The sequence below is a fragment of the Pectobacterium atrosepticum genome, from assembly GCF_000740965.1.
Taxonomy (GTDB): domain Bacteria; phylum Pseudomonadota; class Gammaproteobacteria; order Enterobacterales; family Enterobacteriaceae; genus Pectobacterium; species Pectobacterium atrosepticum.
Genome location: NZ_CP009125.1, coordinates 461,372 through 519,042 on the forward strand (window position 1 = coordinate 461,372; position 57,671 = coordinate 519,042).

The 57,671-nt window shown below is 51.7% G+C and carries 48 protein-coding genes, 1 tRNA gene, 1 other RNA gene and 1 pseudogene (2 of these 51 running past the window's edge); 19 read left to right on the forward strand and 32 right to left on the reverse strand.

The genetic code is table 11. The features are described from left to right. On the reverse strand, positions 1–1,389 hold the 5' portion of the coding sequence (gene pepA, locus GZ59_RS02095) for a leucyl aminopeptidase (protein WP_039289717.1). The gene continues 123 nt to the left of window position 1, outside the view; the window shows 1,389 of its 1,512 coding nt (coding positions 1–1,389); the start codon lies at positions 1,387–1,389; the stop codon falls past the left edge of the window. Positions 1,390–1,671: 282 nt separating this feature from the next. Between pepA and lptF the strand changes: the two genes are divergently transcribed. The 5 genes from lptF (at position 1,672) to GZ59_RS02120 (ending at position 7,180) form a co-directional block, all read left to right on the forward strand. Beyond that, complete coding sequence (gene lptF / locus GZ59_RS02100; protein ID WP_011092034.1) at positions 1,672–2,787, forward strand: LPS export ABC transporter permease LptF; 1,116 nt, start codon at positions 1,672–1,674, stop codon at positions 2,785–2,787. Continuing rightward, positions 2,787–3,863 carry an LPS export ABC transporter permease LptG gene (lptG, locus tag GZ59_RS02105; RefSeq protein WP_011092035.1) on the forward strand — a complete coding sequence of 359 codons (1,077 nt, stop codon included), beginning with the start codon at positions 2,787–2,789 and terminating at the stop codon, positions 3,861–3,863. Before lptF ends, lptG begins: the two co-directional genes overlap by 1 nt. Before the next feature lie 217 nt (positions 3,864–4,080). Next, positions 4,081–4,165, forward strand: a tRNA-Leu gene (locus tag GZ59_RS02110). A 466-nt stretch (positions 4,166–4,631) separates the two neighbouring features. Further along, positions 4,632–5,753 (forward strand): ribosomal protein uL16 3-hydroxylase, encoded by a 1,122-nt coding sequence (locus tag GZ59_RS02115; protein WP_039289721.1) that lies wholly within the window; start codon positions 4,632–4,634, stop codon positions 5,751–5,753. Positions 5,754–6,049: 296 nt separating this feature from the next. Next, the gene (locus GZ59_RS02120) at positions 6,050–7,180 is read left to right on the forward strand and encodes a lipase family protein (protein ID WP_011092043.1); all 1,131 of its coding nucleotides are present in this window, start codon (positions 6,050–6,052) and stop codon (positions 7,178–7,180) included. Between the two features lie 54 nt (positions 7,181–7,234). On the opposite strand, the gene GZ59_RS02125 is transcribed toward GZ59_RS02120, so the two are convergent. The 7 genes from GZ59_RS02125 to GZ59_RS02155 all read right to left on the reverse strand — a co-directional run bounded on the left by GZ59_RS02125 (position 7,235) and on the right by GZ59_RS02155 (position 16,165). Continuing rightward, positions 7,235–8,425: an ABC transporter permease gene (locus GZ59_RS02125; protein ID WP_039289724.1), complete on the reverse strand. Its 1,191-nt coding sequence runs from the start codon at positions 8,423–8,425 to the stop codon at positions 7,235–7,237. Next, the gene (locus GZ59_RS02130) at positions 8,419–9,537 is read right to left on the reverse strand and encodes an ABC transporter permease (RefSeq protein WP_039289727.1); all 1,119 of its coding nucleotides are present in this window, start codon (positions 9,535–9,537) and stop codon (positions 8,419–8,421) included. The genes GZ59_RS02125 and GZ59_RS02130 overlap by 7 nt, the downstream gene beginning before the upstream one ends. Then, positions 9,537–10,535 carry an HlyD family secretion protein gene (locus tag GZ59_RS02135; protein WP_039289730.1) on the reverse strand — a complete coding sequence of 333 codons (999 nt, stop codon included), beginning with the start codon at positions 10,533–10,535 and terminating at the stop codon, positions 9,537–9,539. Before GZ59_RS02135 ends, GZ59_RS02130 begins: the two co-directional genes overlap by 1 nt. Then, positions 10,532–11,953 carry a TolC family protein gene (locus tag GZ59_RS02140; RefSeq protein ID WP_039289732.1) on the reverse strand — a complete coding sequence of 474 codons (1,422 nt, stop codon included), beginning with the start codon at positions 11,951–11,953 and terminating at the stop codon, positions 10,532–10,534. Before GZ59_RS02140 ends, GZ59_RS02135 begins: the two co-directional genes overlap by 4 nt. Positions 11,954–12,325: 372 nt before the next feature. Beyond that, complete coding sequence (locus GZ59_RS02145) at positions 12,326–13,357, reverse strand: IS630-like element ISPeat1 family transposase (protein ID WP_039289737.1); 1,032 nt, start codon at positions 13,355–13,357, stop codon at positions 12,326–12,328. A gap of 119 nt (positions 13,358–13,476) precedes the next feature. Then, complete coding sequence (gene aspA, locus GZ59_RS02150) at positions 13,477–14,916, reverse strand: aspartate ammonia-lyase (RefSeq protein ID WP_011092048.1); 1,440 nt, start codon at positions 14,914–14,916, stop codon at positions 13,477–13,479. A 253-nt stretch (positions 14,917–15,169) separates the two neighbouring features. Further along, positions 15,170–16,165 (reverse strand): LysR family transcriptional regulator, encoded by a 996-nt coding sequence (locus GZ59_RS02155; protein WP_039289739.1) that lies wholly within the window; start codon positions 16,163–16,165, stop codon positions 15,170–15,172. A gap of 727 nt (positions 16,166–16,892) precedes the next feature. Here GZ59_RS02155 and GZ59_RS02160 point away from each other — a divergent pair. From GZ59_RS02160 to GZ59_RS02175, 4 genes are all read left to right on the forward strand, one after another. Next, positions 16,893–18,413 (forward strand): OmpA family protein, encoded by a 1,521-nt coding sequence (locus GZ59_RS02160; RefSeq protein WP_039289741.1) that lies wholly within the window; start codon positions 16,893–16,895, stop codon positions 18,411–18,413. Between the two features lie 16 nt (positions 18,414–18,429). Next, complete coding sequence (locus GZ59_RS02165) at positions 18,430–20,079, forward strand: hypothetical protein (protein WP_039289743.1); 1,650 nt, start codon at positions 18,430–18,432, stop codon at positions 20,077–20,079. After that, positions 20,076–20,906 (forward strand): hypothetical protein, encoded by an 831-nt coding sequence (locus tag GZ59_RS02170; RefSeq protein ID WP_039289745.1) that lies wholly within the window; start codon positions 20,076–20,078, stop codon positions 20,904–20,906. Before GZ59_RS02165 ends, GZ59_RS02170 begins: the two co-directional genes overlap by 4 nt. A gap of 459 nt (positions 20,907–21,365) precedes the next feature. Continuing rightward, positions 21,366–22,712: a HEAT repeat domain-containing protein gene (locus GZ59_RS02175; RefSeq protein WP_039289746.1), complete on the forward strand. Its 1,347-nt coding sequence runs from the start codon at positions 21,366–21,368 to the stop codon at positions 22,710–22,712. Positions 22,713–22,723: 11 nt separating this feature from the next. Here GZ59_RS02175 and GZ59_RS02180 read toward each other — a convergent pair whose 3' ends face one another. Next, the gene (locus GZ59_RS02180; protein ID WP_039289747.1) at positions 22,724–23,515 is read right to left on the reverse strand and encodes an HNH endonuclease; all 792 of its coding nucleotides are present in this window, start codon (positions 23,513–23,515) and stop codon (positions 22,724–22,726) included. Between the two features lie 152 nt (positions 23,516–23,667). Between GZ59_RS02180 and GZ59_RS02185 the strand changes: the two genes are divergently transcribed. Further along, positions 23,668–24,765: a DUF1615 domain-containing protein gene (locus GZ59_RS02185; RefSeq protein WP_039289750.1), complete on the forward strand. Its 1,098-nt coding sequence runs from the start codon at positions 23,668–23,670 to the stop codon at positions 24,763–24,765. A 154-nt stretch (positions 24,766–24,919) separates the two neighbouring features. On the opposite strand, the gene GZ59_RS02190 is transcribed toward GZ59_RS02185, so the two are convergent. From GZ59_RS02190 to rhaB, 7 genes are all read right to left on the reverse strand, one after another. Further along, a complete protein-coding gene (locus GZ59_RS02190; RefSeq protein WP_011092056.1) occupies positions 24,920–26,869 on the reverse strand; it encodes a methyl-accepting chemotaxis protein in 1,950 nt (649 codons plus the stop codon). A gap of 462 nt (positions 26,870–27,331) precedes the next feature. Next, the gene (gene mgtA, locus GZ59_RS02195; RefSeq protein ID WP_011092057.1) at positions 27,332–30,043 is read right to left on the reverse strand and encodes a magnesium-translocating P-type ATPase; all 2,712 of its coding nucleotides are present in this window, start codon (positions 30,041–30,043) and stop codon (positions 27,332–27,334) included. Between the two features lie 454 nt (positions 30,044–30,497). Then, complete coding sequence (locus GZ59_RS02200; protein WP_039289753.1) at positions 30,498–32,075, reverse strand: methyl-accepting chemotaxis protein; 1,578 nt, start codon at positions 32,073–32,075, stop codon at positions 30,498–30,500. 438 nt (positions 32,076–32,513) lie between these two features. Beyond that, on the reverse strand, positions 32,514–32,828 hold the full coding sequence (rhaM, locus tag GZ59_RS02205) for an L-rhamnose mutarotase (protein WP_011092059.1): 315 nt from the start codon (positions 32,826–32,828) through the stop codon (positions 32,514–32,516). 143 nt (positions 32,829–32,971) lie between these two features. After that, the gene (rhaD, locus tag GZ59_RS02210; protein ID WP_011092060.1) at positions 32,972–33,796 is read right to left on the reverse strand and encodes a rhamnulose-1-phosphate aldolase; all 825 of its coding nucleotides are present in this window, start codon (positions 33,794–33,796) and stop codon (positions 32,972–32,974) included. Positions 33,797–33,800: 4 nt separating this feature from the next. Then, the gene (locus GZ59_RS02215; protein ID WP_039289755.1) at positions 33,801–35,063 is read right to left on the reverse strand and encodes an L-rhamnose isomerase; all 1,263 of its coding nucleotides are present in this window, start codon (positions 35,061–35,063) and stop codon (positions 33,801–33,803) included. Next, positions 35,060–36,550 (reverse strand): rhamnulokinase, encoded by a 1,491-nt coding sequence (gene rhaB, locus GZ59_RS02220; RefSeq protein ID WP_039289758.1) that lies wholly within the window; start codon positions 36,548–36,550, stop codon positions 35,060–35,062. The genes GZ59_RS02215 and rhaB overlap by 4 nt, the downstream gene beginning before the upstream one ends. A 316-nt stretch (positions 36,551–36,866) precedes the next feature. Here rhaB and rhaS point away from each other — a divergent pair, with 316 nt between their 5' ends. Further along, the gene (gene rhaS / locus GZ59_RS02225) at positions 36,867–37,706 is read left to right on the forward strand and encodes an HTH-type transcriptional activator RhaS (RefSeq protein WP_011092063.1); all 840 of its coding nucleotides are present in this window, start codon (positions 36,867–36,869) and stop codon (positions 37,704–37,706) included. 24 nt (positions 37,707–37,730) lie between these two features. Beyond that, a complete protein-coding gene (locus tag GZ59_RS02230) occupies positions 37,731–38,585 on the forward strand; it encodes a helix-turn-helix domain-containing protein (protein ID WP_039289761.1) in 855 nt (284 codons plus the stop codon). A 41-nt stretch (positions 38,586–38,626) separates the two neighbouring features. Here GZ59_RS02230 and GZ59_RS02235 read toward each other — a convergent pair whose 3' ends face one another. The 6 genes from GZ59_RS02235 to GZ59_RS02260 all read right to left on the reverse strand — a co-directional run bounded on the left by GZ59_RS02235 (position 38,627) and on the right by GZ59_RS02260 (position 44,319). Continuing rightward, positions 38,627–38,881 (reverse strand): Txe/YoeB family addiction module toxin, encoded by a 255-nt coding sequence (locus GZ59_RS02235; protein WP_011092065.1) that lies wholly within the window; start codon positions 38,879–38,881, stop codon positions 38,627–38,629. Then, positions 38,878–39,129 (reverse strand): YoeB-YefM toxin-antitoxin system antitoxin YefM, encoded by a 252-nt coding sequence (gene yefM / locus GZ59_RS02240; RefSeq protein WP_011092066.1) that lies wholly within the window; start codon positions 39,127–39,129, stop codon positions 38,878–38,880. Before yefM ends, GZ59_RS02235 begins: the two co-directional genes overlap by 4 nt. 74 nt (positions 39,130–39,203) lie before the next feature. After that, complete coding sequence (locus tag GZ59_RS02245; RefSeq protein ID WP_011092067.1) at positions 39,204–40,913, reverse strand: dipeptide ABC transporter ATP-binding protein; 1,710 nt, start codon at positions 40,911–40,913, stop codon at positions 39,204–39,206. Continuing rightward, positions 40,910–41,776, reverse strand: a complete 867-nt coding sequence (locus tag GZ59_RS02250; protein ID WP_011092068.1) for an ABC transporter permease — start codon at positions 41,774–41,776, stop codon at positions 40,910–40,912. Before GZ59_RS02250 ends, GZ59_RS02245 begins: the two co-directional genes overlap by 4 nt. Next, positions 41,769–42,728: an ABC transporter permease gene (locus GZ59_RS02255; protein WP_011092069.1), complete on the reverse strand. Its 960-nt coding sequence runs from the start codon at positions 42,726–42,728 to the stop codon at positions 41,769–41,771. Before GZ59_RS02255 ends, GZ59_RS02250 begins: the two co-directional genes overlap by 8 nt. Further along, a complete protein-coding gene (locus tag GZ59_RS02260) occupies positions 42,706–44,319 on the reverse strand; it encodes an ABC transporter substrate-binding protein (protein ID WP_039289766.1) in 1,614 nt (537 codons plus the stop codon). The genes GZ59_RS02255 and GZ59_RS02260 overlap by 23 nt, the downstream gene beginning before the upstream one ends. A gap of 149 nt (positions 44,320–44,468) precedes the next feature. Here GZ59_RS02260 and GZ59_RS24020 point away from each other — a divergent pair, with 149 nt between their 5' ends. Beyond that, on the forward strand, positions 44,469–44,657 hold the full coding sequence (locus GZ59_RS24020) for an MEKHLA domain-containing protein (RefSeq protein ID WP_071598523.1): 189 nt from the start codon (positions 44,469–44,471) through the stop codon (positions 44,655–44,657). Between the two features lie 282 nt (positions 44,658–44,939). Further along, positions 44,940–45,554 (forward strand): YagU family protein, encoded by a 615-nt coding sequence (locus tag GZ59_RS02265; RefSeq protein ID WP_011092071.1) that lies wholly within the window; start codon positions 44,940–44,942, stop codon positions 45,552–45,554. A 299-nt stretch (positions 45,555–45,853) separates the two neighbouring features. Here GZ59_RS02265 and rhaT read toward each other — a convergent pair whose 3' ends face one another. Next, the gene (rhaT, locus tag GZ59_RS02270; protein ID WP_039289768.1) at positions 45,854–46,888 is read right to left on the reverse strand and encodes an L-rhamnose/proton symporter RhaT; all 1,035 of its coding nucleotides are present in this window, start codon (positions 46,886–46,888) and stop codon (positions 45,854–45,856) included. A 325-nt stretch (positions 46,889–47,213) separates the two neighbouring features. On the opposite strand from rhaT, the gene GZ59_RS02280 reads away from it, so the two are divergent. Both GZ59_RS02280 and GZ59_RS02285 read left to right on the forward strand, forming a co-directional pair. Further along, a complete protein-coding gene (locus GZ59_RS02280) occupies positions 47,214–47,720 on the forward strand; it encodes a TIGR00645 family protein (protein WP_039289774.1) in 507 nt (168 codons plus the stop codon). A gap of 94 nt (positions 47,721–47,814) precedes the next feature. Further along, positions 47,815–48,852, forward strand: coding sequence for an NADP-dependent oxidoreductase (locus GZ59_RS02285; RefSeq protein ID WP_039289777.1), 1,038 nt, complete (start codon positions 47,815–47,817; stop codon positions 48,850–48,852). A 31-nt stretch (positions 48,853–48,883) separates the two neighbouring features. Here the strand turns inward: GZ59_RS02285 and GZ59_RS22520 are convergent. From GZ59_RS22520 to GZ59_RS02315, 8 genes and pseudogenes are all read right to left on the reverse strand, one after another. Then, positions 48,884–49,191 (reverse strand): annotated as a pseudogene (locus GZ59_RS22520) (DUF2645 family protein). 86 nt (positions 49,192–49,277) lie between these two features. Next, positions 49,278–49,574: a YjeO family protein gene (locus GZ59_RS22525; RefSeq protein WP_011092076.1), complete on the reverse strand. Its 297-nt coding sequence runs from the start codon at positions 49,572–49,574 to the stop codon at positions 49,278–49,280. A gap of 18 nt (positions 49,575–49,592) precedes the next feature. Further along, positions 49,593–50,348, reverse strand: coding sequence for a hypothetical protein (locus GZ59_RS02290; protein WP_039289780.1), 756 nt, complete (start codon positions 50,346–50,348; stop codon positions 49,593–49,595). Between the two features lie 6 nt (positions 50,349–50,354). Continuing rightward, the gene (locus tag GZ59_RS02295) at positions 50,355–50,834 is read right to left on the reverse strand and encodes an Hcp family type VI secretion system effector (protein ID WP_011092078.1); all 480 of its coding nucleotides are present in this window, start codon (positions 50,832–50,834) and stop codon (positions 50,355–50,357) included. A gap of 545 nt (positions 50,835–51,379) precedes the next feature. Then, a complete protein-coding gene (gene ubiI, locus GZ59_RS02300; protein ID WP_039289783.1) occupies positions 51,380–52,591 on the reverse strand; it encodes an FAD-dependent 2-octaprenylphenol hydroxylase in 1,212 nt (403 codons plus the stop codon). 28 nt (positions 52,592–52,619) lie between these two features. Then, positions 52,620–53,798, reverse strand: coding sequence for a 2-octaprenyl-6-methoxyphenyl hydroxylase (ubiH, locus tag GZ59_RS02305; protein ID WP_039289786.1), 1,179 nt, complete (start codon positions 53,796–53,798; stop codon positions 52,620–52,622). Positions 53,799–53,843: 45 nt separating this feature from the next. Next, positions 53,844–55,169 (reverse strand): Xaa-Pro aminopeptidase, encoded by a 1,326-nt coding sequence (gene pepP, locus GZ59_RS02310; RefSeq protein WP_039289789.1) that lies wholly within the window; start codon positions 55,167–55,169, stop codon positions 53,844–53,846. 105 nt (positions 55,170–55,274) lie between these two features. Then, positions 55,275–55,862, reverse strand: a complete 588-nt coding sequence (locus GZ59_RS02315) for a YecA/YgfB family protein (protein WP_039289793.1) — start codon at positions 55,860–55,862, stop codon at positions 55,275–55,277. 192 nt (positions 55,863–56,054) lie between these two features. Between GZ59_RS02315 and zapA the strand changes: the two genes are divergently transcribed. The 3 genes from zapA to GZ59_RS02325 all read left to right on the forward strand — a co-directional run bounded on the left by zapA (position 56,055) and on the right by GZ59_RS02325 (position 57,324). Next, entirely contained in the window at positions 56,055–56,384 is a 330-nt protein-coding gene (zapA, locus tag GZ59_RS02320; protein ID WP_011092083.1) for a cell division protein ZapA, read from the forward strand. A gap of 74 nt (positions 56,385–56,458) precedes the next feature. After that, positions 56,459–56,643: non-coding RNA, 6S RNA (gene ssrS / locus GZ59_RS22530), on the forward strand. A gap of 39 nt (positions 56,644–56,682) precedes the next feature. After that, entirely contained in the window at positions 56,683–57,324 is a 642-nt protein-coding gene (locus GZ59_RS02325; protein WP_039289797.1) for a 5-formyltetrahydrofolate cyclo-ligase, read from the forward strand. Here GZ59_RS02325 and nadR read toward each other — a convergent pair. Continuing rightward, positions 57,321–57,671, reverse strand: the 3' portion of a protein-coding gene (gene nadR, locus GZ59_RS02330) for a multifunctional transcriptional regulator/nicotinamide-nucleotide adenylyltransferase/ribosylnicotinamide kinase NadR (protein WP_039289800.1). Its footprint extends 903 nt past the window's final position; the window shows 351 of its 1,254 coding nt (coding positions 904–1,254); its start codon lies off the right edge, out of view; the stop codon is at positions 57,321–57,323. The genes GZ59_RS02325 and nadR overlap by 4 nt on opposite strands.

Sequence of the window (57,671 nt, forward strand, 5' to 3'; positions counted from 1 at the left end):
CCAGCTGTACTTGCGCGTAAAGCGCGACAGGAAGCAGCCTGCGGTAATCGCACCGCCTGGACGACCACCAATATTCGCCATATCGGCAAAATTGGACTCCAGTTGTTCCTGGAACTCGTCGGTCAGCGGCAGACGCCATGCGCGGTCGCCAGACTGCTCGGACGCGCTCAACAGCTCGTGTGCCAGTGGATTGTGGTTCGCCATCAGCCCAGTGATGTGGTGCCCCAGCGCAATCACGCACGCGCCAGTTAGCGTCGCGACGTCAATCACCACGTCCGGCTCATAACGCTCAACGTAGGTCAGCGTATCACACAATACCAGGCGGCCTTCTGCATCGGTGTTCAGCACTTCTACCGTTTGGCCGGACATCGTGGTCAGCACATCACCCGGACGGTATGCGCGCCCGTCGACCATGTTTTCACAACCTGCGAGCACGCCGACGATATTCAACGGCAGCGCCAGTTCGGCCGCCATACGCATCACGCCGTAGACCGTAGCCGCGCCGCACATGTCGTATTTCATTTCGTCCATGCTGTCGGCAGGTTTGATGGAGATGCCGCCGGAATCGAACGTTAGCCCTTTACCTACTAGCACAATTGGGCGGTTTTCCGGGTTTGGATCGCCTTTATATTCGATCACGGACATCAGCGATTCATTCTGCGAGCCCTGACCGACGGCCAGATAGGCATTCATGCCCAGCTCTTTCATCTGCTCTTCGCCAATCACGCGCGTGATAGTGTTCTGGCTGTAGGTATCGGCCAACTGACGTGCTTGAGAGGCCAGATACGCGGCATTGCAGATATTCGGCGGCATGTTGCCGAGATCTTTTGCGGCTTTGATGCCCGCAGCAATAGCCAGACCGTGCTGGATAGCACGCTCGCCGCTGGTCAGCTCACGGCGCGTCGGCACGTTAAATACCATTTTGCGCAGCGGACGGCGCAGTTCGACCTTATTGCTCTTCAATTGATCGAAGGTATACAGCGTTTCTTTCGCGGTTTCGACGGCCTGACGCACTTTCCAGTACGTGTTACGACCTTTCACGTGCAGTTCGGTCAGGAAGCAGACCGCTTCCATCGAACCGGTTTCGTTCAAGGCGTTGATCGTTTTCTGAATCACCTGTTTGTACTGGCGTTCATCAAGTTCGCGCTCTTTACCGCAACCAATCAGCAGAATGCGCTCGGAAAGAATGTTAGGTACATGGTGCAAGAGCAGTGATTGCCCCACTTTGCCTTCTAATTCACCACGGCGAAGCAACGCGCTGATGTAGCCGTCGCTGATTTTATCGAGTTGTTCGGCAATAGGGGACAGACGACGCGGTTCAAACACGCCGACGACAATGCAGGCGCTGCGTTGTTTTTCCGGGCTACCGCTTTTTACGCTGAACTCCATGTACTCTCCTGAATCTTAAAGACAAAAGCGGGGGCAACGGCTAGTATGTGATACTCCGTAATACTTTCCCGCCGTTGCGTTAACATAACTTGTGTTAATCTTAACGACGTAACGAACCTGTTTTGGTGACTATAAGCAGGTTCTGATACAACAGTTCAAACGCAGTGTGTTGTAATACCGTTTTAGCTATGAGGGCTGCCAAAAATGAGTATAAATGGCGCGTTAGCGAAGAAACTATCGATTTTCCTGCAAAAAGACAAGTTTTCACAGGCGTAATTAAGCGTGATCATCATTCGATATCTGGTACGGGAAACCTTTAAGAGCCAACTGGCCATCCTTTTCATTCTGCTACTGATTTTCTTTTGCCAGAAATTAGTACGGATATTGGGCGCTGCTGTTGATGGTGAAATCCCGACAAATTTGGTTATCTCCCTGTTGGGATTGGGCGTGCCAGAGATGGTGCAGCTCATCCTGCCATTAAGTCTATTTCTTGGCGTATTGATGACGTTTGGCCGCCTCTATGCGGAAAGCGAGATCACCGTCATGCACGCCTGCGGGCTGGGCAAACGTGTGTTGCTGAAAGCCGCGCTGATCTTGGCGATGTTCACTGCTGTCATTGCAACGATTAATGTCATGTGGCTAAGCCCGTGGTCGTCAATGCATCAGGAGGAAGTGTTGGCGGAAGCGAAGGCGAACCCCAGTATGGCGGCCCTGGTAGAAGGACAGTTTCAGTCCGCACAGGGTGGTAATGCAGTGCTGTTTGTCGGCAATGTCAAAGGATCGGAGTTTCAGCACGTCTTTCTGGCGCAACTGCGTCCCAGCGGTAACGCACGGCCTTCCGTCGTTGTGGCCGATCGTGGTCATATCACGCAAAACGAAGATGGTGCGCAGGTCGTGACCTTGGACAACGGCTCGCGTTACGAAGGCACAGCGCTGCTGCGCGACTTCCGTATTACGGATTTCACTAACTATCAGGCTGTGATTGGTCACCAGACTGTGACGCTAAACAATAGTGATGTGCAGCAAATGGGTATGCAAGCGCTGTGGAGTTCTGATGCACACGATGCGCGCGCAGAGTTCCATTGGCGACTAACGTTGATTGTTTCGGTGCTGATCATGGCGCTGATGGTGGTGCCACTGAGTGTGGTGAACCCACGTCAGGGCAGAGTGCTGAGCATGCTGCCAGCGATGCTGTTGTACCTGATTTTCTTCCTGCTGCAAAGCTCGCTGCGTTCTAACGCCAGTAAAGGAAAAATCGATCCGATGGTGTGGATCTGGCTGACCAACCTGATGTATTTCGGTATCGCGGTCATGCTTAACCTATGGGATACCGTGCCGATGCGCAAAATGCGCGCTCGCCTTAAGCCTCGTACACTTAAAACACAAGGAGCGGCCTGATGTTTGGTGTATTAGACCGCTATATTGGCAAAACGATTTTTACCACCATCATGACGACGCTGTTCATGCTGGTGTCGCTCTCCGGCATCATTAAGTTTGTCGACCAGTTGCGTAAAGTCGGGCAGGGCGAGTATTCGGCGCTGGGTGCGGGGCTATACACGCTGCTCAGCGTGCCAAAAGATATTGAGATTTTCTTTCCGATGGCGGCATTGCTCGGTGCATTACTCGGGCTTGGCCAGCTAGCGACTCGTAGTGAACTGGTGGTGATGCAGGCTTCTGGCTTTACTCGCTTACAGATTGCGACTGCCGTGATGAAAACCGCGATCCCGTTGGTATTGCTGACGATGGCGATTGGCGAGTGGGTCTCACCGCAAGGGGAGCAGATGGCGCGTAACTATCGTTCTCAGATGATCTCCGGTGGGTCGATGATCTCTACGCAGGGTGGACTGTGGGCAAAAGACGGCAATAACTTTATCTTTATCGAACGGGTAACGGGCGATAAAGAACTCTCTGGCGTCAGCATCTACCGCTTCGACGATCAAAATAAGCTATTATCTGTGCGATATGCGGCCTCTGCCGAATTTGAAGATGACAGAAACGTATGGAAACTCTCGCAGGTTGATGAATCCGATTTGAGCGACGGCAAACAAATTGGCGGCAGCCAGACGCTCAGCGGCGAATGGAAAACTAACCTGACGCCGGATAAGCTAGGCGTGGTGGCGCTGGAACCCGATGCACTGTCAATCCGTGGACTACATAATTACGCCAAGTACCTGAAACAAAGCGGACAGGAATCGAACCGCTACCAGCTCAACATGTGGAGCAAAATCTTTGCACCGGTCTCTGTTGCGGTGATGATGCTCATGGCGGTCTCTTTCATATTTGGCCCGCTGCGCAGTGTGTCGGCGGGTTCACGCATCGTGATAGGTATCAGCTTCGGCTTCCTCTTCTACCTGCTGAATGAGATTTTCCGCCCGCTCAGCTTGGTCTACGGTATCCCACCTATCCTGGGTGCTATCTTGCCTAGCTCGGTATTTTTGTTCATCAGCGTAGCGCTGCTACTGAAACGGCGATAGAACCCAACGAGTCTGAAAAAGCGCCGGATGGATTAATCCACGGCGCTTTTTTATTGTTCACGACAACGTTCACACCACACAATATTGAAGGCAAAGTGGTCATAACGCGTTGCTAAAGATGATTTTTTCAGCACTTAACCGAGCACTGAGTGGATTAACGTTGCGCGTGGGCCGTCAAACGGTATAATGCCCACGTTTTCCGCATACTACTCTCAGTGCCGAAGTGGCGAAATCGGTAGACGCAGTTGATTCAAAATCAACCATCGAAAGATGTGCCGGTTCGATTCCGGCCTTCGGCACCACAGTATGAAAATTAAGTCACCTTAGGGTGGCTTTTTTTATGTCCAAAATTGTTCAGTAAAGTCCATATCCATCTGTAAAATAACGATTTTAATTTCACCCCCCTCTCTGCGATTTTGTCTATTTTATCCACAGTGGTCTTTTTTCGTCCATTGACATCCAGATGATTTGGGGGGCAAGATAAGGGTCAATTCACTTAGATTATGAGTTGACCCCCAATTATGGCTCTGACCGACGTTGTTGCCTGTACCGCTTTGCAGATGTGCATGGCTGCTGCTTCGGGTGTGCAGTATGAGTTTAAACTGAACGTCAGCTAGCTACTGAAACCATCAATACCTCAATGATCCCCTACCATAGCCACTCTACTTTTCATCTCGCTGAACACCCACCCATTGACCAATGACAAGGTAGTTCAGTCATCACCTTCTTTATAATCATGCCCGTTTCTCTTCTCACTGGTGTGAACGTATGGCTTATCAACTTAATCTTAATTGGCCCGAATTCTTAGAAAAATACTGGCAAAAAAAACCTGTTGTATTGAAGAATGCTTTCCCGAATTTTGTCGATCCGATTACGCCGGATGAGCTGGCTGGTTTGGCGATGGAGGCTGAAGTTGATAGCCGCTTAGTCAGTTATAAAAATGGCCAGTGGCAGGCCAGCAACGGGCCGTTTGAGAATTTTGATAATCTGGGTGAAACCGGCTGGTCGCTGCTGGCTCAGGCGGTGAACCACTGGCATGCGCCGTCTGCTGAACTCGTGAGCCCGTTCCGCGTATTGCCGGACTGGCGTTTAGACGACCTGATGATCTCCTTTTCTGTACCGGGCGGCGGCGTTGGCCCGCATATCGATCAGTACGATGTCTTCATCATTCAGGGGATGGGCAGCCGCCGCTGGCGCGTGGGTGATAAACTGCCGATGCGTCAGTTCTGCCCACATCCTGCACTGCTGCATGTCGATCCTTTCCCGCCGATCATTGATGAAGATCTCGAACCGGGCGACATTCTCTATATTCCGCCTGGTTTCCCGCACGACGGTTTCACTCATGAAACCGCGCTTAACTATTCCGTGGGGTTCCGTGGGCCGAACGGTAGAGACTTAATCAGCAGTTTTGCTGACTACGTGCTGGAAAACGACCTCGGTGGTGAGCACTATAGCGATCCTGATTTGACCTGCCGGGAACATTCAGGGCGGGTTGAAGACTATGAGTTCGACCGCCTGCGCGCGATGATGATCGACGTAATTAATCAGCCGGAAGCGCTTAAAGCGTGGTTCGGTCGTTTTGTGACGACGCCACGCCATGAGCTGGATATCGCTCCGGCGGAACCGCCTTACGAGCAGGATGAGATTGTGGGCGCGCTGATGGACGGTGGTGTGTTGACGCGTCTGAGCGGGCTGCGGGTTCTGGAAGTGGGCGGTAGCTACTTTATCAACAGCGAATGGCTGGACACGGTCGATCCGAAAGCGGCTGATGCCTTGTGTCGTTACACTGTTCTCGGTAAAAAAGAGCTGGGCGAAGCGCTGGAGAATCCAGCATTCGTGGCTGAGTTAACCGGGCTGGTTAATCAGGGTTACTGGTTCTTCGACGAATAAATTCCCTTCTCTTTAGCGGCTTCTACGCACGTATCGCATGACGTGATTTGGGAGCCGCAATATTATCATCCGAATGGTTCTCTGTATAAAAAGCGTATAGGTTCACCCTGTGAATACTCGCAGTCGATCCGGCGTCGGTAACGCCAATGTGAAGATCGTTATGACGTTAACTTTCCTTGACTAAAAATTAGCTAGCTATTGAATTTATTGATAAAAAATCCTTCCTTCACAGAATTTAATCAATAACTGAACTATCTTTAGAGTGATATTCAATTAAATAACTCTGGAGAAATGTCATGTTTCATTTGCCTAAGCTAAAGCAAAAACCCTTAGCGTTACTTCTCACCATCTCTGTCGGTATGATGGCTCCGTTTACTTTCGCAGAGGCGAAAACGCCGGGGACCCTGGTAGAAAAAGCGCCGTTGGATTCGAAAAACGGCCTAATGGAGGCGGGGGAACAATATCGGATCCAGTATTATTCGAAGAGTGGAGTCGATGGCGAAAGCCTACGGGAAGACACCGGGGTGGTTTTCATTCCCAAAGGTGAGGCACCAAAAGAGGGTTGGCCGGTCGTGGTATGGACACATGGGACGATTGGCGTGGGAAAATCCTGCGCACCGTCTCTCAATCCGCGTTCCGCTCGGGATTCGCAGTATCTGAATACCTGGCTGTCGCTGGGGTTTGCCATTGTGGCACCGGATTATGCGGGGCTTGGGTCTGCTGGATTGCATCACTACCTTAATTCGCGCGGTGAGGCATGGAGCGTGTTGGATAGCGTCAAAGCATCACTGACCGCATTTCCGCTGCATAATCAGTTGACTATCGTCGGCCAGTCGCAGGGGGCACACGCGGCCTTTGCGAGTACGGGCTACCAGCCGAGTTATGCACCGAACCTGAATATCGCATCGGCTGTATTGACCGGTACGCCCTATTTTGATGGCAAAACCTCTGCGAAAGAAATTTTTGCTGAGGGAAGCGGAAAAGACGGCGATCCTAAAATCCCTTATGTGATGTATATCTATCTGTCAGCGGCCGATACGAATAAAGGGCTTAATGCCGATGATTATTTCACGCCGAAAGCCGCTGAGCTGGTAAAGAAAGCAGATACAATGTGTATCGGTGAGTTGACGCAAAAAGTGATGGAAGAGGGGCTGAATGCGGAGAATAGTTTGAAGCCTGAGATCTACAAATTATTGGATGATCAAATGGTGCATTTTCGCTACAACACACTAAATGTTACCCCTCCAGTCTTTATCGGGATTGGGACCGAGGACATCAACGTGCCTACCAAGATGCAGCGTCACTTTGCGAAAGATGTCGTTGGCGCAGGGACGTCAGCCGATGTGCATGAATACAAAGGCATGGACCACAGCGAAACGGTTAACGTTTCACTGCGTAATTCAGTTCCTTTCGTGTTGGAAAAATAGTTAGACAATACAGCAAAACCGTAAACCTCTTGTCCCGGTGTATTTGCTGGGACATTAATTTTCCAGCCATCGGCGCGCAGCCTTATTTTCCCGGCGGTATTGTCGCTGCCGGTACCCTAACATGCCCCACGCCAGCAGGCCGTATAGCGCGGCCAGCATCCATAAATGCCACCAAAATGCGGCGATCTGAGTAAAATCAGCGCCCATTTGGTTAAGACGCAATATTCCCTGAATCGCGAAGACGGCGGGCACCCACTGTGCAAGCCAATTCAGAGGCGCAGGAATCATTTCCACAGGCCAAATAAAGCCAGAGAGAAAGATGATAGGGATGGAAGACAGCAGCACCGCCTGACTGGGGAGATCTTTGCGCGTAAAGGCCGCTCCCAGCACCACGCCGAGCCACAGCGTCGAGAGTAGAAAAGGCAGCGTAAACAGCAGCAGTTGGCTCATGCTGGCCTCACGTGCAATGCCGTAGGCATCAAGACAAAAACCGAGCATGTAGAGAAGCGAGAGAAGGTAGGCACCGCCAACGATCAGCGTGCGTGCCAGAAGCAAACGCCACGGTGTTGCGTATTGCCAGTAGCGAACTTCGCCAGATCGCGTACGCTGATTTTGTCCGGCTCCGAGTAGGCCGCATCCCATCAACAAAATCTGGTGCAGTATCAACATGAAAACGCCGGGAACCACGTAATCGACATAGCCCATGGTTGAGTTAAATACCGGCACTGCATTCAGGGATGTCGCCTGCCACTGCGAGCTGGCGGCGGGTATGCCTTCTCCCTGAGCAAGCAGGCGTGAGATTTTGACCTGTGCACCGGCGATGCCCCCGACTGTCGCCAGAGACTGCGCAATAGCGCCGTAGATCAGAAAGTAGCTGGCATCCGCTGAGTAACTTACCGTAACGCTTTTTCCCTGCATGATGTCGCGATAGAAGTGGCGCGGAATGTAGAGGATCCCCTTCGCTTCACCATGTAAAAGTAGCGTTTTTGCTTCATCCAGCGTATTGCGCTGTGCCACCAGATGGACTTCTGGCGTGGCGTCAGCCATAAATGCCAGACGGCGCGAAAGCTGGGTTTTATCTTCATCGACCAGCACCACCGGCAGGTCGCGCGGCGTCTGTGCGAGGTAAGGTCGTGGATAGAGAAAGGAATAGAGAAGAATGCCGCCGAACAGGGTAAGTAGGATCGTCGGATCTCTCAGTAAACTGCGCAGCTCAAACCGGATGATGTCGGCGAAGGTCAGCATGTCGCCTCCTTGTTACCCGGCCGATAGCGCCATAGCGTAAGTGGCAGCAGCAGCCAGAATAGGGCGAGCGCCATCAGCGCGGGTGCGATCTGAGCGATCCCTGCACCATAGCTGGTGATGGCAATCGAGATATCGCCATAGTGGGCGACGGGCAGTAACTGCCGCCAGAATGTGGCAAATGTCTCCATCGCTGCTGCCGGAAAGGTGATTCCCATGAACGCCAGCCCGGGAGCCATTAAGGCCCCTACAATGGAGACGGCGCGTGCCGGGTCGCGAATCAGCGCATAGAAGGCCATGCCCAGTGCGACGCAGGCGCCTGCGGTCAGGCCGATCGAGATAAGTAGCAACAACGGTGAACCATTGAGTGGGTAATTAAGCAGGCTATACAGCCCATAACTCCAGATGCCGCCCCATGCCCAGCCGATCAGCCAGTGCGTCAGGAATTTAGAGCTGATAGCAGTAGTATGGTTCTCAGGTATCCAGCGTGACCCATGACGATCCTCTCGAGCCAATGTATTCAGGCCGTATAGCGCAAGAAGTACCGACCAGATCGAAGGGATAATCGCGTTCAGCAAAAACTGGGCGTAGTTTGCATTCTGGTTAAACAGTGCGGTGATCTGCCCGCCAATCGGCACCGCCAGCCCTTTGGCCTCGGGAACCGCCGCCCCCTGAGACAGAGCCTGCACCACGGCAATTTGTCCATTAAAGGTGCCTGCCACCAGCGATAAAGCACTGTTGATGACTTTGGCAATCAGCACAAACTGCCCGTTATTCCAGGCGGTAATGGTGGGTGACGTTCCCAGGCGGATATCACGCTCAAAGTGGCGTGGAATCACGACCAGCGCGTAGATCTCGCCTCCGCGTAATGACGTTGCGCCTTCGGCCACCGTTGAGAACTGGTGGTTCAGGTTGAAAGAGGATGAGGCATCCAACTCTCGGGCGAACTGGCGTGACATCGTGCTGTTGTCCAGATCGATCAGGCCGATGGGGAGTTCGCGGACAATGGCACCAGATAGCGTCCACCAGGCAATCAACATGGTGAAAAGAGGCAGCCAGAGCGCTAGGGCCATTCCCCAACGATCGCGCCACAGGGCCTTCCATTCACGCATCATCACATCTCTACCAGTGCGCTCATGCCAACGCGCAGCCCGCTGATGGGTTGAACTGGCCGCGCTTCCACTTCGAACGTACGCATATCAAACCCTTGTCGGGTATCCGTTGCTCGCCACGTCGCAAAATCCCCCATGACGGAAACGTAAGACACCTTAAACCGGAATGTCTGGTTGTTTAGCGCCGGGATGCGCGCCTCAAACTCGGTGCCCATCGCAAAACGCTCAAGGAGATCCTCACGCACTGCTAACTGTATCCAGATGTCGCTCATGTCCAGCAGCGTGACCACGGGAAAACCCTGTGGCGCAATTTCGCCGTTGCGTAGCAGCACATTGCTGACTTCACCTGAGTGCGGACTGACGACGCGCGCTTCTGCCAGATAGGCTTCCACTTCGGCCACGGAACCCGCGGCCATGCGGGCTTTTTCCTCTGCGGCAACCAGTGTTTCTTTGCGGGTGCCTTCTAGCGCCATTTGGTATTCCTGCCAGGCCATCCCTTCGGTGTAGCGCGCGGCATCCCACGAGGCTTTGGCTTCATCCCGTTTTTGCAGCGGCAGCACGCCTTCCTGATAGAGATTTTGCACGCGCAGATAGGTTTTATTGCTGAGCTCTGAACCGGCTTTGGCTTTTTGCCACTGATCTTTTGCTGCGGCGATCTGCTGCTCACGTGCGCCTGTTTTAGCCTCTAACGCGACTGCACCTGCCGCGGCTTCACCTGCTTTCGCCTGTTCCAGCTTGGCATCCAGTTCTGGTGTCAGGAGCGTGAAAACGAGATCGCCAACGTCGAGCTGCTGGCCTTTTTCTACTCGCACATCAGCAATACGGCCCGGCACTTTTGAAGAGACTGAATACTGCTGCGCTTCGATTTGCCCTTGTAACCGTATAGGTTCGGGCTGGTAAGCAAGCCAGAAGCGATACGCTATCCAGACCACCACAATCACCAGGATGGCCTGAAGGATCCATTTGCGCGTCGAACGCGAAGAAGAGGGGGACTGTGTCATGGCGTCACCTGTATGGCGTACTGAGTCTGGTAGTCAGAAAAGCGGTTCAACTGGCTGGAGATGGCCATCAATCTGGCGATGGAAACCACGTAACGATAGGCTGCGGAGGCGCGCTGTGTCTTGGCTCCGGCTAACTGATTCAGCGCATCGACCACGTCTAGCGAGGTAGACATTCCCTGCATAAAGGCTTTGTTGCGTAACTGAACATTCTCTTCCGCCAGTTTTTGCGTGGAGGACAGCGAGTTGAATTCCTCCAGCGCCTGTCGAGCGTCTCGCCATGTGGTTTCGACCAAGACCTCAAGGTTTTGCCGCATGTCGGCTTCCAGATAGTTAACCTGCATTTCTGCACTTTTTGCGGCGGCAATATTGTCGGAACGGCCTTCACGGCTGATGAGCGGGACGGAAACGCCGACGCCGACCATCCAGTCTGGCGTCGTTCTGGCTGCTAGCGTGTCCTGTTCGTAAAGCTGATAGTTGCCGAACAGAAACACGTCGGGAGCATATTTGGCGCGTTCGATACGGATAAGATCCTTGGCCTGATCGCGCTTGGCTGAGAGTACTTTTAAACCGGGGTGGGTATTGAGCGTTTGTTTCACCAACGCAGGCAGTTCGGGAAGCGCCTTGTTGATGAACAGCGAAGAAGAGGGCGTTGCGCCTTCCGTCTTGATTAGTTTCGCTAAGACAATTTCGGTCGTCTCCAAACTGCGACGCGCCTTTTGTGTTTCGATTCGCGCCATGTCATAAGCGGACTGTGCGGACAGCACCTCGACTCTGGCAATTTGCCCCTGAGCCTCCAGCTTGCGAGCGTGGTCATAATGCTGCGCCATGCCTTTTTCAATATCCTGACGCGTCTTTATCACCTGATGTGCCATCACCACGCCGTAATAAGCCTGCGCCAGCGCTTCAAACTGCGCCAGCGTGCGGATGATCAGCATTTGTTCTGCCTCATTCACCTGTGCTGCCCGAATCGACTGAGCGGCATCAATCCGACCTCCGGTGAATAGCGGCCAGACGACTTGGACAGAACTGGTTACCACGTTTTGTTCTGTGAAGCGGGTGACGAAGGGATTGCCGCTGATGTTAACAAGCTGGTTTAGTGCGGCGAAGATGTCCCGATGATTTGCCAGCGGATTAAGGTCTCGGGCGTCTAGTTCGACAGGTTTATCGAGACGCGTATAGCTTGCACCGACGTTGATCTGCGGCCAGTAGAGACCTTTAGCCGATTCTCGCAGGGACTGTGCCCGATCGACCCCCGCGTGCTCGGCAGCAATACTGTCATCACTTTGCAGCAAGCGGACCCAGGCCTGATTAAACGTAATAGGCTGTCCAAATGCCGTGGAGGACCAGCACTGTAATAGCAACAGCGCCGCGGGGAAATAAGCCAGAAATCGGTTTTTGCCGTAGGTTAATCGAGGCATGCCAAGTGAAATCATCCTTTTACCCAAGTACAGCCAAGTTGATAAAAATAGGTCCGCTGAAAAAGCGATACCGTTATAGGATAAAGAAACAGGGCTAACGCTGAGGTAAACAAACCGCGTTATCCCCTATTATTTTTCTGAGATGATTTAGTTTTGGTCTAAATCCCCAATTATTCAAATAATATAAGGGATTGAATTGAAAAATTTATTTTTAGGGACGAGAAACAGTGTGGGATACGTGGTGAGTCATTAATGACGCCAGTATTCTTCTAATGAAAATAATATCTGAATATATAATTAGCCAGAAAAGGCTCGGAGTTTCCTCCGAGCCAGTGTGACAATAATCAAGCTAAATAGCTGATCCTAATATCGCTACACTTTTGCCTGACCGTGCTTCCTGCCAGGAAATGGGCTTACCGTTTTCATAAAATAGCGTACTTTGTTCAGTAATTGCCACATCGAACGACAGCTATGATTTCTAGTTATTGTGTCGTGTAATGCCTGCCATAACCGTTCTACGTGGTTCACCCACGGTGAGTAAATTGGTTGATAAATAACAATAAATTTTGGGTTATTCTTCAGCCAACGAAGCGTTTCACGACTTTTATGGATGATGTAGTTATCAACGATCAGCGTGATCGTTTTTGCTCGCCGGTACGTGCTTTTTAGATGTTTTAACAAGCTGATAAATAACCCCGAGTTTTTACTGCTGCTGCCGACGTAACTGACTTTTCCTGTGCCGCTGTGCAACGCGCCAGCCAGATAATATTTTTCGTTTTTCCCTGGCGTAACAACTCGCTTTTGTTGACCACGTAGCTGCCAGTCAGCACCTATTTTGGGGTTGAGATGGATATCGACCTCATCCTCGTAAAACACGGGATGTTCGACGCTACACTCGCTTAGCGCCTCTGCGATAGCGGCCATTTTCTCTTCTTTATACGGGTCGCGAATGCGCAGCGTGGGGGCCGCTCTTCGCCAGACAAGTCCAGCAGAGGGAAGCCAGCGGCGAACGGTTGAAGCATGCAAACGGCACCCGGTTATCTCGTTGATTTTTATTGCTAACAGTTCAGTACTCCAGCGAGAACGCTGATAACCAAAATCTTCCGGCGAATGCTTAATCAGTTGACGCAACAGCACACAAATGCGCTCAAACGGCCAGCGTCGGCCACGACCTGAGGGTAATGATTTCAGGCCTTCCAGCCCGTAAAGTGTGAACCAATTAATCCAGCGCCCCAGCGATGAACGTGCGCAGCAAAGCGTTTTGGCAACGTCACTTATCTTGTCCCCACGATGAAGCATCAACATCGCGGTGAGTCTGCGGGCATAGTTTTTATCACATGTTTTATGGATGGTTTTTTGCATCAGACACCTTTCGGCGTCGGGTATCGGTGCTATGATCGGCATGACTCAGTCCGGTTGGTGATTTGGGATATTCAGCGATTGATCAGATCGCTTAAATCGGACTGAGTTCCCTTCTGGTGATCTACTATTTGGAACAGCTATTTAGTGATAAAAAACGATAATTAAACGGCTTCGTTTTCGTCGGTGTAGCGTTTGGCTTTGTAGGCTGGGTGCATCAGGTTCTGGATGGAGAAAATGTCGTCCAGCTGTTCTTCGGTCAGCAGGCCGCGCTCCAGCACGACTTCACGCACGCTCTTGCCGGTTTCGGCACAGATTTTCCCAACGATATCGCCGTTGTGGTGACCGATGAACGGGTTCAGGTAGGTCACGATACCGATAGAGTTGAAGACATAAGCTTCGCACACTTCTTTGTTGGCGGTGATGCCGTTGACACATTTTTCCAGCAGGTTGTAGCAGGCGTTAGACAGAATCTGGATAGATTCGAACATGGCTTGTCCGATAACCGGTTCCATCACGTTCAACTGTAACTGGCCTGCTTCTGCCGCCATGGTCACGCAGGTATCGTTGCCGATGACCTTGAAGCACACCTGATTCACCACTTCCGGTACTACAGGGTTAACTTTGGCTGGCATGATGGACGATCCCGCCTGCAATTCTGGCAGGTTGATTTCGTTCAGGCCAGTGCGTGGGCCGGAAGACAGCAGGCGTAAGTCGTTACAGATCTTCGACATTTTAACCGCTACGCGTTTCAGGGCGCTGTGCATCATTACGTAAGCACCGCAGTCGGAGGTCGCTTCGATCAGGTCTTCAGCCGGTACGCAAGGCAGGCCGCTGATTTTTGCCAAGTGCTGAACAGCCAGCTTCTGGTACTCATCCGGTGTGTTCAGACGGGTACCGATGGCGGTTGCGCCAAGGTTTACTTCCAGCAGCAACTCTGCGGTACGCAGCAGGTTGCGGTTTTCTTCTTTCAGCAGTACGTTGAACGCGTGGAATTCTTGGCCTAGGGTCATCGGCACGGCGTCCTGCAACTGGGTACGACCCATTTTCAGGATGTTTTCGAACTCTTTTGCTTTACGCTCAAAGCCATCGCTCAACTGAGTAATGGCTTCTACCAGCTTCAGGATTGAGGTGTATACCGCAATACGGAAACCAGTCGGGTAAGCATCGTTGGTGGACTGGCATTTGTTCAGGTGGTCGTTCGGGTTCAGGTACTGGTATTCACCTTTCTGATGACCCATCAGTTCCAGACCGATATTCGCCAGCACTTCGTTGGTGTTCATGTTGACTGACGTACCCGCACCACCCTGATACACATCGACAGGGAACTGATCCAGACATTTACCGTTATTCAGCACTTCATCACAGGCTTGCAGAATAGTGTCGGCAATTTTACGCGGGATGGTTTGCAGTTCTTTATTCGCTAGTGCGGCCGCTTTTTTTACCATCACCATGGCACGAACAAATTCTGGAATATCGCTAATAGTGCTATTGCTGATATAAAAGTTCTCAATCGCACGCAGCGTATGGATACCATAATACGCATCAGCGGGGACTTCACGAGTGCCTAACAGGTCTTCTTCAATACGGATATTCGTTGACATGGGGCTTCTTCCTTTTTCTTGTTCGATGTACGTAGCATCGCTTTCAATATTAAGATTATGATTTTTAAGGATTGTTGTTTCCTGTTTTTGCATTTTTAGGTGACAAAAATCCATCACGACTTTGATAAAATCATGACTAAAAAAGAGTTCTCGGGGAGACGAACATTGAATAAGCATCGTTAAATGACTATTGGCGGATATATTCCTCCATTTTTGCTGCGTCTCCCAATCGTTAAAAATGATACCTAATAGGTTATTCCGTATTATCTGGGTTAATCTCAACCAGCTTTTCTATTCCACGGTTCAGCGTTTTCAATTTTGGAACAAATACGGTTTTGATAATGTCATGCGTGACATCGCACGCTTCTTCAAAGAACGCACTGTATTCATCGCGGTGCCCGATAATATAAAGCGAACGCTTGATATTCAGCTGTTCCGGCATATGTGTCAGCACCTCGCGAGAGTGAGCAACGGATTGCAGGAAGCTGAGTGGGGTGGTTACTGCCCAACCGATGCCTGCTGCCACCATCGACGTTAAGGTATCCGCATTATCAAATTCGAGCATGTTCGGCACGCGGATATCGATGCGGCGCAGGTAGCGCTCAATCTGCATTCCAATCTGCGAGTTCCGGTTAAAGCGCACCAGCGGCAGTGCGGCGGAAAGCTCGCGGATATCCTCAACCGTTTTGATGCGTTTGCGGTAATCCGGCGGCGTGATAATGAAATAGCCTTCGGAAAACAGCTGATGGCGCACCACGCTATCACTGTCGATCAACGGGTCGCTGGTTACGATCAGATCCAGCTCGCGGCGCATGAGCGCTTCACCCTGCTGTGGGCTGAGCCCGGTACGAATCAGCAACTGCGATGAACTTTTCATCAAACTCTTGGTAAACACGGAACCGCAGGTGATGGCAAACGAATCGACCAGCCCAATACGCAAGTCGGGTTTGATTCCTTTTCCCGCCTCCAGCACCTGTGCCTTGAGGTTTGCGATCTCCTCCGTCAGGATTTCTCCTCGGTTTTTCAACGCAATGCCATAGGGCGTCAGGACAAAGGGGCGACGAGCCCGATTAACCAACTTGACGCCAAAATCTTCTTCCAATAAGCGGATCGTTTGCGAGATGGCAGAGGGCGTCAGGCCTAACCGCGTAGCGGCTGCCGTCATGCTTCCTGCTTCCGCCATCGTCACAAAAACATAGACGGCGTACATATCGATCGATTTATTGGCGGACACTGTGCGTTTAACCATGTGAGTTTGCCTACGCTGCAAGGTGAATGTCGTCGAAATATGAAGCGTTAGTCTATCTCATCTCGCTGACTACGACCTCGCTAACTGATGTCAGAATAGTCGGCTAACTTCAGAAAAAATACAGGTTGCATCACTGATTAATTTTTTCTTATTTCTAGCTTTAGCGGATCTGAAGATATGGCATTCATGGATTTTACTGCATGAAATAGCATAGAGAAGGACGAAGGATCCCAACAGAAGCTGGCAGTATTTTCGGTGAATGAATAGCCATTATTGAGAAACGGCGAGTCAATAAAATGAGCGTAGAGGGACGGGGGAAGATTCGTCATAGGGTAGAAAATGCGCCTGTATTTCAAAGGACTAAGGTATAACATTTCCCTTTAACGGCGTGTTGACACCTTTGTTACGATACGAAATACTCTCTTACGGATTTACATCCGTTGGCGTTTAATTTCTTCATTTTTTACGCTAATTCAACGAGATTAATATAAAAACTGATTTCGTACCCTTCCACTTTATTCACATTGAGTGGTGGTTAGGTGCGGAAAAAACTATGCCGAATTAATTAACCATTCTGATTATTGAGAAAGTGGCGCAGTGAGATATTTCATCTGATTCACGACTTTTTTCAAAAATATGACATAACAGCATGTTAATTAAGGGATAAAATAATTCTATTTTTCGGGGTTCTTTCGCATTTTGGGTGGTTAAGGATGAGGGATATGGAGTGAAGCATTATCAAGTCAGAAGAATTAGCCTGCTTGCTGCCATTGTGACACTGACAACAAGCTGTGCGACTTTGCATGATGCGGGCCGCAGCTATGGCACGGCGATTGGCTGTATTGGCGGGGCTGCGTTGGGCGGTGGAATTACCTATCTGGTAACGGGTGATGCCAAGAAAGCCGTAGCGGGAGGGTTGTTAGGCGGTGCCGCAGGCTGTGCATTAGGAAACGTTTGGCAGAACCGCGAGGAAGCGCTGGCAAAAATCGCTCAGGAAGAAAATATCGCAATTACAACGCGTTCTCTGCAATCTCAGGAAAAAAGTGGTACTGAAACTGTAGGGCTGGTGGCTCAGGTCCAAGATAGCGGCATGTTTGATACCAATAGTGCGCAGCTTTCTACGGACGGCTTACGGCAGGTCAAAAAGATTGCTACAGCGATGAAAGAGGGAGACCAAAGCGGTGTCATTCTGGTTGTGGGGCATACTGATGCCACTGGGAGTGCAGAATGGAACCAGCGTCTTTCAGAGCAACGCGCACAGAATGTCGGTCGGGTGCTTGAACAGGCTGGCCTGAGTGCACAAAAACTTTATTTTCAGGGTGCAGGTTCCGCTCGTCCGGTAGCCGATAACGTCACGGTAACGGGGCGGACTTCCAACCGTCGGGTCGAGATCGTGGGTCTGGCAAATGAAACTCTGTTAAAACAGAGGCTTGAACAGGAAGGCAGTAACCTTGCTTATCTGCGTTATGGCACGGCTGAGCAGGCTACGTCGACAGCTAGCTCTTCTTCTACATCAAGCCGCAAGGCGAAGCCATCTACATCATCTTCCAATCGTAAAGTAGAGCCAACTCGTAAAGCAGAAATGGAGACTGCAGCGGTAACGCCATCAGTCCCGCCACAGCCGTCAGGTGCGCCTACTACGAAGAAAGCCTCCGAGCCCGCTAATAGCAAGAGCTTTGTTGATTTTGGCGGGCAGCCAGTCAACTCATCCACGCCTGTTCTGGCGGCGAACCTCAAGCCACGCAGCAGCGGATTCAGCCTGATTCCAGAAGCGAATGCCAGCAGTATGCTAAAAAGCTGTGTAGCAGATAATGTGCGCGTCAGTGGACAAGCTAAAAACCTGGCTAGCGGGAAAGCGGTTGAAACCCATGAAACCCGAGAATATCTGCCGGGCATGAATGGTCGTGCCTGGGCAGGGCTGGTGAATAATCATCTGGTCACGCTCTCGCCCGTTAAGGTACTGAGCGATAACGCCACGGTAGTGGAAAATCCGAAGGTGTATGTCACGCGCGATTACCAGTCCAAAGGTAACCGTAAAGCTGATGCGCCATTAAATGCGGTGGCGAATGCGTGGGAAGGCGAAGACAGCATTCTGTATCGGGTTTACCTGCAAGATGAAACACAGCAGGCACTTTCCTGCGTAGATTTACTGGTGCCGAAGAAGGCCAGTAAGGCGCAGCAAGGGCAGCTGTTCTACAGCAATCACAGCAAAGAATACATCGCGAGCTACACCCCAACGCGTAGTTAATTAGAAGGTATTGATCATGGAATTATTTCAAAGCATCGCTGAGGCGATTTCGCTTTATCGCTACATTTTCTGGCCGTTATTGGTGCTAATGACGTTGGTACTGATCTTTATCCGCTGGTGGGATCAGGTCAGTTACTTTTTCCTTAACCTGATGAGCAGCCTGCCGCTGATTGGCCATGTATCTCGTTTGTCTCGCGCGAATGAACCGCGTCGTCAAGGCACGGGTAAACTGGCTTGGTATCCTGCGGAAGAAGCGATTTGCGCGAAATATTGGCAGTACTATAAAACCTCTAATCTGGATGCCGATTTTTACCTGCGCTGCGTCAACTACCTGAACAAGGTGGATGAGCGGGGTCGTAAACAGACGGGCGTGATCTTGTGGGGTTGTAGTGTCGTGTTGGTCCTGCTCGAAGCCTTTATTTTCGCGTTGGTACTCTCTCCGTTTATCGCGAGTAACATTTCTGCCAATCAGGCCGAGTTCTCGGCGATTGTTATCTCCGTTCTGATCGGTGTGGTGCTGGTGCCTGCCACTCACTTGATGGGATCCGAACTGCATAAAAACACGCTGCTGAAAAAGATCCGTTACTGGTATTCAGAAGCGCGCCATAGCGGCTCTGCTAAGGGGTTGAGCAAGAACCACGAAATCTCGCTGGAAAATACCCGTTTGGATGACAACGATCCAAACTACATCCAGATGTTGAATCGCGTAACGCACAATGTTCACGTTAAGCCGCAGTATTGGGCAACGGCGGTTGCACTGGCGCTGATTATTTTCTTCTCTGTTGGTGCCTATCTGGTGCGTGCGGCGACCATCAATGCGATGGATACACAGGCAGTGAACGGTTCGCCGTTTTCACAGGTTGTTCAAACTAGCGAAACCTCTCCGTTTGATTTGCCGTCGGGCGCGGCGGCGGATAATGCCAAGGCGGATACGCAGGCGTCACAAGAGATCACGGACAACCGTGTATTCGCTTCCAAATTGACGTTCATCATCCTGTCCGTCATTTTTGTTGGTGTGCAGCTGATTGGTATTTTGATTGGTATTTATCGCTCATTTGCTGGGATTGAATCCAAAGCAGCGGCGAAATATATTGGCAATTTCAGTGGTTCTGAAGAATTTGCGTCATGGCACGCGATGCGGCGTGAACGCGTGGAGCGCGATGGACAAGAAAAGCTGACCGCGTTGCAAAATCGCCTGATGATGAAGCGCACCAATAGCCAGAGTGAACCGCTTACTACGTTGCCGACGTTTGATGATTACATCAGTGGCAAGCTGCGTGATAAAGCGCGCTCTACTGCAGAGTTGAATGCGCATTTACAGGCGACAAACGAACCCGTACAGCCGAAGGCACCCATTGTACAATCTGTCTCGGCTCAGTCAATTGAGCCTGCGCCAGTTGAGGCGGTGAGCCAACCTGTTGCACTTGTATCGACGCCTCCTGTCGTTGACACTGTCTCGGTAGCTCAGCCTGTAGCGGCATCAGCCAGCACGGCAGAAGCGGATGACGAGAAGCAGCGTATTCATGAACTGGGTGATTTGACGTCGTTCAGCGAAGAAGAACTACAGCTGATTGCCGACGATTTGGATCTGTCGCTGGCGTCCTTGCAGAAGCGTCAGCGCGTGCAAGCGTTGCTGAATAAGGCGCGTCCGAAGGAGAACGTATGAGGTCGCTACTCGCGCTGCTGTTGCTGGGGGTAACCTGTATGTCGCAGGCCGCGGAACGTAACGATATCCCTAGCTGCTACAGTTTTGCCAAACTGGACCAACATCGCCCGGCTGACAGCGGTCGGGAACTGGTGGTGATTGTCGACCAGACGGTCAAAGTGCCTGTTGATCTGAAAAAATCGATCTGGAATCAAGTGGTGCGCTATGTGCAGCCCGGCGATCATGTGGTGATGTATCAGTTCTCGGCGCTGTTGCAGGATAACTACATGAAGCGCGTTTTTGACGGCAAGCTGGAAATGCCGTTCACCGATCATAAGGTACGCAACAGTTTGGGCATGGACAGTCTGAAATCGCTTGATGGGTGTTTGGTGCAACAACGGCAATTCTTTGCACAAAATATCGGGAAAAAGATGGCAGAAAGCTTCGCCGATCGTGGGGATAATATCGCCAAAAGCGAAATTATGGATAGCCTTAAGCACATTGGTGATGACCTGAAAGAAACGCCCACGAGCAGCAAAACGATCCTATTGGTGTCCGATATGCTGGAAAACAGCGAGTTTGGCAGCTTTTACAGCAACAACAGTATTCGTTTGTTAGAGCCGGAAAAAGAGATGGCGCGTGCCGGAAAGCAAAATTTGGTGGCGGATTTCACTGGCGCGAATGTGTATATCGCGGGAGCAGGGCTGATTGATACGGATTCGAAAAATAACTATCGATCCGGCAAGATCATGCAGCAGTTGGAAATTTTCTGGCGGCAATACTTTGCGGCCTCGAAAGCCACTGTAGTGAGCTTTGGTGCACCCGAGTTGACGGTCGATCTAAAATAGCTTTTATCTGACAGAAAGGCGCTAATGTGTGAACGACATTAGCGCTTTTTTTGTTTTCAATGGACCTGCAATCATCGATCGATTCGGCGGCAATCGCGCCGAGGTCGCAGAGCTGAACGTCATCTAACTGCGTGAAAGACAGGCTGCGGATGTTGCCGCAGCACAGAGACTCTATTCCAACGACGAAAAACGTGAAATAGGGTGGATGGATTTACAGTAGAGTTACAGCGGGTTTTGGAATGAAGCTCGCAGAAGTATGCTTATTTCTTGAAATAATCAGGATTCTTATTTTATTTCAATTGGCTACCGTAAAGAATGTCGCGGTATTTGCGAAAAATAATTACAAAGAGCTGTCTTGAAAAAGTTCGCATTTGTTAACGATGCCGGATGCACTGCTGTATCGGACGGTGATGGCGTAAGGCGTCCGTGGATAAACGGAAAAAGGAGAGGGTAGGGAATATGGCATCGTACGAATTACTACTATATCAGTTGGAAAAGCTGGTGGCTTTGCCAGACAACTATTATCAGCCCTCGCAGTCTGGCTTGATAGATTCGGCGCCACGCCTGATAGCGCTTACGCGTCACTATAACGGGCATATTCGGCAGCGTGCGGTGCTGTGTTTAGGCTTCATGGATGAGGTATCTGCATTACCGGCACTGATTGAACGGGTGAACGATTGGGCTGAGCCGGTACGGCGTGCGGCCAAACAGAGCGTGCGGCTGCTGTTAACGCCGGATAATACCGCGAATTTTGTCGCCAATTTACCTGAGATTTTCTGGCTGCTGCAATGTCAGAGGGAAAATCACCAGCCGCTGGTGGATGAGATTGTCAGCTTTCTGACCGAGGAGGCTCACGCGGCGTCGCTACTGGCGGGGCTGTCTTCTGATGATAAAACCGTCGCTCGATTATCTCTGGATATTCTGGCTGAGCGTGACCTATTTCCGCTAAAGCAGATCTTTGATCAGGCGATGTTACATCGCGATCCGTTAGTGAGGGCTAACGCTGAGCGGTATCTGCTAAGCGCAGATCAGGATATTGATCGTGAGGTGATGGCGATTCTGTTGAAAGATACTTTCGCACCCATCAAGCAGGTGGCGTTGCAGTATGTGATGGATAATGCGTTCCCTGTTCCTGAGCCCCTGTTGGTAGCGCTACTGTTTGATAAAAATGCGCTGGTGCGCCAACGAGCCTCAGCGCTGCTGCGTGAGACAAACAACGATCCGGTTGCTCATTATCTTACGGCATTGGATCGGGCGGCAACCGTGACAGAGCGTAAAATCACGCTGTGGGGGCTGGATGAACATCGTTACGACGGCATTGTGGCGCTGGCGGAACGCAACATTGATGAGCGTTATCCCAGCCTTTATCACAGCGCCTTGCGTATTCTCATTCTGCGTACGGGTGACGATTCTCGCGAACGACTGTTGGCCTCCCTACGCCATCCTTCTATTGCTATTGCGAAGGTTGCGCGGAAGCTGTTTTATCAGCAGAAAATCTATTTGTCGCTGCCTGAACTTCAGCGCTGTCTGGAAGACGCGTCTTCCAGAGAACACATTGAGGTGTACTACTTTTTAGCCCAAAAGTTGAATAAATGGGACTGGCTGGTTTTCCTATTGGATAACGCGCAAGCAGAAAATGCTGCGCTAACGCAGGCTGGCGTGACGTATTGGACGCAGCGATTCAACCGTTCGGGCATCCTGCCGAATACCCGACAGCAGGCGCGTTTGCGGGAGTTGTTAGATAAAAACCCGCACGTTATCTCGCGCAAAAGCCCGTACATCGCTCTGTTTTTGTTTGGTGGCTGATTCGTTGCCTTCTATCCCTGCCCCAAAAAAATATGTTCACGATGGTATGCCATCTGTGACAGATCGGGCGGGTAGGCATCTGGCAGGTGGATTTGCTTGCCTTCGTATTGGGCGAAGTTGACGTCGCTGATGGCGCTTTTCAGCTTTTTGATGCGTGTAGAAAGTAGCATTTCCAGCGAGTCGTTGAAGCTGATCAGACCCATATCAAAGGCTTTGTCGTGCAGGTTGGACAGGCAGAGGCCGTTACTGGGGTTGAGGCGGTGTTCTGCTGCCGTTTTCCAGGGGCGAATGTGGCTGGCGACCAGCAGCGTGGGTTCTTCCAATCCGGTCACACAGCAGCGTTCGCCGTAATTACTGAGCACGCGTTTGCGAAATAGCTGCTGACCAATGCGTGTTTTCACCTGTGCGAAGCGCTCGCCGCCGTGATAATCACGGATGTCGCTCTCGTTGGCTTGGAATGGTGATGGTGCAACTGTCGCTGTCGCCGTTCCTGCTTCGAGCGATATCATCGCCTGCTGACACTGCTGTTCAAATAACTCAGGATTGCCGTCCATCTCCTGCCACAGTGCGCGGTCAGCGTTGGAGGCGCCGCGCAAACCAGTGCGGCCGGAGTCAATAATGAACGGGTCGAGGCTGGCGAGATTCACTAGCTTCATCGCCAGTGCAGAAGGTGTGCGGTTAATTAATGCCGCGTAGCGAATGATGTCGGGGTTACGCGAATGCAGCCTGCCAAACGGCAACTGACTGTACAGGGTGAAGGCGATCAGCAACTGATCCCGCGTCCAATGGTTGGTAGCAGCCATGCGTGTTTCGTCCGTTCGTTAGCGCATTCGGTTAGTGATAGCGCTAACTATGCCAGGTCAGTTCGAAAAATGCATGCGTTTGCCCCTGCTGGATAATTTGCGTGAGCTGCGCTAACGTTCTGGCAGCTTTCCTATCATGATGCCGAGAGACTATGTCCCGTTCTTATTCTCCCTTGTTCCGTCCCTTGTGTGCGTTGGCTCTGCTGGTGCTGGCGGGTTGTGCCAGCAAAACGGCGACGACGCAGGAATCGCGGCCTGCGGATGTCCGTGCGCAGTTGCTCAAGTTGTTGCCTGATAACGTGAAAGATCGTCAGGGTTGGGCAACCGACATCGCGACGGCGTTTACCGCACAAGGGCTCGATCCCAGTAATGAAAACCTGTGTTCGGTACTGGCGGTGACTGAGCAGGAATCGACGTTTAACGCCGATCCACAGGTACCGAATTTGTCGAAAATTGCCTGGCAGGAGATTGACCGCCGTGCGGAGAAAGTTCATGTCCCGGCGTTTCTGGTGCGCACCGCGCTACTCATCAAATCTCCTAACGGAAAAAGCTACAGCGAGCGGCTCGATAAGGTACGCACGGAAAAAGAGCTCAGCGCGATCTTTGATGATTTCATCGAAATGGTGCCGATGGGGCAGCAACTGTTTGGTCGCCTGAACCCGGTACATACTGGCGGGCCGATGCAGGTTAGCATCGCCTTTGCCGACGCTAACGCTAAGGGTTATCCGTATACCGTGGACGGCTCTCTTCGCCGCGAAGTCTTCAGCCGTCGTGGCGGGATGTATTTTGGCATTAAGCACCTATTGGGCTATTCGGCGAATTACCCGCAGTCTATTTATCGGTTCGCGGATTTTAACGCGGGTTGGTATGCCAGCCGAAATGCGGCGTTCCAGCGTGCTGTCAGCCGCTTGACGGGGGTTAAGCTGGCGCTGGACGGTGATTTAATCAACTACAGTTCGGATAAAGCCAGCGCCACAGAGTTGGCGGTGCGTGCGTTAGGGAAACGCCTGGACATGAGCGACAACGCCATTCGGCGTGGGCTGGAGAAGGGCAATAGCCTCGATTTTGAAGACACCAGCCTGTATGACCGAGTCTTTGCGCTGGCGGATAAATCGGGCAGTAAGGCTCCGCGCGCTATCCTGCCGGGGATTATGCTGGAAAGCCCGAAAATCACCCGTAAGCTCACCACCGCATGGTTTGCCCAACGCGTCGATGAGCGTCGGCAGCGCTGTTTGGTAAGAGCCAAATAGGCAACGCCCTCAATGAGGGCGTTAGTATCACAATGCTGGAAGAGCAAACCGGCCATTGGTTGGGCGTGATGCCACGTTCTTCGGCATTTTCGCGGAAATCTTCCAGCATCGTGCGGACATGGGGGATATCTCCGCGCTTCTCTAACGGTAGTCTCTACCTTGATAACAACGCGTGCTGTAAAGGCTGCTGTGGTGCGCTGTCGTCAACCTTGAAGTGGCTGACCAGCGATTCCATTTCAATCGCCTGTTCATCCAGTAATTGGCTGGCGACGGAAGCCTGTGAAACCAGCGTTGCATTCTGCTGCGTGACCATTTCCAACTGGCTGAGCGCTTCGTTAATTTGTGCGATGCCCAGCGACTGTTCATCGGCGGCGACCGCAATCTCATTCACCAGATCGCGCACTTTACGCGTGCCGGTGACGATGTCGTTAATCCCCTGATTAGATTGGTTCACCAGCTTCGTACCTTCATTGACGCTGGCAATGCTGTCGGAGATGAGCGCGCGGATTTTGCCCGCTTCGTCAGCACTACGCTGCGAGAGCTGACGAACTTCCGCCGCGACAACAGAGAACCCGCGACCATGCTGTCCGGCGCGTGCAGCCTCAACCGCGGCGTTCAGCGCCAGCAGGTTGGTCTGAAAGGCAATGGCATCAATGGCGGCAACCACCGCATTCACGCGCTGGCTGGTATCCTGAATTCTTTCCATCGCGTCGCTAGCGGATTCGGTAATGGTGCCGACACGGTGAGCCTGATCGTCCACTTCCGTTGTTAATTGACGTGCCTGTCCGGCAAAGTCCGCAGTTTGTTTTACCGTGACGGTAATCTCTTCCATGCTGCTGGCGGTTTGCACCAGTGAAGCGGATTGCTCTTCGGTACGCTGCGCCAGATCCTGATTGCCGTTAGATATCTCGCTACTGGCACGCCCGATGGTTTGTGAACTGCGCTTAATATTCACCACCATGTCAGCGATGTTTTCCAGTGAGGCGTTATAGGCCTGATTCAGCTGTGAAAGCTCGTCGGTTCCCGGTACGCGCAGGCGACGGGTGAGATCGCCGCCCATCTCACGAATGGTCGTCAGGGTTTGCTGAAGCTGCTCGTTGATACTGCGCATAATCATCGAAGCCAGACCCAGCGCCATCAGGAGAGAAATCAACGCACCAGCCAAATAGCTAATCCAGGATTGACGTGCATCGGCGGCTAAGGCGTTAACCTGTGCCGTCAGATCGTTGGTGGCAAGCTGCTCAACGTTCTTCAGCTCATCGATTTTTACTGTTTGTTGGTTAAACCACTGGTTGGCATCGATGGAGAAATTGCCGCCGGGAGAAGCGATAGCCTTATTGCGCATCTGGAGTGCGTTCTGGGCCGCAGGGTTGTTAAGAGCCTGTTCAAAAGCTTTACGCAGCTCGGCATTGGCGAACATGTTATAGGCGGTGATATACGCCTCTCCCTTACCTACCATCTGGTTCAGACGCTCGAACATCCCGGTAGCAAAACTATTGGCAGAGAAGGTATTAGAAAGCACGGCGCGTTCAAGCCCTGCCTGTTCTTTGACGTTCAGCAGGTTGTAATAGGCTGCCAGACGCTGAGCAATACCGCCGTCGCTGACCAAGTGGGTCATATCTCCGACAATACTCAGCAGATAGCTGACGGAATCGGAATAGTAGCCGAGTGCCTGCGTGACAGAGATCGACATGCTGTCGATATTGCGACGATACTCGTCAAGCTGTTGCATTTTCTGCGTAATTTTACCGATCTCGCCACTCACATCGTTACCGAGTTCACTGTCACTGAGATTCGCAGCCGTTTGTTGAAACTGTTGCTGTGCCCGATCGCTGGCTTGCCGCTGCGTAGTGAGTTCGGCACCAAACTTCTTCCCTTGGCTGCCAAAATAACCTGCGCTCATTCCGCGTTCACGCTGGAGCTGGTGGGCTAACTCGCCTGCGTCACGTGCTAGCGTAATCAGTTTCTCCATACGGATCATCTCATGCTCTGTGCTACGTCGCTCCATCACGCCGGAAAAACTGAACCATAGCAGAGCAAGGATGGGCGGGAGGAGGGCGAGAATGAACTTACTACGGATCGATATGTGATGAAGGGATTTCATAGGTGTGCTCCATATCCTGCAATCCGTCCTTTTCTGACATGTGCAGTTTGCAAAAGTAGACAGGGTTTATTTTAGTTTCGGCACAGGGAAGCAATGATTTAGCATTGATGATGCAACATCCATAAAAACAGTGCGTCTACTCTGGTTGGGCTTCTTTCATAAGAAGATTTCACTATTGAGGTATGGTACTACCCCGTCATCTTTCTTTTTAATAACCAAATGTAGGTATTTTAATTAAGGGTTTATGCCCTAAATAAGATCGTTAACTTATGCTATCGCGAGGGGCGGCTTTTTTTGCCACGGTATCGGTGTTTCTACTGTCTAGATAATAGTGAGCAGCATCGTGACGTTAATCAGTGAAATCAGGGTGAGAAAAAAGATAACGACGAGGAATGTGTGGCGAGAAGGTTTCATATGGGCTCCTAATTCGGCGGGTGAAAAACACCCGCCTTGTTGAAGGGATTAGAACCATTGGCCGAAGCGGCGGATGTAGGCGCGTTTGACCAGTTGTGCGACGGTGCAGTAGCCAATCAACGTGGCGGCTAGCCAAGGGAAATACTCCCACGGCAGCGGCTGTAAACCGACCAGTGGCCCCATCGGAGAGAACGGCAGATAGATGCCCAGCGCCATTACCAGTCCGGTCATCAACATCACCGGCAGCGCTGCGGTACTCTGAATGAATGGGATCTTCTGGGTACGCAGCATGTGCACGACCAGCGTTTGTGACAGTAGCCCTTCAACGAACCAGCCTGACTGAAACAGTGCCTGATGCTCGACGCTATTGGCGGCAAACACGAACCACATCAGCGCGTAGGTGGTGATGTCAAAAATCGATGACGTTGGCCCGATAAACAGCATGAAGCGACCAATATTTTTAGCATCCCATTTGCGGGGCTTGCGTAGGAACTCCTTATCCATTTTGTCCCACGGCAGCGACAGTTGGGAGATGTCGTACATCAGGTTTTGAATCAGCAGGTGGATCGCCAACATCGGCAGGAACGGAATAAAGGCGCTGGCGACCAGCACTGAAAACACGTTACCGAAGTTGGAACTGGCGGTCATGTTCAGGTATTTGATGATATTACCGAACGTCTCGCGACCTTTGATGATGCCTTCTTCCAGCACCATCAGGTTTTTTTCCAGCAGAATAATATCGGCTGACTCTTTGGCGATATCCGTTCCGGTATCGACGGAAATCCCGATATCAGCATCACGCAGGGCAGGGGCATCGTTGATACCGTCGCCTAGAAAGCCGACCGTATGGTCATTACCTTGCAATGCTTTCAGTACGCGGGATTTTTGTAGCGGCGTCAGTCGAGCAAAAATGGTGCGCTGTTCTACCAGCACGCCGAGCTGTTCATCGCTGAGTGCATCAATCTCGTTCCCTTCTAGCACCTCGCCCGGCTCTAGCCCGACATCGCGACAGATCTTACTGGTAATAATCGCGTTGTCGCCGGTCAGAACTTTAACCGTCACGCCGTTTTCATGCAGGGCGCGAATCGCGGCGGAGGCACTTTCTTTGGGTGGATCGAGGAACGTCAGCAGACCGCAGAGGGTCAGATCGCGTTCATCCACGGCGCTGAGCGGCATCGTGCTACCCACCGGGCTCAGCTCTCGTGTGCCAATCATCAGCACGCGGAACCCTTGCTGGTTGTAGCTCTCTGCCAGTTTTTTCAGCGTATTGCGACGTTCGTCGTCCAGTTCATGCCGCTGTCCGTTCTCACTGACATGCGTAGCGACGGCTAGCATCTCTTCTACCGCGCCTTTGCAAATCAAGCGTTGCTGGTTGTGTTCATCGGCAACAATGATGGACAGGCGACGACGAATAAAATCAAACGGCAGTTCATCGATTTTGCGATAGCGACCCAGCGCGGAGATGGCTGGATTATGGCGACCAAAATGCATGATGGCCTGATCCATCAGGTTTTTCATGCCGCTCTGGTGCGCGCTGTTGAGCCAGGCGAGTTGCAACACACTCTCATCGATCTGGCCCTGCGTGTTCAGGTGATGCTCAAGGATGATGCGATCCTGCGTTAGCGTGCCGGTTTTGTCGGTGCACAGTACGTCCATCGCGCCAAAATTCTGAATCGCGTTCAGCCGTTTGACCACCACTTTACGCCGTGCCATGGCAATCGCGCCCTTCGCCAAATTGGATGAGACAATCATCGGCAGCATTTCCGGCGTCAGGCCGACCGCGACCGCCAGCGCAAACAGGCTGGCCTCCATCCAGTCACCTTTGGTGAAGCCGTTGATCAGCAGCACGACAGGCACCATCACGATCATAAAGCGGATCAGCAGCCAGCTTACGCTGTTAACACCACGATCGAAGGCAGTTTGGGAGCGCGTGCCGACGATAGATTTTGCCAGTGAACCGAAATAGGTGTGGCTGCCGGTTGCCACCACGATTGCCGTTGCCGTGCCGCTGGAAATGTTGGTGCCCATCAGGCAGATGTTGGATAGCGCCAGCAGATCGCTCTCGCTGCCGCAGTCAGTGGGCTGACAGCCTTTGGCACTGATATTGCTGAATACATCGTATTTTTCGATTGGCAGCGATTCACCGGTCAGTACCGCCTGGCTGACGAACAGATCGCGGGATTCCACCAGCCTGACATCTGCAGGCACCATGTCGCCTGCGGAGAGGATCAGGATATCGCCGGGCACCAGTTGCTGAAGCGGGATTTCCTGCATGACGGCGGTGGCGCTGGCGTGAGGGCGGCGCAGTACGGTGGCCGTTGTCCGCACCATGGATTTCAGCGCTTCTGCGGCTTTATTGGTACGAAACTCCTGCCAGAAGCGTAGCAGGCCGCTCAGGCTAACCATCACCAGAATAATGATCACGCCAGTGAGTGAAGTCTCTTCGTTATTGCGCTGCGGCAGCCAGTAATCGGTGAAAAAGCTGATAGCGGCCAGCGCCATTAGCACGTAAATAAACGGGTTATTAAACGCGGCGGCTAACTGCACCAGCGCGTGCGGCGCCTTTTCATGGGCGACGCGGTTTTCGCCATAGGTTTGCTGACGCTCAATGACGTCATCATGGCTTAAGCCGTGCAGATGCGTATTTAGGTTCGCCAGTGTTTGATCGAGGCTGTTTTGTGCCTCACGGGCAATCGCAAAGGTGGCCGTGGGTGTCTTACGGGCGCGGCGATGCCCCGTTTGCGTGATCATATCGGTCATGATGCTGCTCTCTTAATGTTGCCTGTCCGCCGCGCACGGGCGCGCATCCCGGATAAAGGGACGTAAAGCGGAAAAAAATGAAGGTATTAAGGGAGGTAAACGGCGCAGACGGAGAGAACAGAGAAGTCGAGGAAGAAGACGGTCCTTATTCTAACGGATGCGGTTTACCGGGCCATCGAGGGTGCTCGTCCATGTTGTCTCCTTATCGCCGTGTGGCGAGATGTAAAATAAAAATAGTCGTCGGCTGACGAAATAGAGCACGTAGTTTAGTGGTGTAACCATAACCCTGTTTGCCTAAACCGGACGTCAACGTTTGTTCATGAATCAAACTGGGTGTGCTGTTGCCAGCGAGAAGGCGTTGCTGCGGCGTATTGCTCTGTGGGGAAAGGTTCTGAAAGGCATTGATTAAAAAGACGTGGTCGCCCCGCCGGATAGCCAGCGGGGCAGGTGAGAATTAATGAATTCTCAGCAAGTGGTCCTGATTCACTTTGAAGAAACGAACTGCATCGCGCAGCTGTTCTCCCTGTTCTGTCATGGCGTGTGCGGCTGTAGCGGATTCTTCAACCAGCGCGGCGTTCTGCTGGGTGACCCGATCCATTTGTTCTACCGCGACGCTGATCTCTTTGATGCCGATATGCTGTTCGTTGGAGGCCTGAGAAATTTCCGCAACGATATCCGTCACTTTTTTCACCGACTGCACAATTTCCGACATCGCCTGGCTGGCTTTGTCTGCTCGCGCGGAGCCGTCGGTAATCTTCTCAACGGTGCCTTCGATCAGCGTTTTGATCTCTTTGGCGGCGTTGGCGCTCTTCTGTGCCAGCGTCCGTACTTCACCAGCCACGACGGCAAAGCCTTTCCCTTCGCTACCCGCTCTGGCTGCTTCTACCGCTGCGTTCAGGGCAAGGATATTGGTCTGGAAGGCAATCCCTTCGATCACGGCGATAATATCGACGATTTTCTGTGAACTGTCGGAGATCTCATGCATGCGCTTGAGCATGTCGTCCACGATAAGCCCACCTTGAGACGCTGTTTCTGAGGTTTGCTGGGCTAACTGGCTGGCTTCTTTGGCGTTATCCGCGTTCTGTCGTACGGTGTGCGTCAGTTGCTGCATATTGGCTGAAGCCTGAATCAGCGAGGCCGCTTGCTCTTCGGTACGCTGCGACAGATCGCTGTTGCCCTGAGCAATTTCGCTGGATGCCAGCGAGATAGATTCGCTGCCGCTCATGATGGTGTGTACGGTATTCACCAACTGCCGGTTCATGTGGTTGATGGACGCCAGCAGGCTGCTGTTATCCCCCTGACGCAGCGTGATTTCTGTTGTCAGGTTGCCGGATGCAATCTCGGTCATGATTTCTTGTGCGTAGTGCGGATCGCCGCCGAGCTGGCGTGAAATATTACGTGAGATGACGGTGGCGATCATGATGGTTGCCAGCAGGGCGAGTAGCAGTAATCCCCAAACATAGTACTGTGATGTCCGGTACGTCGAATCAGCACTGGCGACGATATTTTTTGCCGTCGCCAATTCCATTTCCACCAGTTTCGCCAGATCTTTCATCAACTGGCTACGATACTTGGAAGAGCTTGCGCCGCTGATTTTACTGGCTTCTGCCAGATCGCCGCGATTCACGGTATCAATCAACGTGGCATTGACCGAATTGAAACCAGAGAAATTTTCGCCAATCACCTTAATCAGCGCTTTTTTATCTTCGCTGTTAACAACGGTTTGATAGTTTTTCAACGCGGCAAGGAAGGTATCGGCGTTTTGCAGTAACTCTTTGCGATGGCCTTCGCGTTCCTCAGGGGTTTTGGAGTCAATATACTGTATTTGCTGTAAGCGGGTTTCAGACAAGGAGCCACGCATTTCCAAGCTATATCGTACGCCGGGCAGGCTGCTGCTGCTTAATTCATCAATTCGACTGTTATTAACGCTAAGCTGGAGTAGTGAAACCACACCTAATAGCAACATCATTGCTATCAGGACGGAAAAACCGAGTAACAACTTGGAAAGCACTGTGAGTTGAGAAAATTTCATCGCTATTCTTATTGTTTATATAGAGAAGGTAATAGTGATAACGGCAAATAAAATAAGATCTTTATAATGTGGAATTCGATAAATTGGCTTTAAAGAGTAAATGGAGTTTAATGGCGTGCAGGTGCCATTTGTCGAAACTAAATCCTGATTAATGATTATTATATAATATATTATTTGTAAAAAAGAGAGGTGGCTAGACATTGTCTTAATAGATGTTTTTATTCTTAACGTTGAAGTGGGTCTATTCACAAATAGGGGAAATAAAATGTGATTGCCATCAATAATCAATAAATATTTATGTATTTAAAAATCCTAATGATTATATGTAACGACTTTGATTAATTAAATGACAAATTATTTCTTTTTATATCTTCAACAATAATGATGCAGCGGCAATGTTATTACTGCTGCACGATTATGCGTAGTTCAAAGAATCTCTCAGTCCAGATAGAACACGGGGTCGAGTGCATCGCTGATCGGACTGTTGTCGGGATTCGAGGGCATTACGTCGCCCATGTGTTTCCACCAGCGCTGGCAGACATCTGTTTGCGCAATCGCTTCCCAGCGCGCTTCTGATTCGACTTCCACATAGCCGAACAGCAGATTGCGCTGTTTATCCAGAAAAATACTGTAGTGGTGCGCGCCGTGGTTTTTCAGCACCTCTGCCAGTTCTGGCCAGATAGGATTATGACGGCGCTGATACTCGTCGTGGCTGTCAGGAAAAACTGACATCACAAAAGCCTTACGCAACATGGATGAGTCCCCGTAGTCGTTGGCAGAGCGCCACGGCGGTAATGCCGTGGCGATGTGAGACTGAAAGCAATTTTAGGCCGAAATGAGTTCTATGCTAAAAACCATTCTATGCATGAAAGCCATGCTACGTATGAAAACTCGAGCTATACGCGCAGCGCGGCTTCCAGTGGCGTAACACCGAAACGTTTGCCCAGAGCGATCAGTTCTTCGGTCGAGATCGTCTGCTTTTTACCCCCCATCGATCTGACTTTCACCATGACTTCGGCGGATTTTTCCGCGGTATCGATCAGGCCAAAGGCTTCATCCAGCGTCGGACCCGTGCCGAAGATGCCGTGGAAGGGCCACAATACCAGCGAATGACGCTTCATTTGCTCGGAAGTGGCATCGCCAATGGAATCGGTGCCCGGCACCATCCACGGCACAATCCCCACGCCGTCTGGGAAGACGACCAGACACTCCGTGCTGCCTTCCCACAGCTCACGGGTGAACGTCGCGGTATTCAGCTCCAGCACGTAGCTCAGGGCAATCAGATTGGTCGCGTGGCAGTGCATGATGACGCGGTCGCGCCCATGAGTTACGCCCATACGCACAATGTGTGACTGGAAATGCGAAGCCAATTCAGACGTTGGCAGGCCGCCGTTGGTGAGCCCCCAGAAAATACGATAGCCTTTGCCATCACTATCGACCTGCAACACCACCAGTGAGTCCGCTGGATCCAGTTGAACGTTGCGGAAAAATTTGCCGGAGCCAGTGACGATGAACCAGCAGTCCGCCAGTTCCGGCATCGGCTGTGATAGTGCTTCATGACGTGGCTGCGGAGAGAAATCGCTTTCATAAGGCGTCACATCTTCAGCCGTCAGGCGCAGGCTGACGTTGCCGCCGTTACGTTCGTCCCAGCCTTTGAGCCACATGTCGCTGGTGGCTTTAATCATTCCCTGTACAAACCAGGAAGAGAGAATTGCTTGCATAGTCTTACCCTTGACGTTGAGTGAGGATGGTTTCTTCATACTGACGCACCTGTTGCAGCCATTCGCTGCCTGGGATGACGTCATGACGCTGGCAGTAGTGTTCCCACACGGCCTGCCACGGTAGCGATTTTTGCTCTTCCAGCAGGGCCAGACGCGCGGTGTAATCGCCGTTTTGTTCCAGCTGGCGCAGTGTTTCTGTGGGTTCCAACAGCGCGCGCAGCAGGGCTTTCTTCATATTACGGGTGCCGATGACCCAGGCCGCGATGCGGTTGATCGAGGCATCGAAGAAATCCAGCCCGATGTGCACGCGGTTAAGCAACTGATGACGGATGATTTCGTGGGCGATAGCCTGCGTTTCGTCATCCAGCAGCACGACATGGTCGCTGTCCCAGCGTACTGGGCGGCTGACGTGCAGTAGCAGGCGTGGGACGTACAGAATCGCGCTGGAGATTTTGTCGGAAATGACTTCGGTCGGGTGGAAGTGCCCAGCATCCAGACAGAGCGCGGTGCCGCGGCTGGCGGCGTAGCCGAGACAAAATTCGCTGGAGCCGACGGTAAAACTTTCCGCGCCGATCCCGAACAGCTTGCTTTCCACGGCGTCGATATGGTGTGCCTGATCGAGCGGTTCGGCGATGACCTCATCCAGCGCGCTGAGCAGCCGCTGGCGGAACGCCAGGCGATCGATGGTCAAATCTTTCATGCCGTCCGGTACCCAGATGTTCATTACCGATGGCGTGCCGAGTTCACGACCGAAGTAGGCCGAAATCCGGCGGCTGGCCTGACAGTGTTCAATCCAGAAGCGGCGTACTTTTTCGTCCGGGTGCGACAGGGTAAAACCGTCTGCGCTCAGCGGATGAGAAAAGCAGGTTGGGTTAAAATCCAGCCCGAGCTGGTGGCGCTTGGCCCAGGCAACCCAGTTGCTGAAATGCTCGGGGGCAATTTCGTTGCGGGCGACGGGCTGTGCGGATTCCAGATAGATGGCGTGCAAATTCAGCCGTTTGGGGCCTGGGATTAACGCAAATGCCTGTTCCAGATCGGCACGCAGTTCATCCGGTGTGCTCGCTTTGCCAGGGTAGTTGCCCGTGGCCTGAATGCCGCCGGTTAACGGCCCACCGGTATTCTCAAATCCGGCTACATCGTCACCCTGCCAGCAGTGCATTGACACCGGAATCTGATCGAGCTGTTCCAGCGCTGCCTCTACATCAACATTCAGGCTGGCATAACGCGTTTTTGCCAACTGCCAGGCAGCTTCAATAGGTGTGCTCATTGTGTTGTCTCCTTTTTGCCCTGTGGGGCGGTTTCTGGCTGGCTGAGCGCCTGAAAACGACGCCAGTGCCCGGCAAAATCACTCTCCGCACGCGGGGTATAGCGATGCAGAGGGAAGTTATGAGTCAGCATGTGCCGGAATGCGGCAAGGTCGGTGACGGCGCCTAGTGCCATCAGTTGGCAGCCGATATTGCCAAGCGTAGAGGCTTCGACTGGCCCGGCGAGAACCGGAATCTGGCACACATCGGCGCACAGCTGGTTGAGAAAAGCGTTCTGGCTACCGCCGCCGACAATATGCAATTGGCGGATCGGCGCATGGCGTAGCTCACCCAACTCCAGCACCACCTGACGGTAGAGCAGCGCGAGGCTGTCGAAGATGCAGCGTGCTAATTCGGCATCACTTTGGGGAACGGGCTGGCCATGTTCACGACAATAGTCGCGGATTGCCTGATGCATGCATGGCGGATTGATAAAACGATCGTCATTGGGGTTAATCAGACTGACGAAGGCGGGCAACGTGGTGACGGACTGAATCAGCGCGCCTAAATCCTTGATCTCACGCTCCTGACAAACCCGCTGTAGCAGCCACAGGCCCATGATGTTTTTCAGTACCCGATAGGTGCCATCCACGCCGCCTTCGTTGGTGATATTGGTGGCTAGCGCCTGCGGACTGTTAAACGGCGTGTCGCTCTCGATGCCCATCAGCGACCAAGTGCCGGAGCTAAGGTAGGCGCTGTCGCGGCTCTGCAACGGTGCACCGACCACCGCGCTGGCGGTATCGTGCGTCGCGACGGCGGTGACGGGAATCTGGCGACCACTCGGCGCTGTCCAGTTTCCGACGGCGTGCCCCGGCTGCACCGGATCGCTCAACCAGCGGCGCGGGACGCCCAGATAGTCCAGCAGTTCGCCGTCCCAGGTTTTCTTTTCCAGATTAAGCAGTTGGGTCGTGCTGGCGTTGGTATATTCACAGACCAGACTCCCCGTGAGGCGATAGTGAAAATAGTCGGGGATCATCAGCAGATGTTCCACTTTATCCAAATCGTCAGGAGGAGCGTCGCACAGCGCTTTGAGCTGATACAGCGTATTAAACGGCAGGAACTGAATCCCAGTATGCTGATAGATAGCTTCACAACCCAGTTCGGCAGTAACGGCGGCCATTACGCCGTCAGTGCGGTGATCGCGATAGGAATACGGCAGACCGACACGTTGCCCGCTTTTATCGAGTAACACATAGTCCACGCCCCAGCTGTCGACCCCAATGCTATCGGGAGCGATACCCATGGCATCAATTTGCTGCAATCCGGTGAGGATGTCGCGTTCCAGCGCGACGAGATCCCACTGGTGATGGTTGTCCTGAAAAACCAGTGTATTGCTGAAACGGTGAATTTCTTTCAGCGTCAGATGCTGCGTTGCGGTGTGGAAGGTTGCGAGCATGACCCGACCACTGGATGCCCCTAAATCCACCGCCACGATATTCTTCACCGCCATAGCCGCACTCCTTTTGTTGGATGTGTTGCAGTGTAAAGAGCGGTAACAGAAGCCACCTTCCGATGAGTGCCACCTAAAACAGGTGGTTGGCAAAATGACAAAGCTGACCGTGAAAGGGCTCACAGTCTGGGAAATTATTCAGAAAATAACCCTGTAAAAAACAGGGAAAAGGCGGTGTGATCCTTGCCACAGTTCAATCAATTTGGCGGTGCGATCTTAAAAAAAGAGCAGCCAGACGGCGCGAGGGTGACGGTATTTTAAGGTCGGTTTTGTTGCTTCTGACTACTCTTTTTCAAAGGCTGAATGGAGAACCGAAATGACGTTACTTCGTGGTGATGATTTTTTTACTTCGCGTGCCGTGACGGTCGCGGTAGAGCCTCGTACCCCACAGACGGCCTTTCCTGAGCACTATCATGATTTTTGGGAAATAGTACTGGTGGAGCAGGGCGCAGGCGTCCATGTGTTTAACGATCAACCCTATGCGCTGTGCAGCGGGTCGGTGTTCTTTGTTCGCGATAACGATCGGCATCTGTTTGAAGATGTTGAAGGGCTGTGCCTGACCAACATGCTGTACCGCTCGCCGCGTGGCTTCCGCTTCCTGTCTGATATCGCGGCATTTTTGCCGTATGGACCGAACGGCGAGTGGCAAGGGCAGTGGCAGGTGAATGCGGCGGGGATGCAACAGCTGAAACAGTCGCTGAACAGCCTGGCAGGGCTGGCGCAGAGCGATGCGCCGGAGGCGATTGCCGCGAGCGAAAGCCTATTTCTGCAAATTCTGGTGCAACTGCGTCAACACTGTTTCCAGACGGAGGGTAACGGCTCGGAGCGCCAAGGGGTACAGGCGCTGCTGGGGTGGCTACAAAATAACTACAGCGAAGAAGTTAACTGGGGCGGTTTGGCTGACCAGTTCTCGCTGCCGCTGCGTACGCTACACCGCCAGTTAAAACAACATACGGGTATGACACCACAACGGTATCTGAATCGGTTAAGATTACTGGAGGCTCGTCGGCGGTTGCAGCAGAGTGATGATTCCATCACCACTATTGCTCACGCCTGTGGATTTAGCGACAGCAATCACTTCTCGACGCAATTCCGCAAGGCATTCTCGCAGGCACCTAAGTCACTACGCCATCAGGCGTTTTCTCGTGAAGAGTAGGTAACAGCAACTGCGGGTGAGGGAATGGCGACAGCAATTCGGGGTTTGAAATTACAGACTGAAGACTATTTCCTGACTGACAAGAATGCTGTGATGGTTGCCGAACGCCATCCGCAGCCGGTATTTCCTCTGCATCATCATGATTTCGACGAATTGGTGATCGTCTGGCGGGGCAATGGTCTGCACCTCTGGAACGATGTGCCTTACCGTATTACCCGCGGCGATATGTTTTATGTCTCCGCGCACGATCGCCACAGCTATGAATCCGTCCACGAGCTTGAACTGGACAACATTCTCTATATTCGCAATCGCCTGACGTTATCCGCAGACTGGCAAACCTTACTGCCGGGCGGAGAGCTTCCACAAAGCCAGCGGCACTGGTGTTTAGGCTCCGAAGGCATGGATACCATCCGCGAGAAGGTAGACGCACTGACGCAGGAGTGTATGAAATCGGATGCGCTGTCGCTGCAATTGAGTGAGGCGCTGCTGTTGCAGATTGCGCTGCTGGCGGCGCGCTATCGCCATTCGCCAGATAGTCCGCAGTTGGCGGATGCGCACCAGTTGGATATGTTGATGAATGCGCTACGTGCCAGCATTGCTGCGCCGTTTCGCTTTGAAGCCTTTTGCGAACAGCACCACTTCAGCGCCCGCAGTTTACGCTCGCGTTTTAAAGAACAAACGGGAATGAGCGTGCCGCATTACCTGCGCCAATTGCGGCTGTGCAAGGCGATGGAGCTGTTGCGCTACGATCTACAAACTATCGGCGACGTTGCCGCGCTGTGCGGTTTTGAAGACAGCAATTACTTTTCCGTCGTGTTCCACCAGGCATTCGGCGTCTCGCCCAGCGCCTACCGTCAACGCTTCCTGAATGTGGAGTGACTGAGATTTTTTAGTATCGATAGTGATGAATCAATGGATAGTTAATAGTGGTAGCGGCATGCGGCGATCATCATGGCATCATCTGTGATGGCATACACCAGACGATGTGCTTCGGTGATACGGCGCGACCAGAAACCAGCAAGGTTATGTTTAAGTGGCTCTGGTTTTCCTTTTCCTTCAAAAGGTGTTCTGCGCGTCTCTTTTATTAATTCATTGATCTTTTTGACCGTTCGCTTATCGATGTCCTGCCAGTACAGGTAGTCTTCCCATGCTTCTTCTGACCAGATTAGCTTCACTCAATGATATCTCTTTCTTCGCTATTGCCAGCCTTAAGGCTTTCAATTGAATTCATCAGCCTTTTTGCATTTGCTGGTGAACGCAGTAAATATGCTGTTTCCTCTAGAGAATTATACTCTTCCAGAGACATAAGCACGCAGGCCTCACCATTCTGTCGAGTGATCAGAATGGGAGCACGATCTTCGACGGTTTTCATCATTGTCGCTGATAGATTTTGACGGGCTTCGCTGTAGCTAATTGTACGCATCTGTACCTCCTGTTTGTACTTGTCATTGTACAATGATGTTGCGTTTTTAACCACTCAATCCTTCTTCGACAAAACTATTCCGCCACCGTCGAGAGCAGCAGTCGCGTGTAGGGATGCTGCGGTTGGTTGAAGATCTGTTCGACTGGCCCAGTTTCTACGATATCCCCGTCCTTCATCACCGCGATTCGGTGGCTCATATGCTGCACTACGCCCAAATCGTGTGAAATGAACAGCATCGTCAGCCCCAACTGGCGCTGCAACGCCCCCAGTAAATCCAGCACCTGCGCCTGTGTGGTGACATCCAGTGCCGATACCGGCTCATCACAGATCAGAATTTCAGGATCTGAAGCCAGTGCCTGTGCGATAGAGACGCGCTGACGTTGCCCACCAGATAACGCGGTTGGACGTCGAGTCAGTAGATCCGGTGTTAGCCCGACATACTCCAGCAGCGTCAGAATACGCCGCTGTTTTTCATCGTCGCTCAGATCGCGACGCAAGCGTAGCGGCTGGCGTAGAATCTGGGCGACGGTAAATTGCGGATCGAACGAACTGAGCGGATCCTGCGTGATCGTCTGAATGCGGGCTCGTAGCGGTCGGCGTTCGCGTTCCGTCAGCGCACTCCAGGCATTGCCCGCGAGTCGAACTTCGCCGCTGTCCGGCTTTTGTAGCGCCAGAATGACTTTCCCCAGCGTGGTTTTGCCCGAGCCAGATTCCCCGACGATACCCAGTGTTTCGCCCCGTTTAATCTGGAGTGAAACCTGATTGACGGCCTGCATTCGGCTGCCGTCTGGTCGCTTGAACGACACCGCAATCCGATCTGCCGTTAGTGCAATAGTGTCGTCGGTGCTGGCGTGATTTGCTGCCAGCGATGCGGCTGATGGCGTAATGCCGTTCTGTAACGGATCGACACCAGCCAGCCACTTTCCTCGTGTAGAAGCCGTTGGGATCGCCGCCAGTAGCCTGCGGGTGTAGGGATGTGTCGGTGCTGACAGGAGCTGTCGCGCCTCGCCGCCTTCTACCAACGAGCCTTGTTGCATAACGATGACGCGGTCCGCGATGTCTGCAACAACGGCAAGATCGTGAGTGATCAGCAGGACGCCGTGACCAGCCTGTGCTAATGCGGCGAAGACTTTCAGCACCTGCTTTTGCACCGTGGCATCCAGCGCCGTCGTGGGTTCATCGGCAATCAGTAACTGCGGGCCTGCCGCTAATGCAGAAGCAATAAGCGCACGTTGGCGCAGGCCGCCAGACAGTTCGTGCGGATACTGGGCTGCCCGATTCTCTGGGTCAGGAATCCCTGCTTTTGTCAGGAGTTCGGCGACGCGGGCGGGAATCTGCTCACGGGGTAACAGGCGGTGGGTCAAAATCGGTTCAGCAACTTCCTGCCCGATCTTGCGCAGCGGGTCGAGAGACACCAGCGCATCCTGTAAAACAAAACCGATTTCACGGCCGCGAATCGCCCGCCAGTCGCGATCGGTCAGATAGCGTAAATCACACAGGCTGCCGTCATGGCGCGTGAGCTCAATCGCATTGGCCTGTACGTCAACGTTTTCACCGGATAGGCCAACCAGCGTGCGCGCGGTGACGGATTTCCCTGAACCAGACTCGCCGACCAGTGCCAGAATTTCTCCGGCATTCACCTGAAAAGAGAGGTTTTTAACCGAACGAATAGGGCCGAAGGGGCTGGGAAAGGTGACGCTCAAGCCGTCTACACGTAGCAGCGGCGTCTTCGCCGAGGCGTCTGAAGAGGAATGAGAGGAATGAGAAAGTGGGTTCAGGCTCATCGTGCCTCTCCTTTGGCCAAAATAGTCTGTAAACGACGCCCCAGCAGCGTAATGGAAATCACCGACAGTGCCACAACGCTGGCAGGCAGCAGGCTGACCCAGGGCGCGATATCAAGGAAGTTGCGTCCGTCAGCCAGTAGCGCACCCCATTCGGCGGTCGGTGGAACGACGCCCAACCCCAGAAAACTCAGCGCTGAGGCGGATAGCACCGCATGACCGACGCCAATGGTGGCGACAATCAACAGCGGGCGCAGCGTATTGGGGATGATATGGCGGAAGACGATATACAGCGGGTGTTCGCCCAGCGCAATCGCATGCTCGACATAGCCGGATAGCCTGACTTGCAGCACCTGAGAGCGGATCAAACGCGCATAGCCAGCAATCCCCGCCAGACCAACGGCTAGCATGGTGTTTTCCGGGCCGCGTCCCAGTACAGCGATCACCAGCAGCGCCAACAGCAGGTCGGGAAACGCCAGCATGATGTCCAGCAGACGTACCAGAAGCTGACGAATGCGCAGCGGCGCGAGCACCGACAGCGTACCAAACAGCACGCCGCCGAAGCAGGCGATTAGCATCGCGCCTACGCCAATACCCAGCGACAGCGACGTGCCGTGAACGATGCGGGAAAAAATGTCGCGCCCGAGTTGATCGGTGCCGAACCAATAAGTGGCATTTGGCGACTGAAATACCGCGCCCATATCCATTTCATCTGCGGTGCGGCTGGTAAACAGCGACGGAAAAAAGACCGCCAGCGCCAGCAGGGAAACGATAGCGGCAGGCAGCAGCGTCGCCGTGCTCAGCCACGGGCTGCGATAGGTTTTTCGTGATGGTATTTGCGTGAAGGGCATCGGTTCACTACTCATGGGCGCTCGCCTTCTTGCGTAAGCGGGGATCGATGAGGAGGTACAGCGCATCCACCAGCAGATTGATGACGACGAACAGGAAAGCGGATAGCATCACGACGCCCAGCACCAGCGGCATGTCGCGGTTTTCAATTGCACTTAGCGTGACCTGCCCAATACCGGCGCGGCCAAATACGGTTTCGGTCAGCACGGAGCCACCGAGTACGCTTGCCAGCAACGTGCCAGTCAGCGTTGAGGCTGCCAGCGCCGCGTGGCGTAAACCATGACGAAATCGTAATCGAATTTCGCTGACGCCGCGTGTGCGCACGGTTAACGAGAACGGCTGGGAGAGTGCATCTTCCAGACCGTCGCGCAGTACCTGGCTAAGAATGGCGGCAATTGGCAAGCCGAGGGTGATAACGGGCAACACCAGCGACATAAAACCGTCGTTGCCAGTGACCGGAAACCATTGCAGGCGAAAACTGAACAAGCTTAATAGCACGATACCAATCCAGTAGACCGGTGTGCTAAGCAGCGTCAGTTCGAGCCACGATACGGCGGTACGCAGCGGCCCATAGCGGCCCGCGGTGAGTAACGCGCTGGTAATGGCGAGGAACAAAGCCAGTATCAGGCCACCGATCGCCAGCGGCAGGGTTTCTTGCATGGCATCGCTAATCACGCCGCCGACCGGCAGACGATAGAGATAGCTGACGCCAAAATCGCCCTGTAACGCTTGCCAGCAGTAGCGCAAATATTGCACCCACAGCGGCTGATCCAGCCCGAACTGTTTGATGAGTACGGCGCGATAGGCTTCATCCACCACGTTATCGCCGCCGCTGAGAATAGCAACTGGATCGCCGGGAATAAGTTTGACGGCAATAAACGTCAATGTGGCTGCGCCCCAGAGCACAGCCAGAATAGTGAGTAGACGTTTGCCTAACGCGTACAGATTAACGTTTAATCCAGACATCATAGAAGTTCGGTTTTGCGTTTGTCGCCCAGCTTATACCTTGTACCTGTTTTGACAGGCCGAGTTGATAAGCAGGAACGTACAGAGGAACCACATATGCCTGATCGATAACCTCGTTTTGTATCTCGGTATAGAGCTGTTTACGTTCTGCTTCGCCCGCGCCGATGGCTTTTCTCAGTTTGTCGTCCAGCACGCTGATACGCGTAAAGCCGTTACCGTTCGGTGGCGCATAGGCTGAATCGAACACGGTACGCAGAATATCTGGCTCTGCACGCACGAAGAAGTTAGACGCGATGTCGTATTCGTTAGCGTTGGTGCGCGTGGTGAATTCACCCGCATCGACCGGCGTTAACTGGACGTCAAAGCCTGCCTGCTTCACCTGAAACTGCACGGCCTGGAACAATGCGACGTCTGCTGCTTCCACATTGGTGGTGGCGTAGACGAAGCTGACGCTCAGGCGTTTGCCATCTTTGGTGCGGTAGCCCGCGCTGTCTTTCTGTTTCCAGCCTGCGTTATCCAGCAGTTCGTTAGCCTTTTTCACATCGAAGCCCCAGCGTGACGCGACGCTCGGATCGTAGTACAGCGTGGCTGGGCCGAGGACGTTATCGGCGGCTTTCAGCGTACCGAAGAAGGCGACTTTTACCGCTGCGTTGGTATCTACTGCGCTCTGGAATGCCTTACGCACCGCGACATCTTGGAATGGGCCTTTGGTGGTGTTGAGATAGAGTACGCGGTTAACGCCCGGGTTTTCATAGGTAATGACTTCCAGTTTCGGATTGCGCTTCACCGTCGGGAAATTGGCCGGTGGTACGGCGTCAATCGCCTGAATCTGGCCGCTGCTCAACGCACCAAGGCGGACTGAGGCTTCCGGCAGATATTTGAAGACCAAACCATCCAGATAGGCTGGACCGGTATGTTTGGCATAGCCCGGTCCCCAGTTGTAATCAGGGCGTTTCGTCAGCTTGCTGCCGCTGCCTTTCACAAAGGAATCAAGAATAAACGGCCCGGAACCTACGACGGTGTTGCTGGTGTTTGGCGTTTTCTTCAGGTAAGTCGGTGACTGAATGCCCAGATACGGCAGGCTCAGCCCCTGTAACAGTGGTGCAAACGCCGAGCTGTAGTGGATAACCACCGTATAGGCATCCGGTGTTGAGATCTTGTCGATAGGACCTAACAGTGATTTGGCATAGCTGGAGGTGGTTTTGGGATCGAGAATACGCTCAATATTGTATTTCACCGCTTCTGCATCTAGCTTGGTGCCGTCGCTAAACGTGACATCTTTACGCAGATGGAAGGTGTATTCGGTGTTGTCATCGTTAATTTTCCAGCTTTCCGCCAGCCAAGGCGTAAAGCGGTTATCTTCTGCTTGTCCTACCAGTGAATCCACCACGTTGCGGGAAATCAGTGCCGTTACGCCATAGGCCGTAATGTGCGGGTCAATAATCGGCGTATCGCTACCCAGCCCTACATTTAGAATACCGCCAGAGACTGGTTTTTCACCGCTTTGTGCAGCGTAAGCACCGGGATTGAGTGCGAAAAGCAGCGAAAGTAATCCTGCGGCGAGGGTCGTAACTTGCGGGTGATTTTTTTCCATTCCCTGTGTCCTTTACGATGACATGAGGCCATACACGGCGATCTTTTCGCTACTCTAGAGGGCGGCCTTATGCATGTAAAAGAATAAAAATGGATTTTCAATTCCATAAAAATATATATACAAAAGGTCATTAGCCGTTTCTTGAAAACGTGTCTCAGCAAGGGATTGTCTATGATTACAGCGGAATCCGGGTCAGAAAAAATGGCCAGACGTTTCCGATTTATGACGGCGCAGTGTGGCAATTACGTCATCAGGATGGGGCACTATGGGGGATGGCCGCGCTATTTAGGCGTGAGCAGAATGAGTTGCTAAAGTGTTATGGTTTCACAAAAAAATAACCAAACTATTTTATATCGGCTATTTATTGGCGAATTGTTATTCATTCCTCTCGGAATAAATATACATTTTGTATGATTTATCGAATCTAGTTTTTCAATTTTTTCATAAAAGTTTCACAAAAAACAAATTCATGATTTCTTCTTGTTGTTTTATAAAATTTAAAACCTCATTCCTAATAACGAAGTGTACTAGAGAGATTGTTCGATATGTCAATTAACATCTTTATAAGTACATAATACCTATGTAAGAATATAACCTCTAATGGTTAGATTGGTAAAAAAATGAACTTTTTTGAACAAACACCTCCATCTCGGAGACGCTATGGACTCGCTGCTTTTATTGGTTTGATTGCAGGTATTGTTTCATCTTTTGTAAAGTGGGGCGCAGAAAATCCGCTTCCTCCACGTAGCCCTACCGATATGTTTAGTAGTGCTTGTGTTCCTGAATCACTGATTAGAGCTGCTGAGCAAATTGATTGCTCTCGTAATTTTCTTAACCCTCCCTACATCTTTTTACGCGATTGGCTTGGGGTTGTTGACCCTAATGCGGCTGTTTATACTTTTGCCGGCCACGTATTCAATTGGGTTGGTGTGACTCATATTGTTTTCTCTATTGTTTTTGCTTTAGGTTATTGCGTTGTTGCAGAAGTATTTCCTAAAATAAAATTATGGCAAGGGCTGTTGGCTGGTGCGCTGGCTCAACTGTTTGTCCATATGATTTCATTCCCATTGATGGGCTTGACTCCTTCTCTGTTTGTTCTCCCGATGTATGAACATGTATCAGAAATAGTGGGTCACTTGATTTGGTTTTGGTCTATTGAGATTATTCGTCGTGATTTACGTAATCGTATGACTCACGAGCCTGATCCAGAGATTCCTTTGAATGCTTCACGATAAGTCGTGATTTTATTTTAGAGATATAAAATATTGCGATGCTTATTATTTCTGTATTACGGTAAAAATAAGTTCGCAGTAAAAATTGAAATCTATTCCTGAACGCCTTGAGACCCTCTCAGGGCGTTTTGATTTCCTTGGTCATAAACACATCTGAACCGCCCCAGTTTTCCTAGAGAGCCTGTTGCCTGAGCAATCGGGTTGCTACATTCTGATCATTCAGTGAAACGTAATACGCTTTTTTTGCCTTAGCCATCGCGTTCGATGATCGTCTGGTGGCACCGAACACGATGATGAAACGCTTACACGGCCATTCCCAAGCCGACAATATTCGCTGCCAGAATAATCACCACGCAGCCCAGAACCAGCATGCGTACGGGTTTCTGACCCACGGCCTTCCACTCCTTAAATAGCAAGCCGACGATGCCACCGCACAGCACGTAGAAGCTCATGTGCAGCATCCAACTGATATAGGTGTAGTCTGCCGGAATGTTGGCGTGCCCCCAGGCATAGAAGAAAAACTGCAAGTACCACATAACGCCGCCCAGAATGGCGAAGAGCGCATTGGCAATCAGTAACGGTTTAGCCTGTGCCAGATCGGCTTTTAGTGAAATCCCTTTGCAGGTTGCCAAACGGATGAAACAGAAGCCCAGATTGACGATGGCACCACCGCCCATGATCACCACGTAGCTAGGGAGGGCAACATACAGCGAGTTAATTCCCAGCGCCTGTGCGGCGGTGTGCATTGGTTTGGCGGCGTCCATCGCAAAGGACATGCCAGCGGAGAAGACCCCGCACATCACGGCCAGAATCAGCCCTTTTTTCAGGCTGAATTCTTCGGCACGAATACCGAGTGCGCGTTCTTTCAGCAAGCCAGCGTAGCTGACAATCGCGACGCCGATGACTGCGACCAGCACGCCCAGTAGTGTCATTTTCCCACCTGGCGAGCCAAACAAAACCGAGAACTTACCTTGTAGGACGGGCGTCATCAGCGTACCGATAATCAGCGTCACGCCGATAGCGATACCGATGCCCATTGACATGCCGAGGTAGCGCATCGTCAGGCCATAGTTGATATTGCCGATGCCCCACATGGCGCCGAAGAGAAAGATGGGGAGTAGGGTCGCCATATCGAACGAACCGTAATAGCGCCAAAAATCAGGAAGTAGCCACCAACTGATGCTCCAGGGCAGGATAATCCACGAGAAAAATCCGGCGAGTGACCACATGGTTTCCCACGACCAGTTTTTGACCTGCTTAAACGGTGCATAGAAGCAGGCTGCGCTAGCCGCGCCGATGAAGTGCCAGAAAATACCAAGAAGAATAGGATTGCTCATGCGTAACCCCTTGTTTTTACTTTGTGGTAAGCCTGTATTCGGCTCTGAATGTAGAGTGCGGTGTATGATTGCTGCCAGACTTGCTGGCGCTAAACAGTGTAGGGAGGTGAAAAAATGCGCACCTTCAGATGCGTGCCACAAGGGGGGGAGGAACGGCATCGGTTTGAAGGTTGATATAGGCAGGATCACAAAACACGAATTCATCTCTGAGGAGGCGATAGGGTAGAGCATTCCGTGGATGGTGCATTCTGTTCAAGAATTGATTAACACCACAGCAGGTCTTTTCGCTATTATTTCCCTCTTTTCCTCCTGCATATAGTGAGTTATGGAACGTTTTATTGAGAATTTGATGTACTCATCGCGCTGGCTGCTTGCTCCTGTTTATCTTGGGCTATCGCTGGGCTTACTGGCGCTGGCGATTAAGTTTTTCCAGGAGGTGTTCCACGTCCTGCCCAATATCTTTGATATGGCAGAGGCAGATTTGGTGCTGGTGCTGCTGTCGCTGATCGATATGACGCTGGTTGGCGGACTGCTTGTGATGGTAATGCTGTCCGGTTACGAAAACTTTGTGTCGGCATTAGACATCACCGATGGCAGAGAAAAGTTGAACTGGCTCGGTAAGATGGACTCCGGCTCGCTAAAAAATAAAGTGGCCGCCTCGATTGTCGCTATCTCGTCAATCCACCTGCTGCGCGTGTTCATGGATGCCCGTAATATCCCGGATAACAAGCTGATGTGGTATGTGATTATCCATTTGACGTTTGTGCTGTCTGCGCTCGTCATGGGGTATCTGGATCGCATGTCGCGTTACGAAAAAAGCAAAACAGCATAATCAACGCCGCACGGTTTGCGTAGCCAGAAGAAAGAACAGATCCTATTGTTAACGAAGTGATTTCATCAATGCGCTTTGTCTAATGGAGGATATTATGACGCAAATCGATCGCATCAACCGCCGTGTGGTTTTGGCTCAACGCCCGCACGGGGCGCCTACACAAGATAATTTTCGTCTGGAACAACAGGCTGTACCATCCGTAGATTCGGGGCAAGTGCTGCTGCGTACCGTGTTTCTTTCTCTCGATCCCTACATGCGTGGCCGCATGAGCGACGCGCCTTCTTATGCCAAACCGGTCGAACTGAATGACGTGATGGTCGGTGGAACCATCAGCCGCGTGGTTGAGTCAAAACATCCGGATTATCAGACGGGCGACTGGGTGTTGTCCTACAGCGGCTGGCAGGATTATGCGATTTCTGACGGTAAAGGATTAACCAATCTGGGGCAGTCGCCGACTAATCCTTCCTATGCGCTGGGTATTCTGGGCATGCCGGGCTTCACTGCTTATATGGGGCTGACGGATATCGGCCAACCGAAAGCGGGTGAAACATTGGTAGTGGCTGCTGCGACGGGTCCTGTCGGCGCGACGGTTGGCCAGATCGGGAAACTGAAAGGCTGCCGGGTTGTCGGTGTGGCTGGTGGGGCGGAGAAATGTCGCTACGCGGTTGAGGTTCTTGGGTTTGATGTTTGTCTCGACCACCGGGCTGATGATTTTGCCGAACAACTGAAGCAAGCTTGCCCACAGGGCATCGATATCTACTTTGAAAACGTTGGTGGGAAAGTCTTCGACGCGGTGCTGCCGCTGCTGAATACCTCGGCGCGTATTCCGGTGTGCGGATTAGTCTCTGGCTACAATGCCACAGGGTTACCTGATGGCCCAGACCGTTTACCGCTGCTGGCGGGGACTCTCCTGAAGAAGCGTATTCGCATGCAGGGGTTCATCATTTTTGATGACTATGGTCATCGTTTTGACGAATTCTGGAAAGAGGTTTCGCCGTGGGTTGCGCAAGGCAAGATCAAATATCGGGAAGAGATTGTCGACGGTCTGGAAAATGCCCCGGAAGCTTTTATCGGTCTATTACATGGTCGCAATTTCGGTAAGTTGGTGATCAGAATCGGGCCGGATGCCTGATACGCCGAACTCGCCGCTGCGGCGGCGAGGCTTAACATAGAGTGAAACGGATATGAAAATTCCATGAATAATAAAGTAAAACAATAAGATAAGTAATTATTCTGGCTGTGCTCTTTTTGACAAAAAAGAAGGGATGGATAAAGGAATGATGATGAAGTTTAAAAAAGCATCAGCATCAGCATCAGCATCGGCTCTCGGTACTTCACAGAAATCTGCAACTGAGTCGCCATCTATCATCCATTCATATTCGATGGTAGAAAAAGCATTGATTAAAAAAAAACATAAAGCGGCATAGGTATAAAAATAGACGTTGTAGATATAGCCGGTTTTTCTTAACAATTATCAATCACCCAGCCGTGTTTAGCCGCATATTAATGATGTTTTTTTATAACCCCAGGCTACTATGCGAAGGGGGTATGGTTTTTTTAGCAAAAATTAAATCTAATATAAAAACTCCAAAAATAGTAAAACAATAAAATAATATAAGTAATTGCCCTAGCTAAACTTTTCTTTACAATGAAGAAAGGGATAGATAGCGGGATAATAATAAACGAAAAGAAACCATCGGAGTCGCCTTCAGGTATCTCACAGAGATTTATTATTTCTACCCCATCAACCATCCCTTCGTAATCTCTTATTGACGTGATCAATATAATCAAAGCGCAGAGAGTGGAATAAAAATAAAATAGAATATTGTAAGTTATGTTGCTATAGTTTGGCATGTAAGAGTTCTCGTAATTTTAATTACTGTCACTATTCTGGGGCGGAGTCGTAACCTCATAAAGCAGTTTTGTTATTTTTTCTCGATGGTTTAGCATCGATCTACCGTATGACGTCCAGTCCCTTACTTCTATCAAATCTTTTTCTGCATTTATCGATCGAATCAAATCACTACGACTACGTTGAACACCTCTATTGTAGCGCGCACCCGCTAAGATGAATTGTTCGTCGGTTAGATTCAACGTGTCAGTACCGGGATAGTCATAGTTGATTAACTCGTAAAGATGGCGCGCGACCATTGTCAGGTTAAAATTATCCTTATTTAAGCAGATGGAGATGTATGTTGCTTCAGCATTCCTTAGTGCACTGGGATTCTTGCCGAAAATTTCGGCAACCACCCTAATTTGCATGGCGATAATACCTATTGATGTTTTCTCTGGGGACGGTATGATTTTTTCCTTTCCTGGCCAGCCACTGTAAGAATGCACCACCTGCCTGCCAAATAATGTTGGATACTTGAAATAGTCAACCATTCCTCCGGCTTCTGCATGGGCAACCGATGCGAGAAGAATAGAAGATATTTTATATTGTCGGGCGATCTCTTTTATTTTTTCTCGATGGAAAACGATATAGCCATCTTTGTATTTGTTTAAATAATCATCACCACCAAATGTTTTCCACCAAGCAGCATCAAGCGAAGACCAGCGCGGATAGTTCTTTCCCCAATCGGAAAAACTAAGGTCGCATTCGTCGATAATATCATTGAATTTATTCATGGTTTATCAGTACATATTTTCAGTTAATATGCTGTACCCCGATGTACCTGCAATATTGTGTTGGCAGGTAATGCTTTCATAACGCAGGCTTAGGGTTTCAAACGGTTGCATATCGTTATGCGTCAATGAATTAGGATTTTGATTAGAGAGATTGACAATAGAGGCATCCCTCAATGTTATTGTCATGTAGTTCTCTTGTGTCCCGCTGGCGGAAGTGCGGTAATATCTCAACTCAACTTCTAATAGTTCATTATTGGCGATGCTGGTTAGGACTAGCGGTGTGGATTTATCAACGGCTTTGGTCACGGAAAAGGGGTGATGATTGACGTGTCGATCTCTTGATAGATCGTAATTTGTCGCATAAACAAAAATTTCATCTTCGTGACCAGAAATATGTTTATTTCCTACCGAGTCGATACTTAAACATCCTTCAGAAATTAATCCCTGAATTTTACCCGTTATCTTCATGAAAATAGAATTAGCCATTCGTGTAACTCCCTGTTAAAAAATCCTTGTTGGAGTCGTTATAACGTAAATTTCTTTTAAATAAAAGAGAGGACTGGTTTTTAATCAATATTCGGATTTGGTTTAGGAGGGAATGCTTTCAAAAAATAGTTAATTATTTGTTTTTAATGATAAATTTATGGCGGAGAGAAAATATTTCTTGTTATCATGCTAATTATATTTATATGACTAATTACATCATATAAATGAGCTAATATTAGCTGATTAAATAACACGCTGGCTAATAGTTGATTGCTAATTTAATTAAAAATAAACGTTATTGAGGTAACTCGCCACCTAAGCAGTGAGGTTTATTATCCATTATATACCCGTCATACTTCAAGCTGCATGTACGTTGGCTTCTCTTACTCACCTCAGTCACTTACCTGTGTAAGCTCCTGAGGATTCGTGCAGTTGCCGCGTTACGAGGCCCATACATGTGCCTCGCCCTAAAGGGCCAACGCTTTGCGTTGTTCAAAACGTTAACGTTTTGTCCTGAAAATCGAATTATTGGGGGTATAGATCTATTACTTACCAGCACTAAGCCAGTCTGGCAGATCGTGTAATCCCATTGCCTGACGGACCAGTGTGGGTTTAATTCCGGGTAGTTTGTCCGCCAGTACCAGACCGACATCACGCAGCAGCTTTTTCGCCGGATTGTCGCCGTCAAACAGTTCACGGAATCCCTGCATGCTGGCAAGCATCACGGCGGCGCTGTGCTTGCGGCGGCGTTCATAGCGTCGCAGATAAAGGTGCTGGCCGATATCTTTACCCTGCGTCTGCAAGCGCTTCAGCTCGGCAATCAGTTCGGCGACATCCATGAAGCCCAGATTGACGCCTTGTCCTGCCAGCGGGTGGATGGTGTGTGCTGCGTCGCCGACCAGCACCAGCCGGTGCGCGGCGAAGCTGCGTGCATAACGTCCCATCAGCGGGAAAGTCTGACGCTCGCTTTCCAGTTCACACAGCCCCAACCGCATATCAAACGCCATCGCAACCTGACGGTTGAATTCCTCCACTGGCAAGCTTTGCATCGCCAGTGCCTGCTCCGGCGAAAGTGACCAGACAATCGAACAGAGGTGCGGATCGTCCAGCGGCAGAAACGCCAGAATACCGTCGCCATGGAATGCCTGACGTGCTACGGACTGATGTGGGTGTTCGGTACGAATATTGGCGACTAGCGCGTGGTGGCCGTAATCCCAAAAGGTCAGCGGAATATCCGCATGCTGACGCAGCCATGAATGTGCACCGTCAGCGCCGACCACCAGTCGGGCAGTCAGCATGCTGTCGTCCTGCAGCGTAATAAAGGCTTCGTTCTCACCCCAGGCGACCTGTTTTAATGACGTAGGGGAGAGCAGGGTGATGTCGCTTAGTTGGGAGGCGCGTTGCCACAGTACTTGTTGAATCACTGGGTTTTCAATGATATGCCCAAGATGGGAAAAGCCGAATTCTTCACCGCTAAAGCTGATTTTTCCGAAGCTGTCTTTGTCCCAGACTTGCATATCGTTGTAAGGGCTGACGCGCTGCGCCACGAGATTCTCCCAGACGCCAATATGACGAAGAAGACATTCGCTGGCGGCATTGATAGCAGAGACGCGCAGCGCATGATCTTTCCCGAGAGGCTGAATCTCGGCTGCCTGTTTTTCCAGCACGGCGATGCGCAGGCCGCTACCCTGTAGGCCGCAGGCGAGCGCCAGACCGACCATACCGCCACCGGCAATAACCACGTCGAATGATTGCATTTCCGTATTTTCCTGTTGGCGAGCTTAATTAACGTTCTACCCAGCCGAGTGTGCGACGGGCAAACGCATCGCGCATCAGCGGCAAGTTATTCATGGCGATCAGGCCCAGATTGCGGCCGACCGCCAGCGCGGTATAGCGGTTAGCAAATAGCCTGACCAGCCCATCGGTGATCGCGACGGTGGTGTGTTGATCGGGTTCGCGGCGTTGTTGATAGCGGCTGAGCACACTGTACTGGCCGATATCCTGCTGGTTTTTCGCCGCCTCGACGAGTGTTTCTGCCAGCGACATGACATCGCGAATTCCCAGATTAAAGCCTTGTCCGGCAATCGGATGCAGCGTTTGTGCCGCGTTGCCGACCAGCGCTAGCCGATGGCTGGTGTGCTGGCTGGCGGTTAGCAAGCGTAGCGGATAGCTATGGCGTTCGCCGATGTGGGTGAATTGCCCCAGACGCCAGCCAAAAGCCAACTGTAGCTGTTGGCGAAACTCGGCTTCGCTCCATCCATCGACGTCGTGTTGACGATGTTTATCATGGCACCAGACGAGTGAGCTGCGACCGTTACTCATCGGTAACAGCGCCAGCGGACCGTGCGGGGTAAACCGCTCAAATGCGCGCCCGCGATGGGGTTCGGCGGTGGTCACGTTGGCGATCACCGCGACCTGATCATACTCATGCTGTTGCCAGTGAATCCCGCAGGATTGCGACAGCATAGAATGTGACCCATCGGCGGCAACCAGTAGCTGGCCTGTGAGCGCAGTGCCATTATCCAACGTTAGCGTGGCGTTCTGTTGCGTCCGCGTGACGGCAACCACTTTGGCTGGGCAGTGCAGACGCACGCCCGGTGCCTGTTGCAGCAGGGAAAACAGACGCTGACCGACGTCGTGCAGTTCAACCACATGGCCCAATGCCTGAACGTGATAATCCGCCGCGTGCAGATTCACTACGCTGGCATGCCCGCGTTCGCTGACGTGAATGTCGGTTATCGCCGTTGCATTGCCAGACATCGCTTGCCAGATACCCAGCGCCGCTAGCTGCTGGCGTGTGCCATCAGACAGCGCGAGGGCACGCGCGTCAAAACCCGGGTGTTCCTTGTCGAGTGGTGAATATGCCTCGATAAGGTCAACCGGTATTGTGCCCTGTGAGAGCCGTGATATCGCCAGCGCCAGCGTCGCGCCCGCCATTCCACCACCGACAATCATGACCGCCATGCTGTTGTCCTTTGCAATTATGTCGTTGTCCTCTGAAGGAACTGCTTAGTGCTGCGTGTCATGCCGTTGCGCCATCAGCGCTTCGATGGCATCAGCGTCTTTGATTACGCCCGCTGTCAGGTTTTCATTACCGTTTTCGGTGATCACGATGTTGTCTTCAATGCGCACACCGATACCCCGATACTGTTGTGGCACTTTGGCATCGGGTGCGATGTAAAGACCCGGTTCGATGGTTAGCACCATACCCGGCTCAAGCGGGCGGCCTCGATCGGTGGATCCGTAATTGCCCACATCGTGCACGTCCAGACCCAGCCAGTGGCTGAGGCCGTGCATGAAGAACTGACGATGAGCCTGTTCGGCAATCAGTTCTTCGACTTCACCCTTCATCACGCCGAGCTTGATGAGCCCGCTAACCATGATGCGCACCACGTCTTCGTTGACTTCGCGGATGCTGCGGCCCGGCCCAAACAGCTCCAGTGCGCGCAGCTGTGAGCGCAGCACGATGTCGTAAATAGCACGCTGCGGCGCGGTAAACTTACCGTTGACCGGGAAGGTGCGGGTGATATCGCCAGCATAGCTTTTGTATTCACAGCCAGCGTCAATCAGCACCAGATCGCCGTCGCGCATTTGTGTTTCGTTTTCGGTGTAATGCAGGATGCAGGCGTTGTCACCGCTGCCGACGATAGTGTTGTAAGACGGGTAGCGTGCGCCGTGACGGGTAAATTCGTGGTGAATTTCGCCTTCGAGCTGATATTCATACATGCCTGGGCGGCATTTTTGCATAGCTCGTGTATGAGCTAGCGCCGTAATTTCACAGGCGCGACGCATTATGCTGATTTCCGCAGGCGATTTGAACAGGCGCATTTCATGCACCCAAGGACGCCAGTCGGTCAGCGTGGTAGGCGCGGCAAGCCCCTGACGGGTGCCATTGCGCAGGGTTTCCAGCGCGGAGAAAATCAGCTTGTCGGCGTAATCGTACTGCCCCTGCGCGTGGTACACCACGTCCAGCCCATTCAATAACAGATGCAGCTGTGTGCTGATTTCGCCAAATGGCAGTGCGCGGTCAACGCCGAGTTTGGTGGGTGCCGCTTCCTGACCCAAGCGACGGCCAAACCAGATTTCGGCCGTCAGGTCGCGAACGCGGTTGAAGATTACGCTGTGATGATGTTTGACATCGCTTTTTACCAGCAGCAGAACGGCTTCTGGTTCGTTGAAACCCGTGAAATACCAGAAATCGCTATTTTGACGATAAGGGTAGTCACTGTCGGCATTGCGCTGCGCTTCCGGCGCGGAAAAAATAATCGCTGCGCTGCCTGGTGCCATTTTTTCCAACAGACCCTGACGACGACGAAGAAATTCTTGTGGATTCATCACCTGCTCCTGAAAATTGTCCGTGCGGTTACCTTTCCCTTCCGACCTCAATAAGGCACGCTTTTTATAAAATAGCGTTTTTCATAAGACCGCCTTGCATAAAAATCAATGCAGCGTTGGCTTTTGCAGTTCGGGTGCCGTCACAACGCGTTGGTTGGTAAATTCGGTATGGCACAAAATGGCAGAAACGCGAACATACTCAATTACTTCTTCCATTGATTGCTCCAGCTCTTCCTGATCTTCATCTTCGTCATAGCCAAGCTGTGCGATGTTGCGTAAATCTTCAATAGCTTCTTTCAGCTCGCCTTTAACCTTATTCAACTTCGGCTGAATGACGCCCAGGCCAAGCAGAAAGTGGTTAACCCAGCCTGCCAGCGCATCGGCGCGATCGAAGACGCTCACCTCGTCCAGTGAATCATCTGGCAGGAAAAGCTGAAACATGAAGCCATCATCTTCCAGTGCTTCTCGCGTGGCTTGATACAGGTCCTGAAGCGGCTGAGACAGCGTTTGAGTAAACGCCATACCTTCATTGGTCAGTTCAAAAACCAGCGTTCTCCAACTGTCGTCATGGTTTCCACCACACAGCATACCGCTGATCAAGCCGTGCATTTCTGCTGCGGTCAGCGCGACTTGCTGTTGGTGAAGCAGTTGGTTAAGGCCTTCATAGGCAGGAAACGTATTCTCTATAGACATGCGGATTCGTCATCGTTGGCTGAATTGGTTCGTGCTATGCTACCACCAAGCTCCCTTTGGATTCCAGAAAGGGCTTGTATCTTAGATCTCGGCTATATATAGTTGCGCCCGCTTTAACGAACCCGATGTAACGGGTAATGCTCATGCTATGCGGCACGCGGGCGCAAGAACGAAAAAAGGCAGGAAGGTGGTATGTCTGCACAACCAGTAGATATTCAAATTTTTGGCCGTTCGTTAAGAGTGAATTGTCCGCCAGAACAACAGGAAGCGTTGAATCAGGCAGCGGAAGATCTTAACCAGCGGTTGCAAGATCTTAAAGTTCGCACTAGAGTCACAAACACTGAGCAACTGGTGTTTATTGCTGCGCTAAATGTGTGCCATGAACTGGCGCAGGAGCGGGGTAAGACGCGTGATTATGCATCGAATATGGAACAGCGTATTCGTATGTTGCAGCAGACCATCGAGCAGGCGTTGCTGGAACAGGGCAAGATCACGGACCGTCAGGGTACACAATTTGAATAACGTCGTATTTTGACAAAAGTACGGTGTTTTTACGCGATAAGACGTGCTAAGGTTTATCGCAAGTAACGAATAAAATTTCTCTGAGATGTTTGTCAGCGGGCCAGTCCCCTGAGCCGATATTTTATACCAAACAGAATGTAATGCTCTGCGGTTGGTGCGCAAGCTCGGTTCGTCCGAGAAGCCTTAAGACTGCGACGTTATGTTCACCTTGAACCAAGGGTTCAAGGGTTACAGCCTGCGGCGGCATCTCGGAGATCCCCTTTCTTTTATCACTCTTGACCCGTGGCGAATGCAGCCCATGTCATCTTCTGATACGTCAATTCTTCCCAGCACTTCACCATCCTCTACGGCAGCATCACGTCAGCAGATTCGTCAGGCTGTGCGCCAGCAGCGGCGTTTACTGACGCCGGAACAGCAGAGATTATTTGCACTACAGGCGTGTGAACGCGTCATGGCACACCCAAAAATCATACGGGCAGATAGCGTGGCAGTATTCCTGTCGTTTGATGGCGAGCTGGATACGCACCCGTTGATTCAACAGCTGTGGCAGCAGGGAAAGCGCGTTTACTTGCCAGTCCTGCATCCGTTTCGCGCTGGATATCTGCTGTTTCTGCGCTATGCGCTGGACACCGAGCTGGTGCGCAATCGTCTGAAGATTATGGAACCGCGTCTGGATGTACGTCAGGTTTTGCCGTTACCTCAGTTGGATATTCTTCTGACGCCGCTGGTGGCGTTTGATCATCAGGGGCAGCGCTTGGGCATGGGCGGTGGTTTTTACGACCGTACGCTGCAGTATCGCAACCAGATGTCTCGCGGGCCTTACCCAATTGGACTGGCCCACGATTGTCAGCAGGTTGACGCACTACCAGTCGAAAGTTGGGACATTCCGTTGCCGGAAATTATTACCCCCTCCCGTCATTGGCAGTGGAACACGCGCTAGTTTTTTATCTGTTCGGGCGACCGATCGTGGCCCAACATCTGCTGTACCAATTCCACACAGTGCAGGAAACGCGAATCGTAATCCGGTTCTTTGATGTACACGTATGGGATATTATTTTTAGCCAGCATCGTTTTCAGCAGGTCCTGGAATTCCGAACGAGCGGTGGTACTGCCTAAACTGCGCAGCCCGTCGGCTACCCACGGCGTGTTGTTTTCCAGCAAAATCACCAGATCGAAGCGGTATTCGTCGACTAGTGCCTGAACGAACGGATGTTCACGGCCTTCATATTTTTTGCAGAACGCCTGAGTGGTGACAAAATCGGTGTCGATAAAGGCCACTTTATTGGC

Excerpts from the sequence above, each read along its gene's own strand:
- mgtA (WP_011092057.1), bottom strand. The coding sequence starts at position 30,043 with ATGACCGATATGATCACGCAAACGGGGCATCGCCGCGCCCGTAAGACA.
- aspA (WP_011092048.1), bottom strand. The coding sequence starts at position 14,916 with ATGTCAACGAATATCCGTATTGAAGAAGACCTGTTAGGCACTCGTGAA.
- GZ59_RS02130 (WP_039289727.1), bottom strand. The coding sequence starts at position 9,537 with ATGATGCGTGAATGGAAGGCCCTGTGGCGCGATCGTTGGGGAATGGCC.
- GZ59_RS02170 (WP_039289745.1), top strand. The coding sequence starts at position 20,076 with ATGAGGTCGCTACTCGCGCTGCTGTTGCTGGGGGTAACCTGTATGTCG.
- GZ59_RS02265 (WP_011092071.1), top strand. The coding sequence starts at position 44,940 with ATGAACTTTTTTGAACAAACACCTCCATCTCGGAGACGCTATGGACTC.
- GZ59_RS02200 (WP_039289753.1), bottom strand. The coding sequence starts at position 32,075 with ATGAAATTTTCTCAACTCACAGTGCTTTCCAAGTTGTTACTCGGTTTT.
- rhaT (WP_039289768.1), bottom strand. The coding sequence starts at position 46,888 with ATGAGCAATCCTATTCTTCTTGGTATTTTCTGGCACTTCATCGGCGCG.
- GZ59_RS02140 (WP_039289732.1), bottom strand. The coding sequence starts at position 11,953 with ATGCCTCGATTAACCTACGGCAAAAACCGATTTCTGGCTTATTTCCCC.
- GZ59_RS02175 (WP_039289746.1), top strand. The coding sequence starts at position 21,366 with ATGGCATCGTACGAATTACTACTATATCAGTTGGAAAAGCTGGTGGCT.
- GZ59_RS02245 (WP_011092067.1), bottom strand. The coding sequence starts at position 40,913 with ATGAGCCTGAACCCACTTTCTCATTCCTCTCATTCCTCTTCAGACGCC.
- GZ59_RS02120 (WP_011092043.1), top strand. The coding sequence starts at position 6,050 with ATGTTTCATTTGCCTAAGCTAAAGCAAAAACCCTTAGCGTTACTTCTC.
- GZ59_RS02250 (WP_011092068.1), bottom strand. The coding sequence starts at position 41,776 with ATGAGTAGTGAACCGATGCCCTTCACGCAAATACCATCACGAAAAACC.
- GZ59_RS02125 (WP_039289724.1), bottom strand. The coding sequence starts at position 8,425 with ATGCTGACCTTCGCCGACATCATCCGGTTTGAGCTGCGCAGTTTACTG.
- GZ59_RS02135 (WP_039289730.1), bottom strand. The coding sequence starts at position 10,535 with ATGACACAGTCCCCCTCTTCTTCGCGTTCGACGCGCAAATGGATCCTT.
- GZ59_RS02325 (WP_039289797.1), top strand. The coding sequence starts at position 56,683 with ATGTCATCTTCTGATACGTCAATTCTTCCCAGCACTTCACCATCCTCT.
- rhaM (WP_011092059.1), bottom strand. The coding sequence starts at position 32,828 with ATGTTGCGTAAGGCTTTTGTGATGTCAGTTTTTCCTGACAGCCACGAC.
- GZ59_RS02145 (WP_039289737.1), bottom strand. The coding sequence starts at position 13,357 with ATGCCGATCATAGCACCGATACCCGACGCCGAAAGGTGTCTGATGCAA.
- GZ59_RS02215 (WP_039289755.1), bottom strand. The coding sequence starts at position 35,063 with ATGAGCACACCTATTGAAGCTGCCTGGCAGTTGGCAAAAACGCGTTAT.
- GZ59_RS02290 (WP_039289780.1), bottom strand. The coding sequence starts at position 50,348 with ATGAATAAATTCAATGATATTATCGACGAATGCGACCTTAGTTTTTCC.
- GZ59_RS02285 (WP_039289777.1), top strand. The coding sequence starts at position 47,815 with ATGACGCAAATCGATCGCATCAACCGCCGTGTGGTTTTGGCTCAACGC.
- GZ59_RS02185 (WP_039289750.1), top strand. The coding sequence starts at position 23,668 with ATGTCCCGTTCTTATTCTCCCTTGTTCCGTCCCTTGTGTGCGTTGGCT.
- GZ59_RS02295 (WP_011092078.1), bottom strand. The coding sequence starts at position 50,834 with ATGGCTAATTCTATTTTCATGAAGATAACGGGTAAAATTCAGGGATTA.
- GZ59_RS02180 (WP_039289747.1), bottom strand. The coding sequence starts at position 23,515 with ATGGCTGCTACCAACCATTGGACGCGGGATCAGTTGCTGATCGCCTTC.
- pepP (WP_039289789.1), bottom strand. The coding sequence starts at position 55,169 with ATGAATCCACAAGAATTTCTTCGTCGTCGTCAGGGTCTGTTGGAAAAA.
- GZ59_RS02115 (WP_039289721.1), top strand. The coding sequence starts at position 4,632 with ATGGCTTATCAACTTAATCTTAATTGGCCCGAATTCTTAGAAAAATAC.
- GZ59_RS02260 (WP_039289766.1), bottom strand. The coding sequence starts at position 44,319 with ATGGAAAAAAATCACCCGCAAGTTACGACCCTCGCCGCAGGATTACTT.
- rhaB (WP_039289758.1), bottom strand. The coding sequence starts at position 36,550 with ATGGCGGTGAAGAATATCGTGGCGGTGGATTTAGGGGCATCCAGTGGT.
- GZ59_RS22525 (WP_011092076.1), bottom strand. The coding sequence starts at position 49,574 with ATGCCAAACTATAGCAACATAACTTACAATATTCTATTTTATTTTTAT.
- yefM (WP_011092066.1), bottom strand. The coding sequence starts at position 39,129 with ATGCGTACAATTAGCTACAGCGAAGCCCGTCAAAATCTATCAGCGACA.
- ubiH (WP_039289786.1), bottom strand. The coding sequence starts at position 53,798 with ATGGCGGTCATGATTGTCGGTGGTGGAATGGCGGGCGCGACGCTGGCG.
- rhaD (WP_011092060.1), bottom strand. The coding sequence starts at position 33,796 with ATGCAAGCAATTCTCTCTTCCTGGTTTGTACAGGGAATGATTAAAGCC.
- GZ59_RS02165 (WP_039289743.1), top strand. The coding sequence starts at position 18,430 with ATGGAATTATTTCAAAGCATCGCTGAGGCGATTTCGCTTTATCGCTAC.
- GZ59_RS02230 (WP_039289761.1), top strand. The coding sequence starts at position 37,731 with ATGGCGACAGCAATTCGGGGTTTGAAATTACAGACTGAAGACTATTTC.
- GZ59_RS02155 (WP_039289739.1), bottom strand. The coding sequence starts at position 16,165 with ATGGTTAAACGCACAGTGTCCGCCAATAAATCGATCGATATGTACGCC.
- zapA (WP_011092083.1), top strand. The coding sequence starts at position 56,055 with ATGTCTGCACAACCAGTAGATATTCAAATTTTTGGCCGTTCGTTAAGA.
- GZ59_RS02280 (WP_039289774.1), top strand. The coding sequence starts at position 47,214 with ATGGAACGTTTTATTGAGAATTTGATGTACTCATCGCGCTGGCTGCTT.
- ubiI (WP_039289783.1), bottom strand. The coding sequence starts at position 52,591 with ATGCAATCATTCGACGTGGTTATTGCCGGTGGCGGTATGGTCGGTCTG.
- GZ59_RS02255 (WP_011092069.1), bottom strand. The coding sequence starts at position 42,728 with ATGATGTCTGGATTAAACGTTAATCTGTACGCGTTAGGCAAACGTCTA.
- GZ59_RS02190 (WP_011092056.1), bottom strand. The coding sequence starts at position 26,869 with ATGAAATCCCTTCATCACATATCGATCCGTAGTAAGTTCATTCTCGCC.
- lptG (WP_011092035.1), top strand. The coding sequence starts at position 2,787 with ATGTTTGGTGTATTAGACCGCTATATTGGCAAAACGATTTTTACCACC.
- rhaS (WP_011092063.1), top strand. The coding sequence starts at position 36,867 with ATGACGTTACTTCGTGGTGATGATTTTTTTACTTCGCGTGCCGTGACG.
- GZ59_RS02315 (WP_039289793.1), bottom strand. The coding sequence starts at position 55,862 with ATGTCTATAGAGAATACGTTTCCTGCCTATGAAGGCCTTAACCAACTG.